At 71.3% G+C, this 56,304-nt stretch carries 52 protein-coding genes and 2 pseudogenes (1 of these 54 only partly in view); 26 read left to right on the plus strand and 28 right to left on the minus strand.

Features of this window, described 5'->3' with window-relative positions:
- Positions 1–3,019: nitrate reductase subunit alpha (locus VGN18_RS15540; protein ID WP_349259937.1), on the minus strand; the 3,019-nt coding region annotated here is incomplete at its 3' end.
- A gap of 369 nt (positions 3,020–3,388) precedes the next feature.
- Here VGN18_RS15540 and VGN18_RS15545 point away from each other — a divergent pair.
- On the plus strand, positions 3,389–4,561 hold the full coding sequence (locus VGN18_RS15545) for an MFS transporter (protein WP_349259938.1): 1,173 nt from the start codon (positions 3,389–3,391) through the stop codon (positions 4,559–4,561).
- On the plus strand, positions 4,554–5,042 hold the full coding sequence (locus tag VGN18_RS15550; protein ID WP_327540618.1) for a hemerythrin domain-containing protein: 489 nt from the start codon (positions 4,554–4,556) through the stop codon (positions 5,040–5,042). Before VGN18_RS15545 ends, VGN18_RS15550 begins: the two co-directional genes overlap by 8 nt.
- Positions 5,043–5,213: 171 nt before the next feature.
- Here the strand turns inward: VGN18_RS15550 and VGN18_RS15555 are convergent, their stop codons facing one another.
- The 6 genes and pseudogenes from VGN18_RS15555 to fdxA form a co-directional block, all read right to left on the minus strand.
- Positions 5,214–5,960: a hemerythrin domain-containing protein gene (locus VGN18_RS15555; RefSeq protein WP_327540619.1), complete on the minus strand. Its 747-nt coding sequence runs from the start codon at positions 5,958–5,960 to the stop codon at positions 5,214–5,216.
- Between the two features lie 86 nt (positions 5,961–6,046).
- Positions 6,047–6,388, minus strand: coding sequence for a LuxR family transcriptional regulator (locus VGN18_RS15560; RefSeq protein ID WP_327540620.1), 342 nt, complete (start codon positions 6,386–6,388; stop codon positions 6,047–6,049).
- A 21-nt stretch (positions 6,389–6,409) separates the two neighbouring features.
- Positions 6,410–6,823 carry a DUF488 domain-containing protein gene (locus VGN18_RS15565; protein WP_327540621.1) on the minus strand — a complete coding sequence of 138 codons (414 nt, stop codon included), beginning with the start codon at positions 6,821–6,823 and terminating at the stop codon, positions 6,410–6,412.
- Between the two features lie 41 nt (positions 6,824–6,864).
- Positions 6,865–7,368 carry a hypothetical protein gene (locus VGN18_RS15570; RefSeq protein ID WP_327540622.1) on the minus strand — a complete coding sequence of 168 codons (504 nt, stop codon included), beginning with the start codon at positions 7,366–7,368 and terminating at the stop codon, positions 6,865–6,867.
- Positions 7,369–7,548: pseudogene (locus VGN18_RS21125) on the minus strand (helix-turn-helix domain-containing protein); the annotation flags it as partial.
- Positions 7,545–7,889, minus strand: a complete 345-nt coding sequence (gene fdxA / locus VGN18_RS15575; RefSeq protein ID WP_327540623.1) for a ferredoxin — start codon at positions 7,887–7,889, stop codon at positions 7,545–7,547. The gene fdxA and the pseudogene VGN18_RS21125, both read right to left, overlap by 4 nt.
- A 94-nt stretch (positions 7,890–7,983) precedes the next feature.
- On the opposite strand from fdxA, the gene VGN18_RS15580 reads away from it, so the two are divergent.
- Positions 7,984–8,562, plus strand: a complete 579-nt coding sequence (locus tag VGN18_RS15580; protein WP_327540624.1) for a DUF2249 domain-containing protein — start codon at positions 7,984–7,986, stop codon at positions 8,560–8,562.
- Between the two features lie 96 nt (positions 8,563–8,658).
- Here VGN18_RS15580 and VGN18_RS15585 read toward each other — a convergent pair whose 3' ends face one another.
- The 9 genes and pseudogenes from VGN18_RS15585 to VGN18_RS15630 form a co-directional block, all read right to left on the minus strand.
- The gene (locus VGN18_RS15585) at positions 8,659–9,534 is read right to left on the minus strand and encodes a universal stress protein (RefSeq protein ID WP_327540625.1); all 876 of its coding nucleotides are present in this window, start codon (positions 9,532–9,534) and stop codon (positions 8,659–8,661) included.
- 135 nt (positions 9,535–9,669) lie between these two features.
- Positions 9,670–11,343 (minus strand): annotated as a pseudogene (ctaD, locus tag VGN18_RS15590) (cytochrome c oxidase subunit I).
- A 295-nt stretch (positions 11,344–11,638) separates the two neighbouring features.
- Positions 11,639–12,226 (minus strand): MarR family winged helix-turn-helix transcriptional regulator, encoded by a 588-nt coding sequence (locus tag VGN18_RS15600; RefSeq protein WP_327540627.1) that lies wholly within the window; start codon positions 12,224–12,226, stop codon positions 11,639–11,641.
- 31 nt (positions 12,227–12,257) lie between these two features.
- Positions 12,258–12,590 (minus strand): hypothetical protein, encoded by a 333-nt coding sequence (locus VGN18_RS15605; protein WP_327540628.1) that lies wholly within the window; start codon positions 12,588–12,590, stop codon positions 12,258–12,260.
- Between the two features lie 148 nt (positions 12,591–12,738).
- Positions 12,739–13,851, minus strand: a complete 1,113-nt coding sequence (locus VGN18_RS15610; protein WP_414655060.1) for an enolase C-terminal domain-like protein — start codon at positions 13,849–13,851, stop codon at positions 12,739–12,741.
- Positions 13,845–15,422 (minus strand): GMC family oxidoreductase, encoded by a 1,578-nt coding sequence (locus VGN18_RS15615; protein ID WP_349259939.1) that lies wholly within the window; start codon positions 15,420–15,422, stop codon positions 13,845–13,847. The genes VGN18_RS15610 and VGN18_RS15615 overlap by 7 nt, the downstream gene beginning before the upstream one ends.
- A gap of 92 nt (positions 15,423–15,514) precedes the next feature.
- Positions 15,515–16,228: a gluconate 2-dehydrogenase subunit 3 family protein gene (locus tag VGN18_RS15620; protein ID WP_327540631.1), complete on the minus strand. Its 714-nt coding sequence runs from the start codon at positions 16,226–16,228 to the stop codon at positions 15,515–15,517.
- Positions 16,228–16,707 carry a hypothetical protein gene (locus VGN18_RS15625; protein ID WP_327540632.1) on the minus strand — a complete coding sequence of 160 codons (480 nt, stop codon included), beginning with the start codon at positions 16,705–16,707 and terminating at the stop codon, positions 16,228–16,230. Before VGN18_RS15625 ends, VGN18_RS15620 begins: the two co-directional genes overlap by 1 nt.
- 1 nt (position 16,708) lies before the next feature.
- A complete protein-coding gene (locus VGN18_RS15630) occupies positions 16,709–18,505 on the minus strand; it encodes a thiamine pyrophosphate-requiring protein (RefSeq protein WP_327540633.1) in 1,797 nt (598 codons plus the stop codon).
- Positions 18,506–18,669: 164 nt separating this feature from the next.
- Here VGN18_RS15630 and VGN18_RS15635 point away from each other — a divergent pair, with 164 nt between their 5' ends.
- From VGN18_RS15635 to VGN18_RS15655, 5 genes are all read left to right on the plus strand, one after another.
- Positions 18,670–19,200, plus strand: a complete 531-nt coding sequence (locus tag VGN18_RS15635; protein WP_327540634.1) for a MarR family winged helix-turn-helix transcriptional regulator — start codon at positions 18,670–18,672, stop codon at positions 19,198–19,200.
- Between the two features lie 94 nt (positions 19,201–19,294).
- Positions 19,295–20,302 (plus strand): SDR family oxidoreductase, encoded by a 1,008-nt coding sequence (locus tag VGN18_RS15640; RefSeq protein WP_327540635.1) that lies wholly within the window; start codon positions 19,295–19,297, stop codon positions 20,300–20,302.
- Complete coding sequence (locus VGN18_RS15645; RefSeq protein WP_327540636.1) at positions 20,299–20,691, plus strand: hypothetical protein; 393 nt, start codon at positions 20,299–20,301, stop codon at positions 20,689–20,691. Before VGN18_RS15640 ends, VGN18_RS15645 begins: the two co-directional genes overlap by 4 nt.
- Positions 20,688–22,448, plus strand: coding sequence for a glycoside hydrolase family 15 protein (locus tag VGN18_RS15650; protein ID WP_327540637.1), 1,761 nt, complete (start codon positions 20,688–20,690; stop codon positions 22,446–22,448). Before VGN18_RS15645 ends, VGN18_RS15650 begins: the two co-directional genes overlap by 4 nt.
- A 28-nt stretch (positions 22,449–22,476) precedes the next feature.
- Complete coding sequence (locus VGN18_RS15655; RefSeq protein ID WP_327540638.1) at positions 22,477–23,037, plus strand: hypothetical protein; 561 nt, start codon at positions 22,477–22,479, stop codon at positions 23,035–23,037.
- 113 nt (positions 23,038–23,150) lie between these two features.
- On the opposite strand, the gene VGN18_RS15660 is transcribed toward VGN18_RS15655, so the two are convergent.
- Together VGN18_RS15660 and VGN18_RS15665 are read right to left on the minus strand one after the other, a co-directional pair.
- Positions 23,151–23,558 (minus strand): DUF302 domain-containing protein, encoded by a 408-nt coding sequence (locus VGN18_RS15660; RefSeq protein WP_327540639.1) that lies wholly within the window; start codon positions 23,556–23,558, stop codon positions 23,151–23,153.
- Between the two features lie 20 nt (positions 23,559–23,578).
- On the minus strand, positions 23,579–25,786 hold the full coding sequence (locus VGN18_RS15665; protein ID WP_327540640.1) for an MMPL family transporter: 2,208 nt from the start codon (positions 25,784–25,786) through the stop codon (positions 23,579–23,581).
- A gap of 114 nt (positions 25,787–25,900) precedes the next feature.
- Between VGN18_RS15665 and VGN18_RS15670 the strand changes: the two genes are divergently transcribed.
- From VGN18_RS15670 to VGN18_RS15680, 3 genes are all read left to right on the plus strand, one after another.
- Positions 25,901–27,586: an aminotransferase class V-fold PLP-dependent enzyme gene (locus VGN18_RS15670; RefSeq protein ID WP_327540641.1), complete on the plus strand. Its 1,686-nt coding sequence runs from the start codon at positions 25,901–25,903 to the stop codon at positions 27,584–27,586.
- Positions 27,587–27,647: 61 nt separating this feature from the next.
- The gene (locus VGN18_RS15675) at positions 27,648–27,917 is read left to right on the plus strand and encodes a metal-sensitive transcriptional regulator (RefSeq protein WP_327540642.1); all 270 of its coding nucleotides are present in this window, start codon (positions 27,648–27,650) and stop codon (positions 27,915–27,917) included.
- A gap of 192 nt (positions 27,918–28,109) precedes the next feature.
- Complete coding sequence (locus VGN18_RS15680) at positions 28,110–29,375, plus strand: chloride channel protein (RefSeq protein WP_327540643.1); 1,266 nt, start codon at positions 28,110–28,112, stop codon at positions 29,373–29,375.
- Here VGN18_RS15680 and VGN18_RS15685 read toward each other — a convergent pair.
- Complete coding sequence (locus VGN18_RS15685; protein ID WP_327540644.1) at positions 29,281–30,990, minus strand: hypothetical protein; 1,710 nt, start codon at positions 30,988–30,990, stop codon at positions 29,281–29,283. The two genes, VGN18_RS15680 and VGN18_RS15685, sit on opposite strands and share 95 nt — an antisense overlap.
- A gap of 59 nt (positions 30,991–31,049) precedes the next feature.
- Between VGN18_RS15685 and VGN18_RS15690 the strand changes: the two genes are divergently transcribed.
- Complete coding sequence (locus VGN18_RS15690; protein ID WP_327540645.1) at positions 31,050–31,478, plus strand: pyridoxamine 5'-phosphate oxidase family protein; 429 nt, start codon at positions 31,050–31,052, stop codon at positions 31,476–31,478.
- 15 nt (positions 31,479–31,493) lie between these two features.
- Here VGN18_RS15690 and VGN18_RS15695 read toward each other — a convergent pair whose 3' ends face one another.
- Complete coding sequence (locus VGN18_RS15695; RefSeq protein ID WP_327540646.1) at positions 31,494–32,489, minus strand: LLM class flavin-dependent oxidoreductase; 996 nt, start codon at positions 32,487–32,489, stop codon at positions 31,494–31,496.
- A 135-nt stretch (positions 32,490–32,624) separates the two neighbouring features.
- On the opposite strand from VGN18_RS15695, the gene VGN18_RS15700 reads away from it, so the two are divergent.
- The 4 genes from VGN18_RS15700 to VGN18_RS15715 all read left to right on the plus strand — a co-directional run bounded on the left by VGN18_RS15700 (position 32,625) and on the right by VGN18_RS15715 (position 37,714).
- A complete protein-coding gene (locus tag VGN18_RS15700; protein ID WP_327540647.1) occupies positions 32,625–34,604 on the plus strand; it encodes an acetoacetate--CoA ligase in 1,980 nt (659 codons plus the stop codon).
- Positions 34,605–34,611: 7 nt separating this feature from the next.
- Positions 34,612–35,319 carry an LLM class flavin-dependent oxidoreductase gene (locus VGN18_RS15705; protein WP_327540648.1) on the plus strand — a complete coding sequence of 236 codons (708 nt, stop codon included), beginning with the start codon at positions 34,612–34,614 and terminating at the stop codon, positions 35,317–35,319.
- A gap of 68 nt (positions 35,320–35,387) precedes the next feature.
- Entirely contained in the window at positions 35,388–36,092 is a 705-nt protein-coding gene (locus VGN18_RS15710; RefSeq protein ID WP_327540649.1) for a response regulator transcription factor, read from the plus strand.
- On the plus strand, positions 36,092–37,714 hold the full coding sequence (locus VGN18_RS15715; protein ID WP_327540650.1) for an ATP-binding protein: 1,623 nt from the start codon (positions 36,092–36,094) through the stop codon (positions 37,712–37,714). Before VGN18_RS15710 ends, VGN18_RS15715 begins: the two co-directional genes overlap by 1 nt.
- Here VGN18_RS15715 and VGN18_RS15720 read toward each other — a convergent pair.
- Positions 37,711–38,322 carry a TetR/AcrR family transcriptional regulator gene (locus VGN18_RS15720; RefSeq protein WP_327540651.1) on the minus strand — a complete coding sequence of 204 codons (612 nt, stop codon included), beginning with the start codon at positions 38,320–38,322 and terminating at the stop codon, positions 37,711–37,713. The two genes, VGN18_RS15715 and VGN18_RS15720, sit on opposite strands and share 4 nt — an antisense overlap.
- A 120-nt stretch (positions 38,323–38,442) precedes the next feature.
- Between VGN18_RS15720 and VGN18_RS15725 the strand changes: the two genes are divergently transcribed.
- From VGN18_RS15725 to VGN18_RS15735, 3 genes are read left to right on the plus strand one after another with little or no spacing between them, the layout of a single operon-like run.
- Positions 38,443–39,240, plus strand: a complete 798-nt coding sequence (locus tag VGN18_RS15725; RefSeq protein ID WP_327540652.1) for an SDR family oxidoreductase — start codon at positions 38,443–38,445, stop codon at positions 39,238–39,240.
- 33 nt (positions 39,241–39,273) lie between these two features.
- Positions 39,274–40,809: an AMP-binding protein gene (locus tag VGN18_RS15730; protein ID WP_327540653.1), complete on the plus strand. Its 1,536-nt coding sequence runs from the start codon at positions 39,274–39,276 to the stop codon at positions 40,807–40,809.
- 10 nt (positions 40,810–40,819) lie between these two features.
- Entirely contained in the window at positions 40,820–41,176 is a 357-nt protein-coding gene (locus VGN18_RS15735) for a VOC family protein (RefSeq protein WP_327540654.1), read from the plus strand.
- Between the two features lie 47 nt (positions 41,177–41,223).
- Here the strand turns inward: VGN18_RS15735 and VGN18_RS15740 are convergent, their stop codons facing one another.
- From VGN18_RS15740 to VGN18_RS15765, 6 genes are read right to left on the minus strand one after another with little or no spacing between them, the layout of a single operon-like run.
- On the minus strand, positions 41,224–42,597 hold the full coding sequence (locus VGN18_RS15740; RefSeq protein WP_327540655.1) for an MBL fold metallo-hydrolase: 1,374 nt from the start codon (positions 42,595–42,597) through the stop codon (positions 41,224–41,226).
- A gap of 51 nt (positions 42,598–42,648) precedes the next feature.
- Positions 42,649–42,843, minus strand: coding sequence for a ferredoxin (locus VGN18_RS15745; RefSeq protein ID WP_327540656.1), 195 nt, complete (start codon positions 42,841–42,843; stop codon positions 42,649–42,651).
- 4 nt (positions 42,844–42,847) lie between these two features.
- Entirely contained in the window at positions 42,848–44,101 is a 1,254-nt protein-coding gene (locus tag VGN18_RS15750) for an NADH-ubiquinone oxidoreductase-F iron-sulfur binding region domain-containing protein (RefSeq protein ID WP_327540657.1), read from the minus strand.
- Positions 44,101–44,688 carry a hypothetical protein gene (locus tag VGN18_RS15755; RefSeq protein ID WP_327540658.1) on the minus strand — a complete coding sequence of 196 codons (588 nt, stop codon included), beginning with the start codon at positions 44,686–44,688 and terminating at the stop codon, positions 44,101–44,103. The genes VGN18_RS15750 and VGN18_RS15755 overlap by 1 nt, the downstream gene beginning before the upstream one ends.
- 9 nt (positions 44,689–44,697) lie before the next feature.
- A complete protein-coding gene (locus tag VGN18_RS15760; protein WP_327540659.1) occupies positions 44,698–45,699 on the minus strand; it encodes an FAD:protein FMN transferase in 1,002 nt (333 codons plus the stop codon).
- Positions 45,696–46,163 carry a hypothetical protein gene (locus VGN18_RS15765; RefSeq protein ID WP_327540660.1) on the minus strand — a complete coding sequence of 156 codons (468 nt, stop codon included), beginning with the start codon at positions 46,161–46,163 and terminating at the stop codon, positions 45,696–45,698. Before VGN18_RS15765 ends, VGN18_RS15760 begins: the two co-directional genes overlap by 4 nt.
- Positions 46,164–46,406: 243 nt before the next feature.
- Here VGN18_RS15765 and VGN18_RS15770 point away from each other — a divergent pair, with 243 nt between their 5' ends.
- The 4 genes from VGN18_RS15770 to VGN18_RS15785 all read left to right on the plus strand — a co-directional run bounded on the left by VGN18_RS15770 (position 46,407) and on the right by VGN18_RS15785 (position 50,912).
- The gene (locus tag VGN18_RS15770; protein ID WP_327540661.1) at positions 46,407–47,135 is read left to right on the plus strand and encodes a response regulator transcription factor; all 729 of its coding nucleotides are present in this window, start codon (positions 46,407–46,409) and stop codon (positions 47,133–47,135) included.
- A 6-nt stretch (positions 47,136–47,141) separates the two neighbouring features.
- On the plus strand, positions 47,142–48,611 hold the full coding sequence (locus VGN18_RS15775) for a sensor histidine kinase (protein WP_327540662.1): 1,470 nt from the start codon (positions 47,142–47,144) through the stop codon (positions 48,609–48,611).
- A 55-nt stretch (positions 48,612–48,666) separates the two neighbouring features.
- Positions 48,667–48,948: a hypothetical protein gene (locus VGN18_RS15780; RefSeq protein ID WP_327540663.1), complete on the plus strand. Its 282-nt coding sequence runs from the start codon at positions 48,667–48,669 to the stop codon at positions 48,946–48,948.
- A gap of 233 nt (positions 48,949–49,181) precedes the next feature.
- Positions 49,182–50,912, plus strand: coding sequence for an L-lactate permease (locus VGN18_RS15785; protein WP_327540664.1), 1,731 nt, complete (start codon positions 49,182–49,184; stop codon positions 50,910–50,912).
- On the opposite strand, the gene VGN18_RS15790 is transcribed toward VGN18_RS15785, so the two are convergent.
- Positions 50,876–52,114: an MFS transporter gene (locus VGN18_RS15790; protein WP_327540665.1), complete on the minus strand. Its 1,239-nt coding sequence runs from the start codon at positions 52,112–52,114 to the stop codon at positions 50,876–50,878. The genes VGN18_RS15785 and VGN18_RS15790 overlap by 37 nt on opposite strands.
- Before the next feature lie 88 nt (positions 52,115–52,202).
- Here VGN18_RS15790 and VGN18_RS15795 point away from each other — a divergent pair, with 88 nt between their 5' ends.
- From VGN18_RS15795 to VGN18_RS15805, 3 genes are all read left to right on the plus strand, one after another.
- A complete protein-coding gene (locus VGN18_RS15795; protein ID WP_327540666.1) occupies positions 52,203–52,514 on the plus strand; it encodes an ArsR/SmtB family transcription factor in 312 nt (103 codons plus the stop codon).
- A gap of 117 nt (positions 52,515–52,631) precedes the next feature.
- Positions 52,632–55,751 carry an FtsX-like permease family protein gene (locus VGN18_RS15800; protein WP_327540667.1) on the plus strand — a complete coding sequence of 1,040 codons (3,120 nt, stop codon included), beginning with the start codon at positions 52,632–52,634 and terminating at the stop codon, positions 55,749–55,751.
- On the plus strand, positions 55,748–56,304 hold the 5' portion of the coding sequence (locus VGN18_RS15805) for an ABC transporter ATP-binding protein (RefSeq protein WP_327540668.1). It continues 331 nt past the right edge of the window; 557 of the gene's 888 nt are visible here — the first part of the coding sequence; the start codon lies at positions 55,748–55,750; the stop codon falls past the right edge of the window. The genes VGN18_RS15800 and VGN18_RS15805 overlap by 4 nt, the downstream gene beginning before the upstream one ends.

Here is a 56,304-nt window from a genome sequence, read left to right on the forward strand (position 1 = left end):
ACCACTCCGGCGACGTGATGACGGGGACGGGCCGGGCCTGGGTATCGGCGAAGGTGATCTGCTTGCCCTCGTGCTCGGCGGCCAGATCGGCCAGCCGCACCCCGGTGCGCTTCTCCAGCGTCTCGAATCCCTGGGTCGCCAGGTGACCGTTGGTGGTGCCCGACATGGCGAGGATCGCCTCGCACGCCTGCACGTCACGGGCGATCGACGGGCGGCCGTCGGCGACACCGCCGCGGGTCGTGCCGTTCTTGTGCTTGAGGTAGTCGAGCGCCGTCGAGAGGTCGAAGGTCACGCCCTTGGTCGTGGCGCCGAGGGTCTCGAGCAGCGGCCCGAGCGAGGTCATCTTCTCGGCGATCGCGCCGTAGTCGCGCTCGATGGCGACCAGCTTGGGCATGGTCACGCCCGGTGTCGGGTCGCACTCGCCGAGCTTCCAGTCGCGGACGACGCCGTGCGGGTTGGCCATCGCATCGGGGGTGTCGTGCAGCAGCGGCGCGGCGACGATGTCCGTGCGCACCCCCAGGTGGGTGGCGGCGAGTTCGCTGAACTTCGCGGCCAGGGTCGTGAACGAGTCCCAGTCGGTGCGGGTCTGCCAGGGCGGGGCGATGGCCGGGTTGAACGAGTGCACGAACGGGTGCATGTCGGTGGTGTTGAGGTCGTGCTTCTCGTACCAGGTGGCGGCCGGCAGCACGACGTCGGAATAGATCGTCGTGCTGGTCTGGCGGAAGTCCAGCGTCAGCAGCAGGTCGAGCTTGCCGGTCGGCGCGCTCTCGCGCCACGTCACGTCGCGGGGGCGCGCGCCCTCGGGTGCCTCGCTCGCGCGCACGGCATGCTCGGCGCCGAGCAGGTGGCGCAGGAAGTACTCGTTGCCCTTGGCCGAGGAGCCCAGCAGGTTGGCCCGCCAGATCGTCAAGACCCGTGGGAAGTTCTCGGGGTTGTCCGGATCCTCGCCGGCAAAGTGCAGGGTGCCCGCCTGCAACTGGTCGACGACCCACTCGGCGGCGGTCCGGCCGTGCGCCGCGGCCTCGTTCGCCAGGGTGAGCGGGTTGCGGTCGAACGTCGGGTAGGACGGCATCCAACCCATGCGGGCGGACTTGGCGATGACGTCGGCCGTGGTCATGCCGGCGAACAGCCCGTTCTTCGCCGAGGATGCCGAGGACAGCGTGTCCGCCGCGAAGGGGTCGTAGCGGAACTGGTCGGTGTGCAGGTACCAGTAGGCGGTCTGGATCATCTGCCGGCCGGGCCGGCTCCAGTCCGAGGCCGTACTCAGCACGTTGTAGCCGGTGAGGGGGCGGACCTTCTCCTGACCCACGTAGTGCGCCCAGCCACCGCCGTTCACGCCCTGGCACCCGGTCAGGGTGGTCAGGGCCAAGAACGAGCGGTAGATCGTGTCGGAGTGGAACCAGTGGTTGGTGCCCGCTCCCATGAGGATCATCGACCGCCCGTGGGACTCCTCGGCGTTCGCCGCGAACTCGCGGGCGATGCGGGCGGCGGTGGGTGCCTTCACGCCGGTGATCGACTCCTGCCAGGCCGGCGTGTACGGCTCGTCGGCGTCGTCGTACCCACTCGGCCAGACGCCGGGCAGCCCACGGCGCGCGACGCCGTAGTTGGCGAGCATGAGGTCGTAGACCGTCGTCACCAGATGCCCGCCGACCCGGCGAACCGGAACGCCGCGCTGCAGGGTCGCCCCGGACCCGTCCGGGGCGTCGAAGCGAGGCAGCTCGACGGTCACCGCCTCGCCGCCGAGCGCGGTCAGCAGTGGGTCGAGCTCGCCGAGTTCCAGGTTCCACTTGCCCACGCCCGCGTCGCCGTAGCGGAAGCCCAGCGAGCCGTTCGGTACCACCGGAAGCCCGGTCGCCGCGTCGAGGACGACGGTCTTGAAGTGTGAGTTCTCGGCCGCGGCCTCGTCGCCCCCGAGGTCGGCCGCGGTCAGGAACTTCCCGGGCCGGTACGTGTCGCCGTCGGACTCGTCGAGGATGACGAGGAACGGCAGGTCGGTGTAGCTCTTCACGTAGTCGGTGAAGTAGGGCACCTGCCGGTCGACGAAGAACTCCTTGAGGATCACGTGCCCCATCGACATCGCCAGCGCGCCGTCCGTGCCCGGCGCGGCGGGCAGCCATTCGTCGGCGAACTTGACGTTGTCCGCGTAGTCGGGCGCGACCGCGATGACCTTCTGGCCGCGGTAGCGGGCCTCGGCCATCCAGTGCGCGTCCGGGGTGCGGGTGACCGGCACGTTCGAGCCCCACATGATCAGGTAGCCGGCGTCCCACCAGTCGCCGGACTCCGGAACGTCGGTCTGGTCCCCGAACACCTGCGGTGAGGCCACCGGCAGGTCGGCGTACCAGTCGTAGAACGACAGCATCGTCCCGCCGATGAGGTTGTAGAACCTCGCCCCGGCCGCGTGGGAGACCATCGACATGGCCGGGATGGGTGAGAAGCCGGCGATCCGGTCCGGTCCGTACCGCTTGATCGTGTGCACGTGGGCGGCCGCGGCGAGTTCGATCGCCTCGTCCCAACTGGCCCGGACGAGTCCACCCTTTCCGCGCGCGGACTTGTACCTCTTCGAGCGGGCGGGGTCGTTGACGATGTCGGCCCAGGCCAGCACCGGATCACCCAGGCGGGCCTTGGCCTCACGGAACATCTCCAGCAGCACCCCGCGCACGTAGGGGTAGCGGATGCGGGTCGGCGAGTACGTGTACCAGGAGAACGCAGCGCCGCGGGGGCATCCGCGCGGCTCGTACTCGGGCTTGTCCGGGCCGACGGAAGGGTAGTCGGTCTGCTGCGACTCCCAGGTGATGATCCCGTCCTTGACGTAGATCTTCCACGAGCACGACCCGGTGCAGTTCACTCCGTGCGTGGAGCGGACGACCTTGTCGTGACTCCACCGGTCTCGGTAGAACTCGTCGGCCTGGCGCCCGCCGATCTTGTGCAGCGTCCGAAGATCGGACGACACCGTCGCGTTGGTGAAGAAGCGCCGACTGCTCACCAGGGCGTCCTCGAGGCTTTCGCCCGCGGCCGCGATCCGATCGGACTGGGTGCGGTGCGGGGTGACCTTGTCAGACACGTAATGCCTCTCCGGCGATCCTGCAGGTGGCGTCCGACCCGAATGGACCGTGCCGATGCTCCCACCGATCTTGGGTCGGCGGCGAGGTCTACGGGACCGAACCTAGTTCGATCAAGGGTGTGGGACTTCGGTCCTACGACCGGTCGGGTCAGGACAAAGGGCCCATGCCGCAGGCCGGGCGTCGGACGATCGTCGTATCGGAAGCCGGCCGCCCCACGCCGGGACCTCGACGGCGAGCCCATCGTTGTCAAGTACCGAGGAGCAGCAGTGACGATCGACGCCGAGGTGGCCGACCCGACGCGGCAGCGCGATCGTCGCCCGACCGTGATGCTCGCGATGGCCACGTTGGGTTTCGCGCTCAACTTCTGGGCCTGGGCCCTGCTGTCCCCGCTCGCGCCGAAGTTCAAGGTCGCGCTGCACCTGTCCTCGTTCCAGCAGGCCGTCCTGGTCGCGGTGCCGGTGCTCGTCGGGTCGCTCGGACGTATCCCGGTCGGCGCGCTCACGGACCGCTTCGGCGGACGCGTGATGCTGCCGGCCGTGTCGTTCGTGACCATCGTTCCGGTCCTGTTCCTCGGACTGGCCGGGCACTCCAGCTACGCGGCGCTGCTCGTGGGCGGGTTCTTCCTCGGCGTCGCCGGCACCGCCTTCGCGGTCGGCGTCCCGTTCGTCAACGGTTGGTTCCCGCCGAACCGACGCGGCATGGCCGTGGGTGTGTTCGGCGCGGGAATGGGTGGCACCGCGGTCAGTGCCCTGACCACCGTCAAGCTCGCGGGCGCGCACGGCATGTCCGCACCCTTCCTTCTCACGGCGGGTGCGCTCGCCGTGTACGGCATCGTCGCGGCGTTGATCCTGCGGGACGCGCCGCGTCCGGCCACGACCACCGAGCCGTTCCTCACCCGGCTCGTGGCCACCGCCCGGCTGCCGATCACCTGGCGCGCGTCGGTCCTCTACGCCGTGGCGTTCGGCGGATACGTCGCCTTCAGCGTGTATCTGCCCACCTACCTGAAGACCGGGTACTCCCTCACCCCGGCCGACGCCTCCGACAAGATGGCCGGCTTCGTGCTGATCGCCGTCGTCATGCGGCCCGTCGGCGGCTGGCTGTCCGACCGCGTGCACCCCGCGCGCGTCCTCGTCGGCGCATTCGGCGTCGTCGCCGTCGCGTCGCTGGTCCAGTCCGCCACACCCACGCTGATGCCCGTCGGCACCGTCGCCTTCCTCGCCATGGCCGCCGCGTTGGGAGCCGCGTCCGGTGCCGTGTTCGCCCTCGTCGCCCAGCGGGCTCCGGCCGACCGGGTGGGTTCGGTGACCGGCCTCGTCGGGGCAGCCGGCGGACTCGGTGGATTCGTTCCCCCACTGGTGATGGGAGCCGTCTACGGCAGGTACGGCAGCTACGCCACCGGACTGATCGCGCTCACCGCCGTCGCGGCACTCGTCGCGCTGCTCTCCGTGCAGACCGCACGCCGGCCCGCCTCGGCCTCCCGGACGGTCCAGCATGTGTGAGTACTGCGGATGTCAGGAGCGGGACGTCATCGCGGAGCTGACCGCCGAACACGACCGGCTGCGCGATCTCGCCCGCTCCCTCAATGCGGCGGTGAACGCCGCCGACCTCGCCGCGGCCGGTCGGCTGGCCGAGCAGATGCACGCCGTGCTCGGTCCACACACCGAGGTCGAGGAATCCGCGCTGTTCCCGGCCCTCGCCGCCGACTTCGCAGATCAGCTCGCCCAACTCGTCGCCGAGCACCGCGACATCGACGCCGTCCTGTGCGAGCTGGCATCCGGACAGCCCCAGACCGGTTGGCGGCTACGAACGCAGCTCGCCTTGGCGCACCTGTTCGACCACATCCTCAAGGAGCAGGACGGCGTCTTCCCGGCCGCCCTCGCCACCCTCACCACCGCAGACTGGGACACGCTCTCGGCCGCGCGCGACCGCGCACATCGCGCGACTCGGACGCGTCCGTCGGCCGCCCTCTCGCCCGCGTGACCGTCCCGGCGCGGTGGGGCGCCTGACCTACGATCACCGCGACTCGACACCACCGTCGTGCGCAGCGCCCCGCAGGGCAGCAACGGACCGTACGCCGGACCCGATCTGGACGTCATGATTCTCGTGCTCGCCGGGTCCGGCGAACGCACGACTCCGGCCGCGCCCCCGGTGCTACGGACTCGAGCTCGGTGCCACAGCCCGGCGCTTGATCTCGACCTGCCAGTGGTGCGGACCGCGCTCGAGGTAGGTGACGCCGTAGCCACCGGGATCGACTGCGGTCAGTCGCTGACACAGCGAGCCGAGGTCGTTACTCGAGCCGATCGTGACCGTCTCATCGGTATCGAGACGCAGGAGGCGAGCGAGCACGGCGTCGGCACCTTGGGCGCCGTGCAGTTGGTCCAGGTCGACCACCGGGCCCTCGGTGAGGGCGTACCACTCGTGGGGCTGCGCGCCGAAGCTGGCGGTGGCCGGTGCGTACTCGCCCCCGATGGCGAGCTCGTCCTCGTCCGCCAGGTGCCTTTCGAGTTGGGTGAGCAGGTCGGTCGTGATTGCGGACAGCTGACCGCAGGACGGACCCGAGACACTTCCCGCCGTGGCGGCCGCTTGATCGAGGAGTTCGATCGTGAGCCGCAACTCCAGGTGATCGCGACGCAGCTGGGCGACGACATCAGGGACGTGTCGCACCACGCGGAACAAGAGCCATTCCTCGTCGACCAGCTGCCGCAGGGTCTCGAGGTGGAGGTAGTTCAGTAGCTCGCGCAACGGCGCTTGGGGCCAGCGGCCCTCATCGGCCTCAGAGATGACCGGCTGCGCGCGCGTTCTCACCTCACGCATCAGCAGTGCGTGTTCCTCCCTCAGCGAGGCGCGTTGGGCGCGGAGACCCTCGAGCTCGGAGTTGGATTGCGCGACGCCGTTCATGATCGCTCCTGTGGGGTAGTCGAAGAACTTGTGGTGCTGGTTGTCGCCGCCCCAGTCACTGCCGATGTCGCGCGAAGAAACGCCGGTCACGGCGTGCGCGTATTCACGCCAGTGAGCAGAACAGCCGCGTCGGCCAGGGCGAGCAGGGCGTGTCGCTCGTTCGGGATGATGATCAGGTCGCCGGCCGAACCCTCCCAGACCAACTGGCCGGCACTGACCTGCACCCGGCCGCTGAGGACATGCACGGTGGCTTCGCCCGGACTTTCGTGCTCATGGAGCGCCTGGCCTTCGACGAGCGCAATGACGGTCTGCCGCAGGGTGTGCTCGTGGCCGCCGAACACCGTCTGCGAGCTACGCCCGTTCGACGTTCGCCGGGCGACGTCGAGTTGTTCTCGCGCGAGCGCGGTCAGGGAGCGTTTCTGCGTCATCGGGCTGTCACCTGGGCAATCTCATGGCTGGTTGAGGTGAACGTGGTACAGGGTCGGCCCGCTGCTGGCCTGCCCCCACGACATTCGTTCCGCGAGCACGCGCGCGTGACTCAGCGCCAGATCCTTGGTGGCGGTGAGCAACCAGATCCGGTCGTGCCGGGCGATGGTTCGCAGGTGCGCCACCGCCTCGGCATGATCGGCGTCGTCGAGTTCGACCAGATATCGTTCGCGAAACTCCGCGAGACGCTCCGGACGGTGTCCGTACCACCGCCTCAGTTCGGTGGTCGGTGCGACGTCGCGACACCACTCATCGAGGTCGGCGGTGGCCTTGGTGAGCCCGCGCGGCCACACCCGGTCGACCAGCACCCGGTACCCGCCGCTCGGAGGACGCGCGTCGTAGATGCGGCCCACGTCGATGTGACCGACGCTCGTCATGCTCCACCTCTTCCCAGCGATCGCGCCGGCCCAGGCCGAGATCACGATCGGGATCCGATCGAGGCGAGATGCGCGACGCACAGGTCCGGCTCGACGAATCGCTCGAGGCGGTCGACCGTTACCCGGCCGGTGAGGGCGCCGAGCGCGCCCTGCATCAGACCCAGGTGCAAGGAGCAGATCACGTCTGCGTGGGCGTCGACGAGCTCCAGGAACGGGCAGTGCCGCAGCCGGATCTGGGTCGCGCGCGGCCGGGCGAGGGGTTCGGGTTGGAAACCGAGATCGGCGAGCGCATCGACCACCCGGGTCAGCGCCTCGGACTTGGTCGACTTGCCGCCAGGTCGAGAATCGAGCACCGCGCCTCCCCATGACCGCCCCAGCGCGGTGGCGGTCTTGACGGGGTCACTGGCGCTGGAGGCGAGATGGTCGCTCAGCATCGCCGCCAACAGACGGTAGTTCGAAGGGCCGTTGCGATCCATCGTCCGGCTCAACCGGTACTCGATCGGGGGCCGTCCCGGCCCGCTGCCCTCAGCCGGCAGACGCTCCACGCGGCCGGCCTCGACGAGAGCGTCGAGGTGGAACCGGACGGTGTTGAGGTGCACGTCCAGCTCGGCTGCGATGTCCACCACGGTCAGCGGTGCCGACGACGCGCGAAGGGTGGCGAGAACCATCTCGCGCCGGGCACCGCGGTGCCGGCTCGCAGCCTGCTGATCGCGGCGCGGGGTCATGAACTCTGCGGCGGCAGGGCGGCCACCATCGGTGTGTCGACAGGCACGGCGCCGACCTTCCCCGCGCTCCCGGGCGAGCCGAGGGCACCCTCGCGCCCGGGCAGCACCTCGGAGAAGAACCGCCCGTTGTCCGCCGTGTAGTCGTGCCACGGCTCGGGCACGTCGTCCTCGTAGAAGATCGCCTCGACCGGACACACCGGCTCACAAGCCCCGCAGTCCACGCACTCGTCCGGATGGATGTAGAGCATCCGCGCACCTTCGTAGATGCAGTCGACCGGGCATTCCTCGACACAGGCCAGGTCCTTGACGTCCACACACGGAAGAGCGATCACGTACGCCACAGTGCGGAGTTTACACAAGAACCGATTGTAAGAATAGGATCGATTCATGCCTGAACCCACTACCGTCCGCGGACCTGCGACGCCCGACCTGGACGTGCGCGACGTGCCCAAACCGCAGCGCCATCCACTGATCTTCGCGCGGTTCGCCGAACTCTCCGCGGCGGAGTCGTTCGTGCTCGTCAACAATCACGATCCACGACATCTACGCCAGGAATTCGACCGCGACCACCGCGGCAGTTACGAGTGGACCTACCTCGAGAGCGGCCCCGTATGGCGCATCCGGATCACCCGGCTCATCGAGACCGACCTGCCCCGCGTCCTGTGCAACGTGCAGGACCTGACGCCCGATGACGCCAGTACCGACGACGCGGCCGGAGCGATCTGGGCCCTGGACATCAGCCAGCGACACCTCGACGCCAACGTCATTCACCTACAGCCGCACAGCGGGATCGAGATGCACGCCGGACCTCACCTCGACGTCCTGGTGTACATCCTCACCGGCAGCGGTCTCCTGACGACCGAAACGGGCACCGTGGCTCTCGGGTCCGGGATGCTCGTCTGGCTGCCACGCCGATCTCAACGATCGTTCACTGCCGCAGCGACGGGCCTCAGCTACATCACCGTGCACCCGCGCCGACCGGCGCTCACGATCGGCAACGCTTCGACTCGCTAGCTCAGGCGGGCCCCTCGCCTGACGGCCGGACTGCGCGCAAGAGGACGACGAGCGCGCGTGGCGTGCGGACGTGCTGAAGGGCGCCTGCCGCCGGCGTCAGATCAGCAGATGATCGCCGGGGACTCGGCTCGAGGCTGTCGGAACGAGGGCGAGAGCGCGGATGTCGCCTTCGTCGACCAGCTGAGCCCATCGACGCACCGAGTGATTGCGCTGAGTCCCTCCGACTACGACAAGGGGCGCCTCGGACAGAGGCGCTTCGCCGTCCAAGGGCGCGCCTGGTGCAACGGCGCCGCTGAGGTGAACGCCCACCGTCGCCGCCCGATACGCAACCAACAAGTCGAACAGCCAGCATTCCGCCGCATGACGCTCGGTGCGCCCGTACTCGGATCGACGAAGACCGAGCTGCACGCGGATCGGGCAACGTTCCCGCCGGGCGTGTCGGCACGCCCACGCGAGTACCTCTTCGGCCCCGTGTCGCGACTCCAGGACCACGACCACCGCAGACGTGGCCGGCTCTACGCGCGTGCGCACGCGGAGATGCTTCGACACCACCACAACCGGCGCCGAGGAGCACCGGGCCAGCCGGGCAACGCCAGAGCCCCTGAATCTCGATCCGGTGCGATGAGAACCGATAACGATCGCCTCCGCATTTCGGCTGAAGGTTCCGAGCACCGATCCGACGTCACCGAGGCAAACCCGCCCGCTGACCGGCACGCCGGGAAAGAGGACGCGCAGCGCACGAGTCGCCTCGGCCACGGCTTCGGCGCCGTCGTCGTGGACCCGGGGATCGACGTACACGCCGTTCATTGCCGCGGCCACGCTGATCGAGTTGCACCGGCAGACATGGATCAGTTCGACCGTTGCACCACGTCGTTGTGCGTCGCGGCCGGCCCAGATCGCGGCGTCGATGCCCTGGGCGGCTCCGTTTACCCCGACAACGATGGGCCGCGGCCGCCGGCGGGACTTCCTCACAGCGGCGCCCGGACATCGGGCCCGTCGACGGCGAACCGCCGCTGACCATGGCAGCGCGGTCTCGGGGCGGGGCACCAGCCATGATCGCCCGCTTTCCCGCGCGTTGACGCGACAGCACGTCGCACGGGAGCGTCCTCACTCACTCGTCGGCACCGACGCCGGGTCGCTCGATCGCGCAGGGCCCGAAGCGAACGACGCGCGACGCCCCGCGTGGGCCTCCGCATCGAGTCGGCCGATGAGATGCGGGTAGTGGGCCTCGAACGCGGGCCGCTCGGAGCGGATGCGCGGGATCGAGGTGAAGTTGTGTCGTGGCGGCGGGCTGGTCGTGGCCCATTCGAGGGAGTTGCCGAAGCCCCAGGGGTCATCGGCGGTGGCGATCTCGCCGTAGCGGTACGAGCGGTACAGGTTCCACGCGAACGGCAGGACGGACGCGCCGAGAACGAACGAGCCGATCGTGGAGAAGGTGTTGAGAGCGGTGAAGCCGTCGGTCGGCAGGTAGTCGGCGTAGCGGCGCGGCATACCTTCGGCGCCCAGCCAGTGCATGACCAGGAAGGTCATGTGGAAACCGATGAAGGTCAGCCAGAAGTGGACCTTGCCGAGCTTCTCGTCGAGGTAGCGGCCGGTGAACTTCGGGAACCAGAAGTAGATGCCGGCGTAGACGGCGAACACGATGGTGCCGAAGAGGACGTAATGGAAGTGGGCGACGACGAAGTAGGAATCGGCGACGTGGAAGTCGATCGGCGGGCTGGCCAGGAGCACGCCGGTGAGACCGCCGAAGAGGAAGGTGACGAGAAAGCCGATGGAGAACAGCATCGGGGTCTCGAAGGTCAGCGATCCACCCCACATGGTGCCGATCCAGTTGAAGAACTTGATCCCGGTGGGTACCGCGATGAGGAAGGTCATCAGGGAGAAGAACGGCAGCAGGACGGCTCCGGTGGTGAACATGTGGTGAGCCCACACGGTGAGCGAGAGCGCGGCGATGCCGAGGGTGGCCATGATGAGGCCCTTGTAGCCGAACACGGGTTTGCGACTGAACACGGGGAAGATCTCGGTGACGATGCCGAAGAACGGCAGGGCGACGATGTACACCTCGGGGTGGCCGAAGAACCAGAACAGGTGTTGCCAGAGGATGGGGCCGCCGTTGTTCGGTTCGAAGACCTGCGCTCCGAGATGCCGGTCGGCATAGAGGACGAGCAGGGCGGCGGTGAGGATCGGGAAGGCGAGCAGGATGAGCAGGCTGGTCACCAGGATGTTCCAGGTGAAGATCGGCATCCGGAACATCGTCATGCCGGGTGCCCGCAGCGTGATGACCGTCGTGACCATGTTGACGCCACCGAGGATCGTGCCGAGGCCGGAGATGGCCAGGCCGAGAATCCACAGGTCGGCGCCGGCGCCGGGCGAGTTCACGGCGTTGGTCAGCGGCGAGTAGGCGTACCAGCCGAAGTCGGCCGCGCCGCCCGGGGTGATGAAGCCTGACACGGTGACGATCGCACCGAACAGGTACAGCCAGTAGGACAGGGCGTTCAAGCGCGGGAAGGCGACATCGGGTGCGCCGATCTGCAGGGGCAGCACGAGGTTCGCGAACGCGAACACGATCGGGGTCGCGAAGAGCAGCAGCATGATCGTGCCGTGCATCGTGAAGAGCTGGTTGTACTGCTCCTAGGACAGGAACTGGCGCCCTGGGCGGGCGAGTTCGATGCGCATGAGCAGAGCCATGACCCCGCCGAGCGCGAAGAACGCCAGGGACGTGACCAGGTACATCCGTCCGATCATCTTGGGATCCGTTGTCCGCAGCATGCGCGCGAACATCGCGCCCTTCGCGTGGTGCGGATCGCTCGCGGTCCGACCCGGCACGGGCATCGGCGCGGATCCCGCCCCCCGGGTGCGACCGGGTGGTTCCACGACTCGGGTCATCAGGTCACCTCTCGCTTTCATGCGCCACTACAAGCATTGCGTTCTGCAATCGTACGCGCAAGGGAGATGTCGCCGGTTAGTCATGACGCACGAGCGAGAACTGACGCCCGGACACCCCGATCGGGCGGGGCTCCTGACCGCGTCCGGGCCGCCGGCCAAGGTGTACCGACGACCGACGTCGTTTGCGGACCTACCAGCCGATGACTGCGACCGGGTCCGACGCGTGCGGTTCTCCGGCGGCGTCGGCGAATGCGGTGAGCGCGCGCACCAGGTCCTCGCGCTGGGTCGAGGGCATGCTGCGGACGATCCGCGAGATGGCCGCGCGGCGCTTGTCCATGACCTGTCGGGTGAGTTTGCGACCGGCCGCGCTCAGATCGATCACGACCTCGCGCCGATTGTCCGGGTTGTCGTGACGGGTTACCAGACCCGCGGCCAGCAGTTTGTCGATCATCCGCATCGCCGTCGACGCATTGACCCCCAGGCCGTCGGCCAGGCCGTTGAGATTGGTGGCTCCGCGGCTGTCGAGCACGACCAGAGTGCGGAACTGGGTCAGGGTGAGGGAGTCCTCCGTGTCGGCCAGCGATGCGGCCGACACTCCGACCAGCACGCGGGATGCCGTCAGTACCGCAGTGACGAGGCGATCGACCTCGGACTCGCCCGCGCGTCGACGCGGGGCGGAGGCCGTCGTTCGACCGCTCACCGGCACTGGATCCTCTCGACTCATCGCAAACCTTGCAGTAGACAAGTTCGGCGTATCGACAAGACCATAGCTCGTCACTCGCGGTCGGCGCGCACACGATGGAGCGGACCTAACTGCGTCGGCTCCGGGCGCCGACGGCGGCTGACACGGCGTCGACTTCGCCCCGGCGAAGTGCAGCCCGCGGTGTCTCGCCGTCGAGGCCATCATTGGGCAGGATGAGCCAGGTCAGGAACTCCGCCGTCGTCCCGGGGAATGTGCGCCTCAGCTGCCTCAGCCCGGGCAGGACACCCCCCGGCAATTCCTCGGCCAGCTGCGGCGAGGGAATCGGTCCGTACAGATCGTTGTCGATCGTCAGCAGGTCGCCGCGTGCGATCGACTCGAACACGGACTCGACTCCGACCCCGATCAAGGCAGCCGCCTCGTCGGCTCGCAGCAGCCTCATCGCAGACACCCCGGATTCGACCGCATGACCCTATCTTTGCATGCAGCAACGGTCATCAGCCCGAGATTGCCTCGCCGGGAGGGTTCTCGCTGACCGCTGGGCGTGGTGCGAGATCGCGTCCGCCTCGGCCCACTGCGAACCCGGGCCGTCAGTCGGTGCGCCATCGGGCTGCGCGCGGGGACAGCAGCATGCCATGGCCGTGGACGTCGCCGCGCGGGTGCAGCGCGCCCGCGCGTACGGCGGGGGTGCCGTCGACCACCAGCGGCTCGAGTCGGGCGTGGTCGACGAACCACTCCACGTGACGCACGTTCGGTACCGCAGCGGCTACGAACGCGTGAAGCGACGGGGCGCAGTGCGCCGAGACCTGCCGATTGCCGGACTGGGCGAGAGCCGCGCCCTGCAGCCAGCCGGTATATCCGCCGCAGCGAGTGGCGTCCAGTTGCATGCAGTCGACGACCGGAAGCAGGGCAGCGACGTCGTGGAGATCGGCGGCGTACTCCCCCGCGGCCACATCGCAGCGCAGGGCGTCGCGCAGCGTGGCCAGCCCGGCGGTGTCGTCGCTGCTCACCGGTTCCTCGAACCAGGTGACACCGTGCTCGTCGAGTGCGGCGCCGATCCGTCGTGCCTGGCCGATGCTGTAGGCGCCGTTGGCGTCGACCATCAGTTCGACGTCCGGGCCGGCGTGCTCGCGGAGTCGGGCTACGCGGGCGAGATCTCGCGCCGTTCGGGTCCCCCAGCCCTCACCGATCTTGATCTTCATGGCGGTGCAACCGGACGTGCGCCACTGCTCGACCTGCTCGGCCAACTGGTCGTCGGTGAGAGTGGTGAAGCCGCCCGACCCGTAGACCGGGACGTGGGTGCGGCAGCGGCCGAGCAGGGACGTGAGGGGTAGGTCGAGCAGCCGGGCTTTGAGGTCCCACCAGGCGATGTCGACCGCGCTGATGGCCTGCATCACCAGGCCGCGGGTGCCGAGGTTGCGGCACGCCTGGCGCATCGCGGTCCAGCCGGCGGTGATGTCGCAGGCATCCCGGTGCAACACGGCATCGGCGAGCTTGTCGTGCACCACGGCCGCAGCCGCCGGGCTGCTGTAGGTCCAGCCCAGCCCGGTCCGGCCGCCGGCCTCGAGGGTGACCGCGACAGCGGTGGTCGAGTCCCACCGGAGGGTGCCGTCGGCCTCCGGCTGCGGCGTCGGGAAGGTGTAGGTGGCCGTTCGAACGGCACTGAGGGACGGCTCGGCACCTCGGGCGGCGGCGGTCACGATGTCTCCGTCTGCGACTCGGCGAGTCCGCGGCGGCCCTGGCGGACGAGCCGGGCGGCGGCGCGTGCGGCCAGGGCCATGATGGTGAGCGCGGGGTTGGCGGCGCCCTGCGTCGGCAGGGTGCTGCCGTCGACGATGTAGAGGTTAGGGACGCCGAAGACGCGGTGATTCGCGTCGACGACACCGTCCTCGGCCCGCGCCGCCATCCGGGCCCCTCCGACGAGGTGGGCGTAGCGGTCGATGGTCATGACCTCAGTGGCTCCCGCGGCTTTCAGGATGGTCTCCATGGCCCTGGTCGCGGCCTGGGTGAGTTGTCGGTCGTTGTCGCACAAGCTGTAGGCGAAGTGCGCGACCGGAAGGCCGTGGCGGTCCTTCTCGTCCGCCAGCGTGACTCGGTTGTCGGGCTGCGGCAGGTACTCGCAGAGGGCACCGAGGGTGGCCCAGTGGATGTAATCGCGCATGTATTCGCGCAACGGGGCACCCCAGTGACCTTGGGCGGCGACGTGTTCGGCCCACGTGATCGGTAGCGGGCTGACGTTCTGGATGGACCAGCCGCGCTTGTAGGGCTTGGTGGGGTCGGTCTCGTAGAACTGTTCGGTGGAGACCTCGGGTGGTGGCGATTTGTACATGCGGATCTCGTCGTCGAACCGGCCGGCCGTCTGCGGGGCGCCCTGCACCATGAGGTAGCGCCCGACCTGGTCGTGGTCGTTGCCCAGACCGCTCGGGTAGCGGTCGGTGGCCGAGAGCAGCAGCAGCCTCGGCGTCTCGATGGAGTAGCCGGCGACGGCGACGGCGCGAGCGCGCTGGTAGTGCTCGCGGCCGCCGCGCAGGTAGGTCACCCCGGTGACGCTGCCGGTGCGGTCGTCGATCACGATCCGAGTGACGTGGGAGTCGGGGCGGATCTCGGCGCCGTGGGCGAGCGCGTCGGGGATGTGGGTGATCAGGGGGCTGGCCTTGGCGTTGACCTTGCAGCCTTGCAGGCAGAAGCCTCGATAGATGCAGTGCGGTCGGTTGCCGAAGCGGCCGTTGGCTATGGCGACCGGGCCGACGCGGGCGTCGATGCCGGCGGCCTTCGCGCCGCGCAGGAAGATCTGCCCGTTGCCGCCGACCGGGTGCGGCTGGTGGGGGTAGGTGTGCGGGTCGCCCCAGGGCCAGTCTTGTCCGGCGACCGGCAGTTCCTGTTCGATCGCTGCGTAGAAGGGTTTCAGGTCGGCGTAGGAGATCGGCCAGTCCGCGCCGACCCCGTCGCGGCTGCGGGTGGCGAAATCCGACGGGTGCAGGCGGGGCGTGTAGCCGGCGTAGTGGACCATCGAGCCGCCGACACCGCGGCCGGAGTTGTTGGACCCGAGCGGTACCGGGTCGGTGCCGCCGATCTGGCGCGGTTCGGTCCAGTACAGGGTGTGCGCGCCGCGTTCGTCGGACACCCAGTCGGTGTCGGGGTCCCAGAACGGTCCGGCGTCCAGGCACGCGACGCGCCAGCCGGCGCGGGCGAGGCGTTGCGTGAGGACGCCGCCACCGGCTCCGGCGCCGACCACGACCAGGTCGACCTCGTCGCCGTCGGCGTAGCGGCGCATGTCCGTTCGCAGCCGGTGGTCGGTGCGCGCGCCGTCGGTGGGCAGCAACCAGGCGGACTCGTTGCGGGATCGGATGTCGGCATCGTTGCTTCTCACGCCGGCCTCTCTCGGCCGGTCAGGCGGTCATGGTTGTGGCGCTCCTGCTCGACGCGCGCGGTGAACGGGAGCGGATCCACCGCGCGGAGTTCGGCGCCCTCCCATCGATCGCGGGCGTTCACCCCGGGGTTGAGGTAGCCCCGCGGGTAGGCCGGGCCGGGGAAGCCGATCTCGTTCCACGCCCAGGGGTGGGAGTAGAACGCGGTGCAGACGTAGCGGGTCCACAGGCTCCAGATGTGTTTGGCCGGCCACATGTGCCAGCGGCCCTGATCCGTGACGCGATCCTGAACGGCTTGGAGCAGCGCCGCCTGCTCGCTCGGGACGAGATGGGGAAAGCTCCGCCCGGAGTGGGCGTCGCGGGCATCGGAGTCCAGCGCGTCGAGGCTCTCGCGCCAGGCCTGGGCGTCCTCGGGCAGCTCGTCGTAGTGCCACCCGTCGGTCTCGCCGACGGCGAGGCGGTGGTCGATGAGCGTCAGCACGGGGACTCGGGGTTCGGCGTCCTGGGCCAACAGCAGATGGGTCAGGGGTGCGGCGACGGCGACTTCGGCCGGGGTGAAGAACGCGAATTCGCCCGGCGGGGCGAGTCGGGCCAGGACCACGCCGGCGGTGACGTCGTCCCACACGTCGACGCTGTCCAGGACGTCGAAGCCGGGGAATCGGCCCCGGCGTTGCGGGGTGACGGCGCGCTGGTCAGGGCTGCGATACCCCATCAGGAGCGCCCGGGGTCGGAGGGGCGCCCCTCACGGCGCAGCACTGCAGCGAGCAGTCCCATACCGCCGACGAGGGAGGCGAGCAGCGGAGCGAAGGGTGGTGGGCCGCCCTCGAGGTTGTAGCGGGTGATGCCGCCGGGGCGTTGGGCGATGCCGCGCCAGTGCAGGTAGGTGCCCTGTAGGCCGTTCACCACGATCGCGGCCGACGTGAGCGGCAACACCGTGTGCGCCGCGCGGCGGGAGAAGACGGCGGCGACTCCGGCCGGGACGGCGGTCGGCACCACCACGACCGGCCACCACATCATCTTGTTGCCGAAGCTCGCGCCGTCGTGAGACAGGTAGATTTCCCCGGCGGTAACGGTCGCCCCGGCTGCCGTCAGCGCGGCGAGGGTGCGCTCGAAGCGACCCGTCCGGACGTCGTGAAGCGCCGTGCCGAGCAGAGCGGCAGCGGCGGCGGGTCGGCGGCGGGACCGCGGCACGTCACTCACTCTCCGTGCGGTGGGGAAGGTACTGCTGAACCTTCTGTTTGAGGCCTTGTTTGGCGAAACCCCAGGTGTCCTCGTCGCCGTGCAGGACCGCGCCGGCCAGCGACTTGATCTGCTCGAACGTGGCGTGCGGCGGGATCGGCGGGACGTTCGGGTCGCAGCGCACGTCGAGCACGGTCGGCCTGTCCGCGGACAGCGCCTCGTCCCACGCCTGGGCGAGCTGCTCGGGTGTGTCGATGTTGTGACCGGCCAGGCCGAGGGAGCGAGCGAAGGCGGCGTAGTCGACGTCGGGCAGGGTCTGGGATTCGGCGAACTTGGGGGAACCTTCCATGGCCCGCATCTCCCAGGTGACCTGGTTGAGGTCGTTGTTGTGCAGGACGGCGATGATGAGCCGCGGGTCGGCCCACTGCTGCCAGTAGTGCTTGATCGTGATCAGCTCGGCCAGGCCGTTCATCTGCATGGCGCCGTCGCCGACGAAGGCGAGAGTCGGGCGGTCCGGGTGGGCCCATTTCGCGCCGATCGCATACGGCACGCCCGGCCCCATTGTCGCCAACGTGCCGGACAGCGAGCCGCGCACATTGCCGCGGAACTTCAGCACGCGGGCATACCAGTTCGCCGAGCTGCCGGAGTCGGCAGCGATGACGGCGTTGTCGGGCATCCGTTCGGACAGCTCGTGGAAGATGGTCAGTGGGTTGACCGGGTCGGCGTCGAGCGTGGCCTGTCTTTCGATGGTCGACCACCAGTCGGCGACGTCGGACTCGATCTCCTCCCGCCAGCCGCGGTCGGCCTTGCGTGACAGCAGTGGGATGAGCGCCTGCAGCGTTGTCCTGGCGTCGCCGACGACATTGAGCTCGTAGGGGTAGCGCATCCCGATCCATTTGCCCGAGCGGTCGATCTGGATGGCGCGGGCCTGATCGAGTTCGGGCAGGAACTGGGTGTACGGGAAGTTGGAGCCGACGGTCAGCAGCGTGTCGCAGCCCATCATCATCTTGTAGGAGGCGGTGGTGCCCAGCAGGCCGATCGAGCCCGTCACCCAGGGCAGGTCATCCGGTAACACGTCCTTGCCCAGCAGCGCCTTGGCGGCGCCGGCACCGAGCAGCTCCGCGACCTGGGTCAGCTCGGCCACGCAGTCACGGGCGCCTTGCCCGACCAGCAGCGCCACCCTTTCCCCCGCGTTGAGGATGCCTGCGGCCTGCCGCACCGCGCGGTCGTCCGCGCGCGGGGTCACGCTGGTCATGCCTACGCTGGAGGGCACCTGCTTGAACGCGTGCCCTGGCGCCTCGTACTCCAGTTCCAGCACATCCGAGGGAATGATGATGCAGGTGGGAGCGTGCTCGCTCTGCGCGATACGAATGGCCCGGTCGATCAGGTTCGGTAGCTGTTGCGGGACGGTGCACATCTGCACGTAGTCGCTGCACACGTCCTTGAACAGGCTGAGCAGGTCGATCTCCTGCTGGTACGACCCGCCCATCGCCGACCGCTCGGTCTGGCCCACGATGGCGACGACCGGGACGTGATCGAGCTTGGCGTCGTACAAACCATTGAGTAGATGCACGGCACCGGGTCCGCTGGTGGCGACACATACCCCGACCTGACCGGAGAACTTCGCGAAACCCACCGCCTCGAAAGCGGCCATCTCCTCGTGCCGGGCCTGGACGAACTGCGGCTCGTTTCCCGCCCGTCCCCACGCTGCCAGCAACCCGTTGATGCCGTCCCCGGGGTAACCGAAGACCTGTGCGACGTTCCATTCGCGCAGCCGGGCCAGCAGGACGTCGGCGACGGTGTCCGCCATGTGCTTCTCCCTAGGTCGTTCATCGATGAACCAGACAGCCGCGCAGCCCGTCACGTCGACGACCGCGCTCGATGGCCGAGCGCGCAGCCACCGATAGCCTTACCCTGCAATCCTGTGTCCTAACAATCTTTGCATTTTGCAATCAATGCAGGCAGGATGGGTCCATGCCCGAGGACCGCCGCTTCCGTCCCGATGCCGTCGGCGGGTCGCCCGACCGGCGTCGAGGACAGGGGGTGATCGATGCCGAGATCGACGCAGTGCAGGCAGCCTGTCGCGTGCTGGTGGCGATCAGTGCGCAGTCGATCGCCGCGGTTGAGGACGAGGTGGACCTCGCCCAGTTCCGGGCACTCGTGGTGATGGCCGGTCGCGGATCTGTGTCACTCGGCGAGCTGGCCGTTGCGGTTCGTCTACACCTGTCCACCGCGAGCCGAATGTGCGATCGCTTGGTAGGTCTGGGCCTGATCGACCGGACGGACGATCCGCACAATCGTCGGCAACTCGTCCTGACCCTGACGCGGAAGGGAAGCCGTCTCGTCGCGGACGTCATGAGCCGCCGTCGAGCCGCGCTCGAACCGGTCGTGCGCCGCCTGCCGCCCGACCGCCGCTCACAACTTGTGTCCGTGCTTCGGGAGTTCTCCCAAGCCGGGGACGAACCCGCCGACACCGATCTGTGGTTCATGGGCTGGGCCACCTGAACCAGCCCGCTGCCCCCGCAACGGCCGCCGGCCGTCGCCCGTCCCAGTCGCCCCCTAGGGACGACCCGATCAAGAGCCCTCGAGGAGTTCAGCCATGCCAAGAACAGTTGTCGTCACCGGAGCGAGTGGGGGGATCGGCCGCGCCAGCGCGGTTGCCTTCGGAGCCCGCGGTGACACCGTGGTGCTCATCGCACGGGGCCGCGTGGGCTTGGAGGCGGCGGCCCGCGACGTCGAGCGGGCCGGCGGTCGAGCGATCGTGATGCCACTGGACGTCGCCGATGCCAAGGCGGTCAGCGGCGCGGCCGACCAGATCGAGGCCGACATCGGCCCGATCGACACCTGGGTGAACGTGGCATTCACGTCGGTGTTCGCTCCGTTCGACCAGATCGAGCCCGATGAGTACCGACGGGTGACCGAGGTCAGTTACCTCGGCTACGTCTACGCCACCATGGCGGCGCTGAAGCACATGAAGCCGCGCAACCGCGGCACGATCGTGCAGGTCGGCTCGGCGCTCGCCTATCGCGGGATCCCGCTGCAGAGCGCCTATTGCGGGGCCAAACATGCGATTCAAGGCTTCCACGAGGCACTGCGGTGCGAGTTGTTGCACGACAAGAGCGACGTGCACGTGACGATGGTGCAGATGCCGGCGGTGAACACCCCGCAGTTCTCCTGGGTACTGTCCCGGTTGCCGCGGCACGCGCAGCCGGTGCCCCCGATCTACCAGCCCGAATTCGCGGCCCGCGGCGTCCTCCACGCGGCCGACCATCCGCACCGTCGGGAGTACTGGGTCGGGTCGAGCACCGTGGGAACCCTCGCGGCGAACGCGGTCGCGCCCGGCGTGCTGGACCGCTATCTGGCCTGGACCGGGTTCAAGGCCCAACAGACGGCGCAGCGGCAGGATCCGGACGCGCCGGTGAATCTGTGGGACCCCGCGGACGGGCCGGACGGGCACGACTTCGGCGCCCACGGCATCTTCGACGCCCAGTCCGTTTCCCAGGACCCGCAGTTGTGGGCGTCCCACCACCACGGTCTGCTCGGCACCCTCGCCACCGTGGCCCTCGGTACCGGTGCACTTACCGCCCGGCGGTGGCACCGCCGATGACCGCCACCAAGACCGGCGGCACCTGCCGCACTTCCCTCGCCGTCGCGCTGCCCGCGGCGCAGGCTCTGCTCGGGGTGGCCCTGCTCGGCCGACCGGGCCCGTTCGGCCGCGCGCTGAGCGGCGCCGCGGCGACCGCACCGCCGCGCTCGGTCGTGCGGCTGCTGGGCTTCCGGCTGCTCGTCCAGGGGGCGGCGACGCTGGCGCTGCCCGGCCCGGAGGCCATCGGGGTCAGCGCGGCGGTGGACGCGACCCACGGTGCGAGCATGCTGCTCGTCGCCGGGGTCAGCCGCCGTCACCGGCGGGCCGCCCTGATCAACGCCCTCGTCGCGTTCGGGTCAACCGCCGTCTCGGCGAGACTCGCCACCGCACACCGGGGTTGGCGGTCATGACCGCACGAGCGGGTCATCCGTTCGACGACATCCGGCCGCACGTCCTGCGGGAGTACGCGCTGCTGGCCGACGGCGAACGAGCCGCGGTGGTCGGTCCGTCCGGCGACGTCGCCTGGATGTGCGCGCCCCGGTGGGACAGCGGATCGGTGTTCAGCACGCTGATCGGCGGCCACGGCGGCTACGCCGTCACCCCGGCCGAGCGCCACGTGTGGGGCGGCTACTACGAGGAAGGGTCGATGATCTGGCGCAGCCGCTGGATCACCGACCACGGTGCCGTCGAGTGTCGCGAGGCCCTCGCCTACCCCGGCGACCCGCACCACATCGTGCTGCTACGCCGTATCCACGCGCTGGACGCCGCAACAACCCTCCGGGTCACCCTGCAGCCACGCGCCGGCTACGACCAGGACCCCCTCACCGACGTCCGCCTCCGGGCCGGCATCTGGACCGGACGCTGCGGTGAACTCGCCGTGCGCTGGACCGGAGCGCCCGGAGCCCGAGCCCGGCACGACGGTGAAGTTCTCGGCTTCGAACTCCATCTCGACGCCGGCCAGCACCACGACCTCGTCCTGGAGATCGGTGAGCACCCGTTGCCCGGCGAGCCGGCCGACCCGACCGCAGCCTGGGCCGCCACCGAGGCCGCGTGGCAGCAGGCCGTACCGCCCCTGCAGGACGTGCTGAGCCCGCACGACACGCGCCGGGACTACGCCGTCCTGCGCGGGCTCACCGGTCGCAGCGGTGGCATGGTCGCCGCGACCACGACCAGCCTGCCCGAGCGCGCCGAGGCCGGCCGCAACTACGACTACCGCTACGTGTGGATCCGGGATCAGTGCTACGCCGGCCAGGCGGTCGCCGCCGCGGACCACCCGCACCCGCTGCTCGACGACGCCGTGTCCTTCGTCGCCGAACGCCTGCTCCAACACGGCGGCGAGCTCGCGCCCGCCTACACCGCGGCCGGCGACCCGGTGCCCGACGAGCGGCATCTCGGACTCCCGGGCTACCCCGGTGGCGGGGACGTGGTCGGGAACTGGGTCAACCAGCAGTTCCAACTCGATGCCTTCGGCGAGGCGCTGCTCCTGTTCGCCGCGGCCGCCGGTCACGACCGTCTCGGCCGGCGTCACTGGGCTGCCGCCGAAGTCGCGGTGGCGGCGATCACCGCCCGCTGGACCGACCCCGACGCCGGCATCTGGGAGATCGACGACCGACCGTGGACCCACAGCCGGCTGACCGCCGCGGCCGGCCTGCGGGCCATCGCCGCGGCGCATCCGGATCCGGCCGCCACGGTCGACTGGCTGGCCCTCGCCGACCACATCGTCGCCGACACCGCCGCGACGTCGTTGCACCCCGACGGGTACTGGCAACGCTCCCCGGACGACCCGACGCTCGACGCGGCCCTCCTGCTCCCCGGCCTGCGCGGCGCGGTGCCGGCCGACGACCCGCGAACCGTCGCGACCCTCGACGCGTACCTGGCCCAACTCACCCGCGACGGTTACGCCTACCGCTTCCGCCACGACGACCGCCCGCTGGCCGAGGCCGAGGGATCCTTCCTCCTGTGCGGCTTCCTCGTCGCGCTCAGCCTGCACCAGCAGGGCCGGTCGGTCGAAGCGCGCGCCTGGTACGAGCGCACCCGGGCCGCCTGCGGGCCGCCGCAGCTGTTCAGCGAGGAGTACGACGCCGTGCAGCACCAGATGCGCGGCAACCTCCCGCAAGCCTTCGTCCACGCCCTCGCCATCGAGACCGCGACCCGCCTCGCGACCTAGCACCCACCCCGCCACACAAGGAGAACCGATGCAACCGATCCCCACCCCCGAGGTCCTTGACCCGAACCGGGTCCTGGACAACGACCGGGGCGACTTCACCACCGATCACGAGGCCCGAGCCGCGTTGCTCGAGGACGCACTCCACAAGAGCTGCGACTACGCCCAGCAGCTCTGGGACACCGCCAACGCCATGCGGGCCTACCTGATGAACAGCCTGCCGCCGGACCCGCGCACACCCGGCCCGCATCCCACGACTGGCGCGTCGCCGACCGGCCCCGACGACAGCGAGGGCTGGGACAGGTGGACCGACGCGTTCGCGGCGGTCACCTCGATCCTCTGCGGCCCGCACGGCGACTCCGGCTACGGACTCGGCGAAGCCCGGCACGCCGCACAACTGCGCCGCACTGCACCCAACCTGAACCTCGCCGCCCACCTGTCGCAGACCCGCGAGCCCGATGCCGCCCACCGCCCCGCGCCATCGGGCGACCAGGTGCGCCGCCGGGCCGACTCCTCCGCGAGCCCGCGCCCGTTGCGTCTGCTCGCCGCCGGGGTCGTCGGCGTGCTCGCGCTCCGCGGGCTGCGCCGCTGACCATCACGGTTCCCGTACGGCCCGCGGCATCCTGCTGACCGCCGTCCTCGGTCGTCGCAGGGAGTGGGCATGGATCCGAGATCCGCCGTGGCGCTGCCGGGGGACGCCCTCCCTCACGCCGACACTTCGACCGCGAGGGTGCGCAGGGCCTCGGCGAGCTTCGTCCTGGCCTCGTCGGCGACGGCGCGGACGTCGGGGTGGTCAGTCAGCTTGACCATCACGGCGGGGTCCATCGCCTCGACCAGTGTGGTGCCGGCGTCGATGGAGCGGACGACTACGTTGCACGGCAGCAGCAAGCCGATGGAGGCCTCGGCGGTGATGGCGCGGTGGGCCAGTGGGGGGTTGCAGGCGCCGAGGATGAGGTAGGGCGCGAGGTCGACGTCGAGCTTGGTCTTCATGGTGGCGGCGACGTCGATCTCGGTCAGCACCCCGAAGCCCTGCTCGGCCAGGGCCGCGCGGGTGCGGGTCACGGCATCGTCGAAGTCGGTGGCCAGGGTGACGGCCATTCCGTAGTCGGACATCGATGTCTCCTTGATCGGTCTCAGTGGGCGAAGCGGACGTGGGGCAGGACGCGGTCGAGCCAGGCCGGCCGGTGCCAGGCCGCGTGACCGGTCAAGCGAAGCACGACCGGCAGCACGACCATGCGGATGCACAGGGCGTCGAGGAACACGGCCACGGCCAAAATGATGCCCATCTCCTTCGGGGCGAGCGGTCCGGAGAGCGCGAAGGTCAGGAACACGGCCACCATCACGCCGGCGGCGGCGACGACGACACGCCCCGAGGTGCGCAGCGCCATCCGCATCGCGTGCTGCGGGTCGCCGGTGAGGTCGTAGTGCTCGCGGGCGGCGGAGAGCAGGAACAGCGTGTAGTCCATCGCGACGCCGGAGAGCATGGCGCCGAAGAACAGCGGCCCCCAGGCATCGACGAACCCCTGCGGCTCGAAGTTGAGCAGCCCGGACAGGTGACCGTCCTGGAAGATCAGCTTGGCGACGCCGAACGCGGCGGCCATCGAGGCCAGGTTGGTGACGACGCCGACGAAGGCCACCAGGGGTGAGCCCAGCGCGACCAGCAGGAGCAGGAAGCCGAGCCCGATCAGCAGCCCGAACACCAGCGGCGTGCGGGACGAGAGGACCTTCTCCAGGTCGTGGTTCTCGGCCGCCGCACCACCCACGAGGGACCCGGCCGGCAACTCGTGGCGCAGCCGGTCGATGGTGGTGCCAGTGGCCGGAGCCGAGGCGTCGGTGGTCGGGATGGCGAGCGTCATCGCCAGATCCTTCGACTGCGACAGGCCGGCCGGCATCGCCGCCGCCACCCCCTTGTCCTGCGCGAGCACGGCCAGCACCTGCTTTCGCTCCGAGGCCGGCGAGACGATCGACAGCGTGCCCGGCGCGCCGGGGCCGAACGCGTGGACGACCTCGTTGTAACCCGCCCGAGCGCTCTGGCTCGGCGGGATGATCGCGATGCTCGGCATGCCCGTGCGCAGCGACAGGACCGGTAGTGAGAGCAGTCCGAGCACGACCACCACGAGACCGCCGGCCACCCACGGGCAGCGGTGCAGGAACGCGCCCCAGTGGTGCAGTATCCGCTCGAGCCCGACCATCGCCTGCGGATGGTGATGCGGCCGGGCTCGGTGGCGAGCGCGGCGGATCCGCACCTTGCCCGAGTCGATGCGGTGGCCGAGGCGGCCGAGCACGGCCGGCAGCAGGGTCAGCGTGGCGGCCAGCACGGCGACGACGGAGAGCATGATGCCCAGCGCCATGCTGCGGAACGCGGGACTCGGCACGAGCAGCACCGTCGACAGCGAGACGAGCACGGTCAGGCCGCTGAACGCGACCGCCTTGCCGGCGGTGCCCATCGTCTCGGCGATGGCCGCGATCGACGCGGCCTTCCGGTCGGGCTCGTCGGCCCGCCGGTGCAGCGCCGCCCGGAAACGGACCACGATGAACAGGGCGTAGTCGATGCCGAGCGCGAGCGCGAACATCATCGCGAAGTTCATCGCCCAGATGCTGACCGGCGCGATGTGGGTGGAGAGCACGAGCGCGCCGGCGGCGCTGACCAGGCCGACGAGGGTCAGCATGAGCGGGAGGCCGGCGGCGACGAGGCTGCCGAACGCCAGGACCAGGACCAGCATGGTGACCGGCCAGGACAGCACCTCGGACTTGATCATCGCCGCGTGGTTGACCTGGTTGAAGTTCGCCCACAGCGCGCTGGAGCCGGTCAGCTGTACGGACACGCCCGGGGTGGACAGCTTGCGCAACGGACCGACGAGCTCGTCCGCCGCGCGCACCATCGCGTTGGAGTCGCCCTTCGCCCCGGCCTGGACGATCGCGGTCCGGCCGTCCTTCGAGATGGACCTGCCCGGCTGCGGGGCGATCACCGTGCTCACCCGATGGTCGGCCCGCAACAGCGCGGTGGCCCGCGCGATGACCTGCTGCGCCGCGGGATCGGTCGCGATCGGCGCCTGCCTGTCGACGACCACGACCTGCAACGCCGTCGAGTTCAGGCCGGCGAACTGCTTCGCGATGACATTGCGCGCCTGCACCGACTGGCTGCCGCTGTCCTGCCAGCCCGCCCCGGCGAGGGCCGACTCGACCTGCGGGGCGAACGCGCCGAACACCCCGACGACCACCAGCCAGCCGAGCAGCACCACCCGCAGACGGGTGCCGGACCACGCCCCCAGGCGGGCGAGCAAACCCGGCGACGTGCCCAGGGCCGCGGGCGGTGCTTGACGGGATGCCGTCGTGGTCACAGAAGCTCCTTCGTGCTGATCCCGGGCTCGGGATGTGGATCGCCTGGCTCTCTTTGTACCATACCCCCTAAGGTATTGGCTGCCGCGCTGCGGAGCATCGCCTACGGTCACCTCATGCAAGACGCGGAGACTCCACTCCTGGCCCGCATCCGGGAGGCCGTCATCGGCGACGACCAGGTGATGCACGGGCCGTACGGACCGCGCCGGGTCACCTACGCCGACTACACCGCCTCCGGCCGCGCCCTCGGCTTCATCGAGGACTTCATCCGCGACGAGGTCGTGCCCCGCTACGCCAACACGCACACCGAGTCGAGCGGCACCGGACTGCAGACGACCCGGCTGCGCGAGGACGCCCGCGCGATCGTCCATGACGCCGTCGGCGCCGGGCCGGACGACGTCGTCCTCTTCACCGGGTCCGGCGCCACCGCCGCCATCGACAAGCTGATCGGCATCCTCGGCCTCCGCGTCCCGTCCGAGGCGGCCGACCGGTGGGGCGTCGCCTCGACGCTGCCGGCCGCGGCCCGCCCGGTCGTGTTCATCGGGCCGTTCGAGCACCACTCCAACGAGTTGCCGTGGCGCGAGTCGATCGCCGACGTCGTCGTGATCCCGCAGGACGCCGACGGCCACATCGACCTCGCCGTCCTCGAGGACGAACTCGACCGCCATGCCGACCGCCCGCTGCGCATCGGCTCGTTCTCGGCGGCGAGCAACGTGACCGGCGTGCTCAGCGACACCACGCGCATCGCCGAGTTGCTGCACGCCCACGACGCGCTGTCGTTCTGGGACTTCGCGGCCGCCGGCCCGTACCTCGACATCGCCGTGAGCGGGCCGGCCGGGCATCCGGACGCGTACCTGGACGCCGTCTTCCTCAGCCCGCACAAGTTCATCGGCGGGCCGGCCACCCCGGGCGTCCTGGTGATGCGCCGCGAACTCGCGCGCAACCGGGTGCCCGACGTCCCCGGCGGCGGCACCGTCCTGTACGTCAACCCGACCGAGCACCGCTACCTGGACGATCCGGTGCACCGCGAGGAGGGCGGGACGCCGGCCATCATCGACTCCATCCGCGCCGGCGTCGTCTTCCAGCTCAAGCAGGCGGTCGGGACGGACGTTATCCGCGCCTGCGAGGACCGCCTGCTGCGCACCGCGGTGACGGCCTGGAAGGACGAGCCGAACCTGGAGATCCTCGGCAACCTCGACGCCCCACGGCTGTCGATCGTGTCGTTCGTCGTGCGCGCGCCGAGCGGTCGCTACCTGCACCACAACTTCGTGGTCGCGCTGCTCAATGACCTGTTCGGCATCCAGTCGCGCGGTGGCTGCTCGTGCGCCGGGCCCTACGGGCACCAGCTGCTCGGGATCGACCTCGACCGGTCCCACGAGTTCGAGCGCGAGATCGGGCGGGGCTGCGAGGGCATCAAGCCGGGCTGGATCCGGGTCAACCTCAACTACTTCATCTCCGACACCGTGCTCGACTACCTCGTCGCCGCGGTGCAGATGGTCGCGCGCGACGGGTGGCGCCTGCTCACCGACTACCGCTTCGACCCGGCCGACGGGCTGTGGCGGCACCGCGAGGGCGTCGTCGAGCCGCCGCTGCGCCTGACCGACCTGCACTACGACCCCGACGGGAACCTGCGCTACCCCCGCCGCGTCGACCGCGCTCCGGAATCGGCCCTGGCGGGATACCTGGACGAGGCCCGGCGCCACTTCGAGGCGGCGGGCGCGGCACCGGACGAGACCCCGGCCCACCTGTCGCACGACTTCGACGAGCTCCGGTGGTTCGAGCTACCGGCGGCGTGTCTCTAGCCGGCCCGTTCGGTCCGCTCTCGCGCGTGATACCCCTGCGGGTATGAGTACACTCACGGTCATGGAGCTCGAAGCAGACGCCACCGGCGACCTCGTCAAGCGGCTTCGCCGCGTCGAGGGCCAGGTCGGCGGCATCATCCGCATGCTCGAGGACGGCCGCGAGTGCGCCGACATCGTCACCCAGCTGGCCGCCGCCAGCAAGGCGCTCGACCGGGCCGGTTTCAAGCTGCTGGCCAGCGGCATGCGCCAGTGCCTCACGGCCACCGCCGCCGGGGAGGCCGAACCGATGACCCCGGCCGAGATGGAGAAGCTCTTCCTCAGCCTCGCCTAGTCCGGCGCAGGAGTAGGGGTGCTCCCCGCAGTTTGTCTTACGGCGTATACGGAGCCGCCGTTTCCGTTTACGCCGTAATACAAACCGCAGGAGCACGGTGCCGCTCCGAGCGGTCCCCGCGCCGGCCGCCACTAGGGTCGGTCCGTGCTCGATCGCCCCGCTGATCCCCGGCCTGGCGGCCGGGTGATCGTCGTGGCTGCGGCCGTGGTCCTGACCGGCCTTGCCGCCGGCGTGGTCGGCACCGGCCTGACGCTCGTCCTGCACCTCGTGCAGCACGTCGCCTTCGGCTACACCGAGAACACCTTCCTCGTCGGCGTCGAACGGGCGAGCCCGGCCCGGCGCCTGGTGGCGCTGGCGGCGGGCGGCCTGCTGGTCGGAGCGGGGTGGTGGGGGCGGCGCCGGTGGGTCGACAACGAGGCGGTCTCGGTCACCCACGCGCTGCGCGAACCCCGACCGCGCCTGCCGGTCCTCGCGACGCTGTCCGACGCGCTGCTGCAGATCGTCGCCGTCGGTACCGGCGCGTCGATGGGCCGCGAGGGCGCACCGCGGCAGGGCGCGGCCGCGATCGCGGGCTGGATCGCCGAACGGCTGGCCGTCGACGCCCGCGCGCAGCGCCGACTCCTCGCCTGCGGCGCCGGAGCGGGGCTCGCCGCGGTCTACAACGTGCCGCTGGGCGGGGCCGCATTCACCCTCGAGGTACTGCTCGGCTCCCTGGCGCTCGCCGACGTCGCCGCGGCGATCGCCGCCAGCGCGCTCGCCACCGTGGTCGCCTGGCCGCTGCTCGGCGACCGGCCGACCTACCCGATCCCCACCGTGCACCTGGACGCGCCGGTGCTCGTGTGGTCGCTCCTGCTGGCGCCGATCGTCGGCGTGACCGGGGTGCTGTTCAGCCGGGTCATGACCCGGGCCCGCACGCACGCGCCGACCGGATGGCGGGCCTTTCCCGCGACCGTCGTCGTGTTCATTGCGCTCGGCGCCCTGGCGTCGGCCTACCCCGAACTGCTGGGCAACGGCAAGGGCATGACCGGGCTCGCGTTCGACGGCGTGCTGGGTCTCGGCACGGCCGGGGTGCTCGTCCTGCTCAAGCCCCTCGCGACCGCACTGTGCCTGGGCGGCGGCGCGATCGGTGGCCTGCTGACACCGGCCCTGGCCACCGGGGCCGCGGCCGGGATCTTCGTCGGCCGCCTGTGGTCGATGCTCTGGCCCGGCGCCGCGCCCGTCGAGTACGCGATGGTGGCCGCCGCCGCCCTGCTGGCCGTCACCATGCGAGCGCCGATCACGGCAGTGCTGCTCGTCCTCGAGTTCACCCACACGGGTACCGCGTTGCTCCTGCCGATGCTCGCGTGCGTCGCCGGCGCGACGGTCACCGCCCGCCGGGTCGAGCAGCGCAGAGCGTCACGTCCGCGACCTCTCGCGGCACGCAGCCGGTCAATGCCTGCGCGGCCGCCGTCGCCGTAGCGAGGTGCGCCACGAGGCGGGTGATCACGATGTAATCGGTACCGCTGGCCCGCACGCTCGGCCGGGCGGCGGCCAGCGCGGCGGCCGTGGGCATCACGCCGCGGCGGCCGGCGGCGTCGAGCAGCGTCGTGTAGGCCGGCTCGACACCGGCGTAGGACAGCTCGCCGTCGCGGTTGAAGACGCTGTAGCCGCCGATGATCCGGAACCGCAGGTGCGCCTTGGTCTGCCAGGCCATCACCCGGGCGGCGGCGTCGTCGTCGGGGTCGCCCCGGTACGGCATGACGTAGACGGTCGCCCCGGCCGGGATCGTCCCGACGGCCGAGGTGGTGAAGAAGCGTGGGGCGCGCACGGCCGAGATGTGGTCGTAGGGGCCGCGCGGCACGAGCGGCACGAAGGCCAGCGCAACAGCGGCGGTGCCGGCGACGAGGGCTCGGCCCTGCAGGCGCGCCAGCCAGCGGGCGAGGATCAGCGCGACGAGCAGCGTGGTGAGCAGGGAGAACCGCGGCGTGACCACCCCGCCGAGCAGCGGGATCTTGCGCACCAGCAGCCACGGCCCGCGCGATAGGGCCGCGCCGTTGTACTCGACCGTGCTTCCCGCGCTGAGCAGCACGACGGTGACGACGCTGCCGAGCCACCAGTACCCGAAGGGATCCTTCCTGATCATGTACCAGACGCACAGGCCGACGAGGAGCAGCACCAGGGGCCAGCCCAGGTAGCCGGTGTTCTCCATCGGGTCGGAGTGGAAGCGGTAGTTGGCCCGGATGTCGGCGTCGGAGGCGAAGAGCTGGATGACGCTCGGACGCACGATGGCGGCGAGGTCGGCGCGCTCCGGCTTGAAGCCGAGCCCGTGCGCGAACGCGCCCGCGCCGAGGAACTGGTAGCCGATCGGTCCGCCGGCGAGGACCGCCGCGACCGCGACCGCGACGCCGGAACCGACCGACAGGTCACGCAGCCGCGATCGCACCCCGTGCGGGTACAACACCGCCGACCAGCCGAGGGTGATCGCCGCGCCGATCGCGCACAGCACCACGATCTCCTCCGAGATCAGCAGCTGCAGCCCGAGCACGGCACCGAACCACAGGCCGGATCGGATCGGGGTCGCCGTCCGCTCGACGAGGAGCTGGTGGGCGAACAGCAGCAGCAGGGGCGGCAGCACGTCGAAGCTCAGGTTCAGGTGTCCGGCCTGGCCGGCGAAGAACGGTCCGAAGCCGTAGATCGTCGCCGCGACGGCCGGAGCCAGGGTCCGACCCGTGATGTGGCGCAGCACGAAGTAGCAGGTGCTCGCCGAGACCACCGGCGCCAGGAGCATCAGGATCCCGACGGTGGGGATCGGGCCGATCGTCGCCGTCAGGGGCAGGAACAGCAGGGACAGGACGAAGATCGGCGTGTTCCACATGACGTTGAACCCGTACGGCGCGTTCATGGCCTGCGAGAAGAGCGGGTTGTGCAGGTGGATCACCGACTGGTGGACCCACTCGAAGTACCAGGCGTAGAGGATGCCGTCCGGACCACCCGGAACCCCGCGGGTCGGATGGGCGAGGAAGCTGGAGAAGTAGCCCGCGGCGATGAGCGCGTACACCGCTGGAGGCACCAGGGTGGGCAGCCTGGACCTCACGGATCGCAGCCTAGGTCAACCGCGTCGCGCCACGGGCGCGGCGTGCCAGACTGCGGCCCATGAAGCTGCCCGAGGACGACGCCCGGGCCCGGCTGGCCGCCCAGGTGCACGGGGTGCTGTGCACCCTGCACCCGGAGCGGGGACCGGACCCGCAGCCGGTGGTGTATGCGGTGAGCGGCGACGGGCACGTCGGCGTGCCGATCGACAGCGTGAAGCCTAAGAGCTCGACCCGGCTCAAGCGCGAGGACAACCTCGAGGCCGACCCGCGCGGCACCCTGCTCATCGAGCACTGGGACGCCGACGACTGGTCACGCCTGTGGTGGGTGCGGGCGAGCCTGCGGCATGTGCCCGCGCCGCCGGTGTCCTTGACCGACGACCTGGCCGACCGGCTCGCCCGCACCGTGCCGCAATACGCCGACAAGCCCTTCTACCGGGTGCTCGTCTGCCGCATCGTCGGCGTCACAGGATGGTCGGCCGCCGGGGGTTAGCGCCGACCATCCGCATCAGCCGGCGTTGACCTTCGGCATGATCTCCTCGGTCAGGCGCTTGAGGTCGTCGAGCGTCTTCGACGTCGGCACGTCGCGGAACGGCGGCCAGAGCAGCGGCATGGTGAGACCGGCGTCCTTGTACCGCTTGAGCATGTCCTCGATCTGCTGGGCCGAGCCGGCCAGCAGGTTGCTGCCCTTGCCCGCCGGGGTCTGGTCGATCGGCTCGTCGGTGATGACGAACCAGATCATGCTGCACATGTCGAAGTTGTCGGGGAAGCCCTTGCCGAGCTCGTTGAGCTCGCGCTCCATCTCGCCCTTCCACCGCTTGATGTCCTCGGGGGAGTCCTGGATGCCGATCCAGCCCTGCAGGCCGTACTTCGCGATGCGCTTGGCCGACCGCGTCGCGTCCTTCAGGCCGGAGAAGTAGATCGGTGGCCCGGGCTGCTGGAGCGGCTTGTGCCCGAAGCCGCAGCGCTCGAAGTCGGCGAACTCGCCGTGGTACTCGAAGAGGTCGTTGCGCTCGTCCCAGATGCCCTGCATGATCTCGATCGTCTCGCGCACGTGGCCGTGCCGGCGCGGGAACAGGTGCGAGACGCTGGCGGCCGCGAACTCCTCGGGCATCCATCCGGAGCCGACGCCGACGTTGAGCCGGCCGTTGCAGAGGTGGTCCTGGGTGGCGAGTTCGGCGGCGAGCACCCCGGGCGAGCGGTAGGGCGTATCGATGATGCTCATACCGATACGGACCTTCTCCGTCTTCGCCGCCAGCCAGGGGATCAGCGTCATGCCCTGGAACCACTTGCCCCGCGCGATGACCGGCATGATCTTCGGGAAGTCGGTCATCATGCCGAACGGGAACTGCAGCTCCTCGCGGTCCGAGGCCTCGGGCACCACGATGCGGTCGAGCGTCCAGACCGAGTCGAAGTCGAGGTCCTCCGCGAGCGCGGTGAGATCCTCCAGTTCCTTGACGGTCACCTCGTCGCGGAAGTTCGGCAGGTAGAGAGCGAGCTTCATGGGGAAGGCCTCCTCGGATCAGTGGAGGCCAGCGTTCTCCGACCCGCTCAACACGCGCTGGCCCGAACATCAACGCTCGCTCAACGGGACCGGCGACCGCTGCCCTTCGCCCGCGGCCGCCTCTACGGTCGAGCCATGTCCAGCCCGCCCGCCGAACCGCTCTGGCGCCCGACCGCCGCCCGCATCGAGCAGTCGGCGCTGCGCGGGTACCTGGACCGGCTCGAGCAGCGCGAGGGGCGGCCGTTCCCCGACCACGACGCGCTGTGGGCGTGGTCGGTCGAGGAGCTCGACCGGTTCTGGATCTCGATCGTCGACCACTACGGGATCGAGTTCTCCACGCCGTGGACGCAGGTGCGCACCGCCGACCCGATGCCGCACACGCGCTGGTTCACGGGGGCCCGGCTGAACTGGGCGCAGAACGCGCTGCGCCGCGGCGCCGACGGCGCGACCGCGCTGGTGTGCGTGCAGGAGGGCGGCGGGCCGGCGCGCGAGATCACCCGCGGCGAGCTGCGGCAGTCGGTGGCCGCCGCGGCGGCGTGGCTGCGCGGCGCCGGGGTGCGGCCGGGCGACCGGGTCGCGGCCTACCTGCCCAACACCGAGCACGCGGTGATCGGCTGCCTGGCCACCGCCGCGGTGGGCGCGGTCTGGGCGTGCTGCTCCCCCGACTTCGGCGCCGACGGCACCATCGGGCGGCTCGCGCAGCTGGAGCCCACCGTGCTCGTCGCCGCCGACGGCTACCACTGGAACGGCAAGGACGTCGACCGCAGCGACATCGTCGCCCAGCTGCGCGAGCACCTGCCGACGGTGCGGGAGTTCGTCCACGTCGCCTACGTGTTCGGCGACCGTCCGGACCCCGAGGGCTCGACCTCGTGGGACGACGTGACCTCGGGCGACCCGCCGCTGAGCTTCGAACCGGTCGAGTTCTCACACCCGCTGTGGGTGCTGTTCACGTCCGGCACGACCGGGCTGCCGAAGGGGCTCGTGCACAGCCAGGGCGGCATCACCCTCGAAGGCACGAAGTGGTCGGGCCTGTACTGCGGGCTGCGCGAGGGCGAGCGCATGTTCACCTTCACCTCCACCGGTTGGGCGCTGTGGAACATGCAGCTGGGCGCGCTGACCCAGGGCGCGAGCATCGTGCTGTACGAGGGCAGCCCGGGCCACCCGAAAGGTGCGGTCTGGGAGGTCGCGGCGCGCACCGGCGCCGACGTGATGCTGCTGGGCGCGGCCGTCATCACCGCCTCCGCGAACGCCGGGGTGTCACCGCACGACGAGCACGATCTGAGCCGGCTGCGCCACCTCATGGTCAGCGGCTCGGCGCTGCCGCCGGACGGCTATCACTGGGTACTGGAGCACATCAGCCCGGACCTGCGGATCGACTCGACCAGCGGCGGCACCGACATCTCCGGCGCGTTCGTCGGCTCCAACGAGTACGCCCCGGTGCGGGCAGGTCGCATCGGCGGGCGGCTCGCCGGCGTCGACTGCGCGGCCTGGGACGACGACGGCCGGCCGGTCGTCGACACCGTCGGCGACCTCGTCGTCACCCAGCCCATGCCGTCGATGCCGGTGGGGCTGTGGAACGACCCGGACTGGGCGCGTTACACCGACTCCTACTTCGACACCTGGCCCGGCGTGTGGCGCCACGGCGACTGGGTGACGCTGCACGCCGACGGCAGCGTCTCGATGCACGGCCGCTCCGACTCGACCCTCAACCGGCAGGGCGTGCGGCTGGGCAGCAGCGACTTCTACGACGTGCTCGAGACGATGCCCGAGATCGTCGAGTCGCTCGTGATCGGTGTCGAGCAGGGCGACGACGGCTACTGGCTCGGGCTGTTCGTCGTTCCCGCCTCCGGGCACGCGCTCGACGACACCCTCAAGCAGAAGATCGTCTCGACGCTGCGCACCCGGCTGACGCCCCGGCACGTCCCCGACGAGATCCTCGAAGCCCCCGCGGTGCCACACACCTTGAGCGGCAAGAAGCTCGAGGTGCCGATCAAGAAGCTGCTGCGTGGGACGCCGCTGGCGAAAGCGGCCAACATCGCCTCGGTCGACGACCCCGACGCGCTGCGCTGGTACGAGCGGTTCGCGACCGAACGCCGCGCCGCGACGGGCGGGTAGGCCCGACGTGCGGCTCGGGGCGACCCTCACCCATCTCGCCGACGCACCGCCCTATCCGGTCGCGCAGTGGGCGGCGCGGCTGGCCGCCGCCGGCTTCGAGAGCCTGTGGACGCCGCACATCGTCGGGCGCGGGCCGCTGGTGCCCGACCCGTTCGTGACGCTCGCCGTGGCGGCCACCGCGATCGAGGGCGTCGAGCTGGGCACCGCCACCGTTCAGGTGCCGCTGTTCCACCCGGCCGAGCTCGCCCACCGGATCCTGTCGCTGATCGCCGTGTGCGGCGACCGGCTGACCCTCGGCGTGAGCCCCGGCTCGACCGCGACCGACTACGCCACGCTGGACCGCGACTTCGCCACCCGCTTCGCGACCCTGCACGGCAACGTCACGACGCTGCGCGGGTTGCTCGGCGACCCTCCGGCGTTCCTGCTCGGCTCGTGGGGCGCCAACGTCGAGCGGGCCGCCCGCGACTACGACGGTTGGCTGGCCTCCGGGTTCCGCCGCACGCCCGCCGAGATCGTCGCCGCCCTCGAGCGCTTCCGGGCCGCCGGCGGGGGGCGGGCGATCGTGTGCGCGGTGCCGGTGAACGGCCGCGCCGATCTCGGCCCGACCCGCGACGTGCTGCGGCGTTACGCCGACGCCGGATTCGACGACGCCGTCGTCGTCATCGGTCCCGGCGGTCCGGAGCCGGAGGAGGTCCGGGCGCTGTTCCCGGGCTGACGGTGCTGCTCGCTTCCCACAGACGCGACCGGTACGGTCGCAGCCACCCGAGGTCGGTAGGAGCGCGGATGACAGCGAGCGCAACACCGGAGGTCCGGCCGTCGCTGCTCGTCGTCGACGACGACAGCCGGGTGCGCACCGTCGTGTGCTGGCAGCTCGAGGCCGACGGCTACAGCGTGCACGAGGCGGCCGACGGCAACGCGGCGTGGCAGTGCCTCGAGGAGCGGCGCTTCGACCTCGTCGTGCTCGACCTGTCGCTGCCCGGCCTGTCCGGACTCGACCTGCTGCGCCGGCTGCGCGATTGCGGTGACCGCACCCCGGTCGTCGTGCTGTCCGGCCGCAGCGGCGAGGGCGACCGGATCGTCGGGTTGGACCTCGGCGCGGACGACTACCTCGTGAAGCCCTTCTCCCCCGGCGAACTGGCCGCCCGGGTGCGGTCGGTGCTGCGCCGCAGCAGCGGGTCACCGGTCGCCGCGCCGTCGGCGGCGACCGAGCCCGGCTCGAACCTGCACATCGATCCCTGGACGCGCGAGGTCGCGCTCGACGGATCGCCGGTGCCGCTGACCGCCCGCGAGTTCGACCTGCTCGCCTTCCTCGCCGCACACCCGCGCCGGGTGTTCACCCGGGCCCAGCTGCTCGAACAGGTCTGGTCGAGCTCGAAACGCTGGCAGAGCGAGGCGACGGTCACCGAGCACGTGCACCGGTTGCGGCACAAGCTCGGCTCGCGCCACCTCGTCACCGTCCGCGGCGTCGGCTACCGGCTGGAGCCCTAGTGACGACCGTCGCCGGCGATCTGGACCACGCCGACTCGGTCGCGCTCCTCACCCGGCAGACCGAGATCCTCGAGCAGATCGCGACCGGCGTCGAGCTCACCGGCGTGCTCACCGCCATCGCGTCGGCGCTGGAGGACCTCGTCCCGGACTGCTCGTGCTCGGTGCTGCTGCTCGACCGGGACGCCGCGACCCTGCGCCACGGCGCCGCCCCGTCGCTGCCGGCCGAGTACTCCGCGAGCATCGACGGGATGGGCATCGGCGCCGACGCCGGATCGTGCGGGACTGCGGCGTACACCGGGGCGCCGGTCGTCGCGGCCGACCTGCGCGACGACTGGCGGTGGGAGCGCTACCGCGACCTCGCCGACCGGTTCGGCCTGCGGGCCTGCTGGTCGACACCGATCCGCGGTCGCGACGGCATCTGCGGCACCTTCGCCGTCTACCACCGCAGCCCGCACCGGCCCACGCCGCGCGAGGAGCACCTGGTCGAGCGGCTGACCCATCTCGCCTCGATCGCCATCGACCACGACGGCCTGCTCGGCGCGCTGGCCGAGAGCGAGGAGCGCTTCCGCCGCGCGTTCGAGGACAACGCGGTCGGCATGGCGCTCGCGACCCTCGACGGCGCGATCACCCGGGTCAACCACGCGATGCGCGCGCTGCTCGGACGCGCCGAGCCCGAGCTCGTCGGCACCCGGCTCGACGCGCTGTTCCCGCCGGTGCGCGAGCGCGTCGTCCACGACGAGCACGAGGAGTACGAGGCGACGGCCCGGACGGCGGGTGGCCGCATCCTCGACCTGGTGGTGGCGGTGTCCCCGATCCGCGACACCGAGGGCGCGCCGCGGGCGCTCTCAGTGAACGTCCTCGATGTCACCGGCCGTCGCGCCGCCGAGCGGGAGCGCCGCCGGCGGGCACAGGCCGAGCTGGCCCGAGCCGCCGCCGAGGCCGCCAACCGGGCCAAGACCGACTTCGTCTCGGCCCTGGGCCACGAGCTGCGCACCCCGCTGCAGGCCATCACCGGGTTCACCGAACTGCTCGGCACGCTGGAGCTCGACGCCGGCCGTCGCGCCGCCGCCCTGACCCACATCTCGGCCGCGGCCGGGCACATCCTCACCATGGTCAACGAGGTGCTCGACGTCGCCCGGATCGAGGCGCGGGCGCTGCCGCTCACGCTCGTCGACGTCGAGCTCGAACCGGTGGTGGCCGGGGTGCTCGCCATGGTGCAGCCCCTGGCCGCGGCCGAGCGGGTGACCCTGCACCCGGCGGCGGCCCGTCCCGTCCGCGTGCGGGCCGACGAGCGGCGGGTCACCCAGGTGCTGCTGAACCTGGTGACGAACGCGATCCGCTACAACCGGGCCGACGGTGGCACGGTGCGCGTCGACTGGGAGGTCGACGGCGACGAGGTGCGCATCGACGTGCGCGACTCGGGTCCCGGCATCCCGACCGAGCACCTCGGCCGCCTGTTCACCCCGTTCGACCGGCTCGGTCGTGACTCCGAGGAGGGCGTCGGGCTCGGGCTGCCGCTCGCCCGCGGGCTCACCGAGGCGATGGGCGGCACCCTCGACGTGCACAGCCAGGTCGGCGCCGGCACCACGGTGACGGTCGCGCTCCCCCTCTCGGGCTCCTAACCGATCAGCATGGGTAACAGCTGCTCGGCCCGCTGTCGGAGCTGCTCACCGGCCTCGGCCGCACCGGTGAGGTGCGCCAGCAACGCCTTCTCGAACAGCCCGTCCAGCAGGGCGTAGGCCGTCGCGGAGTCGAGGGACGGTGAGCACCCGGCCAGCTCCGCGTAGCGGGACAGCACGCGCCAGATCATCTGCTCGAGCGCGCGGTCGATGTCGACGACGTCGGCCCGGAGGTCGGCCTCGAACATGCTCTGCGTGCGCAGGTCGTACCAGAGCCGGTGCATCGCGGACTCGGCCAGCAGCGTCTCGGCCAGCTTCGCCGCGAATGACGCGCGGAGGTCGTCCGCGGTTGCCGCCTCGGCGACGATCGCGTCGTAGCGGGTGACGCACTGCGCCTTGTAGTGGCGCACGCAGAAGGTGATCAGCTCGATCTTGCTGGCGAAGTAGTAGTGCACGACGCCGTGCGTGAACTCGGAGTTCTGCGCGATCTCGCGCAGGCTGGTGCGGGCGTAGCCGAGTTCACCGAGCGTGGTCAGCGCCGATTCGGCGAGCTGCGTACGGCGCTCGTCGTACCTCTCCTCGCGCGTCCGGCGCGCGGTCGTCGTGGCCACGCCGCGAGTCTAAGGGCAGTCGGAGCATCTTCTTGACAGTTGACCGGAGAATGTCTTGACAGTCGTCCAGAGATCCGACCAAGGTGGTGCCCATCACACCCCCGACCCTCTGGAGCCGCAATGTCCGTCTTCGAACTCAGCGGCCGCAAGGCCCTCGTCACCGGTGGCGCCCAGGGCCTCGGGGAGGGCATGGCCAAGGCGCTGGCCGGCGCGGGCGCGTCGGTCGTGATCACCGACCTGCAGAAGGACGCCGGCCAGGCGGTGGCCGCCGCGCTGCCGGGCGACGGGCACGGGTTCGTCGCGCTCGACGTCACCGACGAGGCCAACTGGGAGAGCGCCGTCGCCGACGCCTGCGCCCAACTCGGCGGGCTCGACATCCTGGTGAACAACGCCGGCGTCGAGATCACCAGCCTGATCACCGAGGTCGAGGTCGACGACATCCGCACGATGCTCGAGGTCAACATCCTCGGCACCACCCTCGGGCTCAAGCACGGGCTCCGCGCGATGCGGCCGGGCGGCCCGGGCGGTCAGGGCGGCGCGATCATCAACGTGGCCTCGGTGGCGGCGACCATCGCGTTCCCGGGCATCTCGGTCTACTCCGCGACCAAGTCGGCGGTCGACCGGCTGACCCGGGTGGCGGCGATGGAATCGGGCAAGCTCGGTTACGGCGTCCGCGTGAACTGCATCTACCCCGGGCTCGTCCCCACGGCGATGGGTGCCGGCCTCGCCAACGACGTCGCCGCGCTCGGGCTGTTCCCCTCGGCCGAGGCCGCGGTCGGCGCGGTCGTCGAGCTCACCCCGTCGGGACGCCTCGGCACGGTCGAGGACATGGCCGTCGCCGTCGTCTTCCTGGCCTCCGACGCCGCTCGCTTCGTCACCGGTATCGGTCTGCCGGTCGACGGCGGGATGGGCATGTGACGCCGGTCCTCCCGCGCGGCTGAGGAGGGTCTCGTGCGCCTTGCCGACTACCTGGACAAGGGCGCCTCGCTGGGAGGGACAGCGCCCTGCCTCACCACCGAGGGCGAGACGCTCACCTACGCCCAGACCCGGGCCCTGTCGTTCCGCATCGCGGCGGCGCTCGTGGCGTCGGACGCCGGCGAGGGGACGTCGGTCGCGATCCTGTCGGCCAACGACCCGGTGGCGTTCACGACCGTGTTCGGCATCAGCCGGGCCGGGGCGGTGTGGTGCCCGATCAACCCGCGCAACGAGGCGGCCGAGAACCGCGAGCTGCTCGAGCTCTTCGACTGCGAGGTCGTCGTGTTCCAGGCGGCGTTCGCCCCGCTGGTCGCCTCGATCCGCGACGGGCTGCCCCGGGTCAGGACGTGGGTGTGCTTCGACGACCCGGCCGTCGACGGCACCCTGGGGTGGGACGAGTTCCTCGCCCGGGGTGAGGGCGTCGAGGTGGACGAGCGTCGCCCGCGGGCCGACGACCTCGCCATGATCGTCGGCACCGGCGGCACGACCGGGCGGCCGAAGGGCGTGATGCTCACCCAGCTCAATCTCGAGACGATGACCGCGCTGACGCTGATGAGCTATCCGTTCGCCGGCCGGCCGACGTACCTCGCGCTGGCGCCGCTGACCCACGCGGCGGGCGTGCTGTGCTTCCCGGTGCTCGCGCTCGGTGGCCACATCGTGGTGATGCGCGCGCCCGATGTCGGCGGGTTCCTCGCCCTCGTCGAGCAGCACGAGGTGACGCACACCTTCCTGCCGCCGACGCTCATCTACATGGTGCTCGACAACGACCATCTCGACTCGACGGATCTCGGGTCGCTGCAGTGCTTCTGGTACGGCGCCGCACCCATGTCGGCGACCCGGCTCGAGCAGGCGCTGGAACGGATCGGCCCGATGGCGCAGCTGTTCGGCCAGACCGAGGCACCGATGATGATCTCGACGATGAGCCCCGCCGATCATCGTCGCGCCGACGGTTCGATCGCTACGGAGCGGCTGTCGTCGGCCGGGCGGCCGACGCCGCTCGTGCAGGTCGCGATCATGGCCGGGTCGGGCGCGTTGCTCGGCGGTGGTGAGCGGGGCGAGATCGTCGTGCGCAGCTCCCTCGTGATGGCCGGGTACTACCGCGACCCCGAGGCCACCGCCGACGCGTCGCGGCACGGCTGGCACCACACCGGCGACATCGGCTACCTCGACGACGCCGGCTACCTCTTCATCGTCGATCGCGCGAAGGACATGATCATCACCGGCGGCTTCAACGTGTACTCGACCGAGGTCGAGCAGGCGCTGCTCGCGCACGCCGACGTGCAGGACTGCGCGGTGTTCGGCCTGCCCGACGAGAAGTGGGGTGAGCGGGTGGCCGCCGTCGTCCAACCCCGCGCCGGCGCGACCGTCGAGCCCGCTGAGTTGATCGCGTTCGTCAAGCAGCGCATCGGCTCGGTCAAGACGCCGAAGCAGCTCGACGTCTGGCCCGACCTGCCGCGGTCGAAGGTCGGCAAGATCCTGAAGAACGAGGTCAAGCAGCAGTTCTCGCCGTAGCCTCCTCGGCATGGCCATCGCCCGCTTCCCCGTCGTCGTGCTCGACTGCCCCGACCCCGAGGTCCTGGCCCGCTTCTACAGCGCCCTGCTGGACTGGCCGATCGAGGAGCAGGGCGACTGGTGGTCCATCCGGGCCGAGTACGGCGACTCGCTGGCGTTCCAGAGGGTCGACGACTACGCGCGGCCCGAGTGGCCCGGCCAGCGTGTGCCGCAGCAGATGCACATCGATGTCGTCGTCGACGATCTCGACGCCGGCGAGCAGGCCGTGCTCGCGCTGGGCGCGGAGAAGCACGAACACCAGCCGGGCACCACGTTCCGGGTGTTCCTGGATCCCGCCGGCCACCCGTTCTGCCTCTGCCTGAGCTAGCAGGCGCTGCCGGGCCTGCACCCTGCCGCCGCGTCCTCGTACTCGGGTCAGAGCCCGACCCGCTCGCCCTCGTGCGGGACGACGGCCGTCCAGCCCACCTCGTCGCGCAGGCGCTCGGCGAGGGCGTGCGAGCTGTGCTGCTCACCGTGGACGACGAAGCAGGTCGACGGCGCCGGCGCGCCGGTCGCCCACGCGACGAGCTCGTCGCTGTCGGCGTGCGCGCTGAACGCGTCGAGGGAGTAGACCTCCGCCCGCACGGGGACGTACCGGCCGTGGATCTTGATCTCGGTGGCGCCCTCGAGCAGCTGCCGCGCGCGGGTGCCCTCGGCGGCGAAGCCGACGATCGCCACCGTGTGCCGGTGGTTGGGCAGCATGCTCTGCAGGTGGTGCAGCACGCGTCCGCCGCTGGCCATGCCGGAGGCGGAGATGATGATCGACGGGACCCGCGGGTCGTTCCACTCCATCGACTCGTTGGCCGTGCGCACCTCGCGCACGCCGGCGGCGTCGAACAGGTCGCGCGGCAGGTCGGTGCGCAGCTCGGGCCAGCCCTCGTGCAGCGCCTCGCGGTACACCCGCAGGCAGGACAGCGCCATCGGGCTGTCCACCACGATCGGCAGGGCGGGGATCATCCCGGCCGCCTGCATCTGGTCCAGCTCGTAGAGCAGCACCTCGGTGCGGTCGACCGCGAAGGCCGGGATGAGCACCGAGCCGCCGCGGCGCGCGGTGCGGTTGATCATCGTGGCGAATTCGTCGCGGGCGTTCTCCGAGTGGCGTCGCCGGTCGCCGTACGTCGATTCGATGAGCAGGGTGTCCACCGACGGACGCGGCTGCGGCGCGCGCAGCAGCGGGTGGTGCTGGCGGCCGAGGTCGCCGCTGCTCAGCACCGTCCGCCCGTCCGGGGTCGTCAGGCGGGCCCAGGACGACCCGAGGATGTGCCCGGCGCGACCGAAGGTCAGGTCGAGGCCACCCGGCAGGGGCACCGACTCGCCGAAGGTCGCCGTCCGCAGCAGCCGGCGGGTCTGCTCGACGTCCTTGGCGTCGTAGAGCGGCAGGGCCGGGCGGTGCTTGCTCCAGCCGTAGGTGTTCGCGTGCAGCGCCTCCTCCTCGAGCAGGTGGGCGCTGTCGACGAGCACGATCTCGGCCAGCCGGGCCGTGCCTTCCGTCGCGTAGATCGGCCCGCGCCAGCCGGCCCGGGCCAGCACCGGCAGGAAGCCGGTGTGATCGAGGTGCGCGTGGGTGAGGACGACCGCGTCGGCCTGCCGCAGGCTGTCCGGCAGCGGCATCCAGTTGCGGCGCCGCAGCGACGACAGGCCCTGGAACAGCCCGCAGTCGACGATGATCGACGAGTCGTCCGACTCGACCAGGAACTTGCTCCCGGTCACCGTGCCGACCCCGCCCAGGAACGTCAGTGTCGCGCTCACCGGATCAGCATCCGTCGCACGGCTACCGACGCGTAGTGACCAAAGACCCCACTACTCCTTGGTGAGCAGGACGGCCAGGGTCGGGCAGGCGGCAGCGGCACGGCGGGCGTGCGCGGCCAGTTGCTCGGGCAGTTCCGGGCCGTCGAGGATCGGGTACCCCCACTCGTCGAGCTGGATCCATTCCGGCAGCATCTCGGCGCACAGGCCGTGCGCCTCGCAGGTGATCGGGTTGACGCGGATGCGCATCTCGTCACCTCCAGTCGGTCGTCGTCGCGGGCACGGGCAGCAGGGGTGGCCGGTGCGCGTCGGCGCACGGACCGCGGGTGGCGTGCCGGTCGGCCTCGCCGGCGAAGGTCGCCAGCGCGCTCGCGATCATGCGGGTCGCACCGTCGGGGTGGGCACACGCCCCGCGCCCCGGCACGACCGACAGCCAGCGGCTCATGGCCGGCTCGACGTGTCCCTTCGTGGCCAGCGCGGTCAGCCCGCCGGCGAGGGCCGGCAGCCCGTTGAAGCACGGCCCGCACTGGCCGGCGTTCTCGCGGGCGAGGTAGTCGGCCACACGCGCCGCCTCGGCCAGCCCGCACACGCCGTCGGCCGGCAGCGCGACCAGGATGCCGGCACCGAGGCCACCCCCGATCGCCTTGAGTGCGTAGTGCGTGAGGGGAAGGTGCCAGGCCTGCTCCCGCGAGACCCAGGTGCCGAAGTAGCCCCCGATGAGCACCGCGCCGGAGGTGGCGAAGGTGTGACCGACCGCATCGAGCACCGTGCCCACGGTCGTGCCGGTGACGGTCTCGGCGACCGTCGCACCGCGGGGTGTGGTGACGGTGAGCAGCATCGTGCCGGGCTCGTCGACGTCGCCGACCGAGCGGAACCACTCCGAGCCGTGACGCCCGATCAGCGCGAGGTGCGCCAGCGTCTCGACGTTGTGCACGAGCGTCGGCCGGCCACCCACGCCGCGTTCGTAGACCTCGGGGTAGCGGAACATCGGCTTGGCGTCACCGCCGTTGATGAAGTGGACGACGGCCGACGCCTCACTGGCCACGTACCGGCCGGGCAGCTCGTGGATCGTGACGTCGAGGTCGCGCCGTTCCCGCAAGGCGGCGGTCATCGTGGCCCGCGCCGCGCTGCCCCGGTGCAGCGCGAGGTGGAGTTCGGCCGCACCGACCGCACGGGCCGCGACGGCGAGTCCGTCGAGCACCAGGTGCGGGTTGCGGGTCATGAGCAGCACGTCCTTGCCGCTCGCCGGCTCGCCCTCGGCTCCGTTCGCCACGACGACCGGACGCTTGCCGGCGGCGACCGTGCGCACCTTGCGCCCGGCCGGGAAGCCGGCACCCCCGCGGCCGAGCAGGCCGCTCGCGTCGATCTCGCGGATCAGTGCGAGGTCGCCGCCCTTGCGGGTCGCGCCCGCCGGCAGCGCACCATGCACTGAGGTATGGTCGCCGGCCGAGAGCGACCCGCTGCCCTCGAGCCCGGCCAGCAGCCGGTGCGTCCACGGGTTAGTCATCACGCCACGCTCCGGGCCGGCCCCTGCGGGCCGTTCGGCGTGACGATCCGCAGCACGGCGGCGGCCGCGACGGCGAAGGTGGCGAGCACGGCCAGCCAGAACCCCCACTTGCCGCTCGCACCATCGGTTCCGGTGCTGATGAAGTGGATCATCGACAGCGGCCAGGCCAGGTAGGACAGCAGGTGGATCCAGCGCCAGACCGGTTCCTTCATCCGCACGCGGAGGAAGCCGGTGACCGCGACGATCAGGAAGATGTCGAAGGCCAGCGTGCCGAGCGTGACGTCGAGGCTCTTGTAGCTGGACGCTCCTGGCACGACGGCCGAGGCCGCACTGACGTTCACGTAGGAGTCGGCGACGGTCGTGATGATGTGCACGAGGATGAACAGCAGGCCGAGCACGTTCACGTTGCGGTGCAGGGCCTGCGTGGCGAAACGGGGCCACGCGCGGGAAGCGAGCGTGCGCTGCGTGGAGGCGACGCCGAGGACGGCGCCGATCGTCAGCAGCACGAAGCCGACCACGGCCGTGCTGCGCGTGGTGTACCAGAGCGGGTTGCTGCTGAATGCGCTCGCCGCGAGCGTGGTCGACATGGCCGACGCCTACACCCTCGCCGCATCGGCGGGCCAGCCCCCGAGCACGGACACGCTGCCGTCCTGCGCGACGAGGCGCGCGGGCAGGCTCTGGGTCCCGAGCCACGGCTTGGCCGCCGCTCCGCGGACGATCGCCGCCGTGGTCAGGGTGTTGGCCATGACGCAGCTCGAGGCGGCCACCGTGACGGTTCGCCACACCGGCTCGGCCGGCCGGCCGGTGTGCGGGTCGATGATGTGGTGCATCTGCGCACCGTCGTGCGCCCAGCGGCGCCTGATCGTGCTCGACGACGCGACGGCCGAGCCGGCCGGCAGCGCGATCGCGCACTCGGGCTCGCCGGGGCCGTCGCTGACGAGGATGCGCCAGCCGCTGTCGGGCCCGGGGCCGGCGGTCGCGATGTCGCCGCCGAGGCTGACGAGCACGCCGCTGTCGAGCTCGTCGGCGACGACGCGGGCGATGAGGTCCGAGGTGAAGGCCTTCGCGGTGGCGCCGAGGTCGAGGCGCAGCTCGGCCGGCACCGTCACGGTCTCGTCGGTCAGCACGATGTCGCGCCAGCTCGCGCGCCGGTCGACCGCGATGCGTCCGGTGGCGGGCGAGACCGACGCGAACGGCAGCCGGATCGCGGCCGGCCCGGTGGCCAGCCGCGAGAAGTCGCGGTCGTAGCCGATGTCGCGCATGCCGTTGCCGAGCGTCGGGTCGACGTCGCCGTCGGTGAAACGGGCCGCGTCGAGGGCGACGGTCAGCAGGTCCTTGAGCAGCCACGACACCGCGACGGGCGCACCGCCCGCTTCGTCGAGCCGGACGAGTTCGGAGTCGTCCCGGAAGCGGCTCGCGGCGGCGTCGACGTCACGCAGGCACTCGCGCGCCCGCTCGTAGGCCTCGGGCAACGCCGCCGGGTCGGTCACGACCAAGCGCGCGGTGGTGCTCCAGACCGACCACTCGACCGTGTCGTCGGCGACGCGCACGGTCTCGAGCGGGCCGCCGAAGCGGTCGAGATCGAGCATGGTGGTCATGATCCACCCGTCGTGGCCTGGCCGCCGCCGCTGCTGCTCGACACCGACGTGTTGTTGTTGGCGGCCTGCGCCGCCGCGGCAGCCTGGGCCGCGGCCGCCCGGACCGCCGCCGCGTTCGCCGCGGCTGCGGCCTTGGCCGCCGCGGCCTTCGCCGCCGCGCTCTCGGCCTCCGAGGCCGCCGCCGCCGCTGCCCTGGCCGCCGCCGCCCTGGCCGCGCTGGCCTGCGCGGCCGCCGCGGCCCGGGCCGCCGCCTTCGCGGCCGCCGGGTTGGGCACGGTGCGCGTCGCCGGCTTGGGCGACGCCGAGGGCGCGGTCGAGAGCGTGTAGGCGGTCAGGCCGACCGTGCCGGCCACGGAGGCGGCAGCGACGACGGCCGTGGCGACGCGGACCCGGCGATCACCGATCTCACGCAGGTTGCTGCGCCGGCGCCGCGGCGCGGTGTGGGGATGCTTCGTCGTTGTCATACCGAGAACCTTTCCGGTCGTCCCTATCGAGACCCGTGCGTGTTCCTGTCATAAGCCTATGAATGGGCCGGGGACCGATTCATAGGATTCTGATAGGCGGCCGACAGAGCTCCGATCGGGACGCCCGGCACCGTCGAGGGCATGAGCACCGGAGCCACCGACCACAGCGCCTCGTCGCTGCCCGCGAGCCACGTCGTTAGGGTCGACTCGCGAAGGACCGTCGAGCCGCCCTACGGAGCCGGGATGACCGAGCGAGCACAGTTGAGCCGCGCCGACGGCTCGCCCATGCGTGTCCTCGTCGTCGAGGACGAGGACACGCTCTCGCAGCTGCTCTCGATGGCATTCAAGTACGAGGGGTGGGACGTCCGCACCGCGGCGAACGGTCCGGACGCCGTCCGGGCCGCGCGGGAGTACCGTCCCGACGTCGCCGTGCTCGACGTGATGCTGCCCGGTTTCGACGGGCTCGAGGTGCTCAAGCGCATGCGGGCCGAGACGGTCGAGGCGCCGGTGCTGTTCCTGTCGGCCCGCGACGCCGTCGACGATCGCATCGCCGGGATCACCGCCGGCGCCGACGACTACGTCACCAAGCCCTTCAGCCTCGAGGAGGTCGTCGCACGGGTGCGCGGGATGCTGCGCCGCGTCGGTGCGGCGACGGCGCGCGACGACAGCCTGATCACCGTCGGCGACCTGACCCTCGACGAGGACAGCCGCGAGGTGACCCGCGGCGGTGACCCGGTCGAGCTCACCGCCACCGAGTTCGAGGTGCTGCGCTACCTGATGCAGAACCCGCGGCGAGTCCTGTCGAAGGGGCAGATCCTCGAGCGCGTGTGGCACTACGACTTCGGTGGCCAGACCAACGTCGTCGAGCTCTACATCTCCTACGTGCGCCGCAAGGTCGACGCCGGTCGAACCCCGATGATCCACACGGTGCGCGGGGTGGGTTACGTGTTGAAGCCGAGTGAGTCGTGTTGAAGCCGAGTGAGTGAGGTACCCCGCCGGAGGCGGCGGTCGCTGCGGGCGCGGCTGATCATCGTCCTGGTGACGCTGCTCGCGCTCGTCTCGGTGACGATCGGTGTCGTCACCGTGTACGCGTTGCGCGGGTTCCTCGTCGGACGGTTGGACGCCTCGCTCACCGCAGCGGGCGGCCGGTCGTTCCAGGCCGGCGACCGCCCGTCCGACGGCGGCGACCGCAACGACCCCAAGGGCGCGCAGTTCCTGCTGCAGCCGGGCCAGGCCATCGGCACACTCGGCGCGCGCATCAAGCAGGGCAAGGTCGATCAGGCCGGAGTCCTGGACGACGACGGGTCGATCCGGACCGTCTCGTCGTCGTCGGTCAGGTCGTTGCTGGCCGTCCCGGTGGACCGGAGACCCCATACCCTGCAGGTCGGCTCCCTCGGGGAGTTCCGCGTCATGGCCGCCCGCACCGCCGACGGCGACATCATCGTGACCGGCCTCCCGCTGAACGACGTCGAACGGGTCGTCTACCGCCTGATCGCCATCGAACTCGCGGTGGCCGGTGGCGCGATCGTGCTCGCGACCGTCGTCGGCATCGTCATCGTGCGGCGCACCCTGCGCCCGCTGCAGCACGTCGCCGAGACGGCCGAGCGGGTCAGCGGGCTGCCGCTGTCCGAGGGCGAGGTCGCGATCGAGGAGCGCATCGACCAGCACACCGTCGACGACCGCACCGAGGTCGGCCAGGTCGCCGGATCGGTGAACCGGCTGCTCGACCACGTGACCCTTGCGCTCACCGCGCGGCACGAGAGCGAGACCAAGGTGCGTCGCTTCGTCGCCGACGCGAGCCACGAACTGCGCACCCCGCTCACCGCGATCCGCGGCTACGCCGAGCTGACCCGCCGGGTGCGCGACGACGCGCCGCCCGAGATCGCGTACGCGATGCAACGGGTGGAGTCCGAGGCGGCCCGGATGACGACGATGGTCGAGGACCTGCTGCTGCTCGCCCGGCTCGACGCCGGTCGCGAACTCGCCGCCGAGCCGGTCGACCTCACCCACCTGCTGCTCGACGTCGTCAGTGACGCCACCGCGAGCGGCCCGGACCACCAGTGGCGGATGAACCTGCCCGACGACCCGGTCATGGTGACCGGCGACCGCGACGGCCTGCACCAGGTGTTCGCCAACCTGCTCGCCAACGCCCGCGTCCACACGCCGGCCGGCACGACCGTGACCGCCGACCTCGGCACCGGCTCGCCCGGCACGGCGGTCGTGACGATCCGCGACGACGGGCCCGGCATCCCCGCCGACGTGCTGCCGACGGTGTTCGAGCGGTTCGCGCGCGGTGAGTCGTCGCGCAGCCGGGAGGCCGGCAGCACCGGTCTCGGGCTGGCCATCGTCCGGGCCATCGTCGAGGCGCACCGTGGCTCGGTGCAGGTGACCAGCCGGCCGGGCCGGACCGCGTTCGTCGTGCATCTGCCGATCCGTTCGGGCTCATAGGGTTTCGACAGAATCACGACAACGCCACGACAGGCGCGGCGGCGAACCTGGATGCATGACAACGACATCGGCCCCGAGGACCACCGCCCCCACCCGTAACCTGCGCGAGATCGGCGACCGCAAGGTGCGCGCCACGACGATCGTGCTCGTCGCGGCCTCGCTCGCCGGCACCGTGGCACTCACCGCCTGCAACAGCGCGGCGTCGACGGCCACGACGTCGACCAACACCTCGGGCACGACCCGTACCACGACAGCGACGAGCAACAACAGTTCGAACAGCGGGACGACGGTCAGCACCACCGGCGGCACCACGCACGCCACCACGAGCGGCTCGTGAACCCCGTGGCCGCACCGCACCCTCGACGGTCTACGACCTGGTCGCACCGAAACGGGCGCTGGGATGCGCCCCAGGGTTGTAGTTCGGCGTAGTACAGATCCGGGGAGAAGGGTGGGGCCCCCCGCGCGCTCCCCGGCGCTCGACCTCATCGACGTCTTCGGCGGGACCGACTGCGGCGCCGGCGGAGTCACGCCCGGGTTGTCAGGACCTGTCCGGTTCGCGAAGATCAAGTCATGATCCTTGCCGAGTACCAGCAGGTCCCCGACCCGATCGGCCATTCCCTGGGCGTCTCGTCCGTCGTCGCGGCGCTGCCGCTGATCGTGCTGTTCGTGCTCCTCGGCGTGCTGCGCATGCGGGCCTGGCTGGCGTCGATCATCGGGCTGGCCGTCGCGATCGTCGTCGCGGTGACGGCGTACTCGATGCCGATCGGGGACGCGCTGAACAGCGGCCTGCTCGGCGCCGCGTTCGGCTTCTTCCCGATCATGTGGATCGTCGTCAATGCGATCTGGATCTACAACCTCAGCGTGCAGACCGGTCACTTCGACGTGCTGCGCCGGTCGTTCGCCTCGATCAGCGACGACCAGCGCATCCAGGCGATCATCATCGCGTTCTGCTTCGGCGCGCTGATGGAGGCCCTGGCCGGCTTCGGCACGCCGGTCGCGATCAGCTCGGTCATGCTCATCGCCCTGGGCTTCCGGCCGATCAAGGCGGCGACGGTCGCACTGGTCGCCAACACCGCACCGGTCGCGTTCGGCGCGCTCGCGGTGCCGATCACCACGCTCGCGGCCGTCACCAAACTGCCGCTGAACGACCTCGGCTCGATGGTCGGACGCCAGACGCCCGTCCTGTCGGTCCTCGTCCCGCTGGCGCTCGTGTTCATCGTCGACGGCCGGCGCGGGCTGCGCCAGGTGTGGCCGGCGGCGCTGCTGTGCGGGCTGGTGTTCGGCGCCTTCCAGTACCTCGCGTCGAACTTCTGGTCGATCCCGCTCACCGACATCGTCGCCTCGCTCGCGTCGGCCCTGGCGGTGCTGCTGTTCACCCGCGTGTGGCACCCGAAGGAGAACTACGTCGAGGACGAGCCCGACGACGAGCCTGTGCGCGGTGGCGGCGCGGCACCGAGCCGCACGGCCGCGCCGAACGGTGGCGGGGCCGTCGCCACCGCCACCCGTACCGAGACCGAGGTCCGCGACCGTCCGATCGAGATCCTGCGGGCGTACTCGCCCTACCTGATCATCGTGATCGTCTTCGTGATCGCCACCCGCGTCTCGGCCATCGCCGGCGTCGCACCGAAGAAGCCGGGGCAGAAGGGCACCGGCCTCGAGTCGGTCACCCACATCGTCAACTGGCCCGGCCTGCACATCACCAATCCGGCCGGCAAGGCGGTCGCGACGACGTTCAAGCTCAACTACCTGTCGGCGGCCGGCACGCTGCTGCTGCTCTCGGGCATCCTGACCATGATCGCGCTGGGCGTCGGGCCGGCCCGGGCGCTGCGCACCTATCTGAGCAGCCTCAACCAGCTCAAGATCGCGATCGTGACGGTGATGGCCGTGCTCGCGCTCGGCTTCGTCATGAACAACGCCGGCGAGACCGTCACGCTCGGGCTCTGGCTGGCCGGGGCCGGCGGGGCGTTCGCGCTGCTGTCGCCGATCCTGGGCTGGCTCGGCACTGCCGTCACCGGCTCGGACACCTCGTCCAACACCCTGTTCGGCGCCCTGCAGGTGGCCGCCGGCGCGCACGCGCACCTGTCGCCCACCCTGCTCGCCGCGGCCAACTCGTCCGGCGGCGTCCTGGGCAAGATGATCTCGCCGCAGAACCTCGCGATCGCCGCCGGCGCGGTCGGCCTTCAGGACCGCGAGGGCGACATCTTCCGCAAGGTCTTGGGGTGGAGCGTCGCGTTCGTCGTCTTCATGTGCCTGCTCGTCTACCTTCAGTCGACGGCGGTGCTCTCCTGGATGGTCGTCTGACGGGCGAGGTACGCCGCGATCAGGGCGGTCACGGCGACGAACGCGCCGTAGCCCAGCGAGGTGTCGCGCAGCCCCTCGTGGGTGATCAGCAGGCCGGCGACGACGGCCGGGACGCTGAAGGCGATGTAGCTGACGACGTAGACGGCCGACAGCAGGGCGGCCCGCTCGTGCGGCTCGGCGAGCTGGGTCAGCGAGCGCAGCGCGCCGAGGAACGCCGACCCGAAGCCGGCCCCGGCGACGAGCGCGGCGACCACGAACACGGTCAGCGACGTGACCGCCAGAGCGACGATGAACAGCGCGACGCCGGCGACGAGCGCGACGGTGCCGAGCCGGGTCATCGGCGCGGGCTGCAGGTCGCGCGTGGCCAGCGCAGCGGCGGCGCCCGAGGCCGCGAACAGCCCGATGACCAGACCGACGGCGGCGTGGTCGGTGACCCCGAAGACGGCGCCGAGCAGCGATCCCCCGACGGAGAGCATCAGGCCACCGAGCGCCCAGGTGGAGACCATGGTCGGGACGGCCGCGGCGAAGGCCCGCCGGGCCCGCGGCGGCACGGCCACCTTCGGGCGCAGGGCGGCGAGCGCCCCCGGCTCGCGGCGCACGGTCTCGGGCAGGGCCGCCACGAGCAGTGCCAGCAGGACGAACAGCCCGGTCAGGATCGCGAAGACGAGGCGCGTCGGGTGCGGGGCGTACTGCACGAGGAGGCCGGTGACGATCGCGCCGAGCCCGAGCCCCGAGGTCGGCGCCACGCTGTTGACCAGCGAGCCCAGCCGCGAGCCGTCCCCGGGCTGGAGATCGAGCAGGTAGGCGCCGAGCACGCCGACGGCGGCGCCGGTCGCCAAGCCCTGGACGACGCGGGCCGCGACGAGCCAGCCGACGCCGTCGGCGCCGAGGAACAGCGCCATCGACGCCGCCTCGACGACGAGCGCCCCGGCGAGCACCGGCCGGCGTCCCACGAAGTCGGAGAGCCGCCCGACCGTCAGCAGGCTGATCAACAGCGCCAGCACGTAAACGGCGAAGATGGCGGTGAGGGTCAGGCTGGAGAACCCGAACTCCCGCTGGAGGACCGGGTAGAGCGGGCTCGGTGCGCTGGACGCCGCGAGGAGCCCAGCCGTCGTCGCCGCGACCAGCCAGAAGGCGGCCGCGCGGGGCAGCGTGCGGGTGCCGGTGGGCGTCGACTGTGACGTCTCGAGCACTGTGGTCATAGCGGGCTCCGATCGTCGTACCGTTCGAGTTGCATCGAATGGTTGAACCGGACCACCCCACCAATCGTTCCAAGAAAGTCGAACTGTGATGGCGACCACTGCGCGGACGTTCGATCACCCCGACCTCGCCGGCATCGAGCTGACGACGGTGCTGTTCGCGCTGAGCGACCCGGCGCGCCTCGACCTCGTCCGCCAGCTCGCCGCCAAGGGCCCGCAGACCGTGGCCCAGTGCCACACCGTGGACCCCGACGTCCCGAAGTCCACGTTCTCGCACCACCTCAAGACGCTGCGCGAATCCGGGCTGATCCGCAACGAGCCGGCCGGCCGGCAGCGCACCATCACCCTGCGCCGCGACGAGCTCGAGGCCCGCTTCCCCGGTCTGCTCGCCCCGCTGCTCTGACCGCGAACCGGGTCGGAATCGTGGCGAATTCTTGACCTTGATCGCGGACGCCGGTGGTTAGGGTCGATCAATGCCGCCCGCCCGCCAGACCGCCGACCGGCGGTCGGGGCGTTGAGCGTGCGGGGGCTGTCCCGCGGCCGCCGTAACTTCCGGCGCGGCCAGAGCCTGGTCCTGTTCCTCCTCGCGATGTTGACCGTGACGGCCTGCGCCATGGGCCCGTTCTACGAGCGGGCGGTCGAACAGGCGACCCTGCGCTCCACCCTGGTCCACGCCGACCCGATCAGCCGCGGGCTCAGCATCGACGTCCCCCTGAACACGCCGACGGCCGACGTGACCCCGACCGGACCGGCGGCCCGGCTCTTCGGGCCCGCCGTCGGCGCCACCGACGTCGGGGCCGACTTCACCGGCGGCGGCACGGCAGGCAACCGGTTCCGGCTGTCGACGACCATCACCTACCGCGACAACGTCTGCCGGCACCTGACCCTGACCTCCGGACGCTGCCCGACGGCCGACCGCGAGGTCGTGGCCAGCGCGTCGACGGCGCGCGCCGTGCACCTGCAGGTCGGGCAGACCCTGAAGGTGGCCGTCCCGTCGGCGTCGACCGGCGCCGCCGTCGCGGTGCAGCTGTCCGTCGTCGGGCTGTACCGGCCGTTCCGCGGCGACGGCGGCTACTGGTTCGGCTCCCACTACTCCTCCGCCGCGGGCATCACGGTCAGCAGCGACGCGACCCTCGCCGACACCTTCTTCGGCAGCCGTGACTACGTCGCGGCCCTCGCCGACCAGATCGCGAGCTCCGGCGCCGAACCGCTGCCGCGCTCGCAGGTCGACGTCCCGCTGCTGGCCGACCGCATCACGCTCGACGACGTCGCGGGCCTGCGTCAGTCCCTGGCCCGGCTCGGCGCCGTCCAGGCCGCCGGCAACGGCCACACGTCGGTGCTGACCGCGCTGCCCGACCTGCTCGACGAGGTCGACGCCGGCCGCCACGACGCCCGGACGATCGTGCTGGCCATCGCCGCCCAGCTCGCGCTGCTCGCCCTCATCGCGCTCGGGGTGGTGGCCGCGGCGGCGGCCGACCAGCGGCGCCCCGAGCTCGCGCTCGCCCGGCTGCGGGGTCAGGGTCTGCGCCGCACGGCCGGGGTGTTCGTCCGCGAGATCGGCGGGCTGGCCGTCGCCTCGGCCGTCCCGGGTTTCGTCGCGGCCTACCTGCTCACCCTCACGGCCTGTCGTGTCTGGCTCGAGCCGGGCGTCCGGCCCGAACTGCGCCCGGCGGTCCTGGCGGCGACGGTCGGCTCGCTCGCGGTCACGCTCGCCGTCGTCGCGGTGATCGGGTACCGCGCGAGCGTCCAGCCGATCTCGGACATGCTGCGCCAGGTGCCCACGCGGGTGTCGTCGGCCCGGGTCGGGGTGGCCGAGGTGGGCGTCGCGGTCGCGGCGATCGCCGGGCTCGTCGTGTCACTCAGCGGCGATCGCAAGAACGTGCTGTCGACGCTGACGCCCACCTTCCTCGCGGTGCTCATCGGGCTCGCGCTCAGCCGTCTCGTCGTCACCGGCGGACGCGTCGTCGGCCGCCGCGCGCTGTGGCGCGGGCAGCTCGGGCGGGCGACCGCGGCGATCAGCCTCTCCCGCCGCTCGGGGGGACGCTTCACCGTCACCGTGCTGTGCGTGGCGACGGCCGTCGTCGTCTTCGCCGGCCAGCAGTGGGGTGTCGCGGCGACGAACCGCGGTCAGCGGGCGCTGGCCGAGACCGGCGCCCCCGTGGTGCTCGACGTGACGACGTCGAGCGGTGCGGTCCTCGCCGGCGCGGTGCGCGCGGCCGACCCGACCGGGCGATACGCGACGCCGGTCGTGGTCGTCCGGCCGCCGGGGGTCGGCGCCGTCCCGGTGGTGGCGATCGACCCGGCGTCGTTCGGCCACGTCGCGTCGTGGGGCCGCCCGGCGCTGGCCCCGGCCTCGGCGACCCTCGCCCGGCTGCGGCCGACGCACCTCGCCCCGGCGATCTCACTCGCCGGGTCGCGCATCACCGTCCAACTCGCATCGGCGCACTGGACCGTCGTCAACCGGCCCGACGGGTCGACCCCGCCATCGGTCGGCCTGATCCTCGACCTCGCCCATCACGACGGCCGGGCCGATCAGGTGACGTTCCCGCCGCTGCCGGCGCAGGGCGTCGGTGGCCTCACCCAGTCGGCGGCGGTGGGCTGCGCCGACGGCTGCCGGGTCACCGGGCTCCAGCTGAACCGCCCCGTGCTCGACCAGAGCGTCCTGGACATCACGGCCGTCGTCACCGGGCTACGCGCCGACGCACCGGCCTCGATCGGTCCGGCGGCCGACTGGGCGTCGACCACTCCCGTGAAGGACCTCTCCGACGGCGGTGGGCAGGAGTCGCTGACCGTCACCGGCAACGGCGCCGGCGTGCAGTTCCACGCCGTCGACGACGGCACCGGGGCCACTGCCCAGCACCTCGACGTGCCGGTGGCGGCGCCGGCGGTGCTCAGCGGTGCGGCGCCGCAGACGCGCGACGCGCTGGGGTTCGCCACCGCCGCGACCCTCGACGGCACAACCCGCCGGATCGTGGTGCGCGGGCAGGTGTCGTTCGTGCCCCAGGTCGGTGACGCGCTGCTGGTCGACCTCGATCTCGCCGCCCGCTCGACCCAGCGGCTCGACCCGACCGCGCCGCCGGCGGTCTGGCTCGCGCGTGACGACCCGGCCCGCGAGCGGCGACTGGTCGCCTCGCTGCAGTCCCGCGGCGTGACGGTCCTCGACCGCCGGAGCAGCGCGGCGGCGGCCGCGGTGTACTCCGAGTCGGCGGCCGGCTGGTCGGCCCGGTTGACGCTGGTCGTCGCGGCGATCGCCGCCGTCCTCGGCGTGGCCCTGCTGATCCTGGTCGTGCTGACGACCCGCCGCGTGCGGCAGCAGGACCTCGCCGCCATGCGACTCAACGGCCTGACGCGCCGGCGGCTGCGCCGGGCCGGTCTGCTCGAGTTCCTCGTCATCGTGGTGCTCGGCGTCGCCGGCGGCACGATCGCCGGCCTGATCGCGGTCCGCACCTCCCTGCCGGCCATCCCGATCTTCGCGACCCCGGCCACGGTGCGCCTACCCGAGAACTTCGGGCTGGACCCGGCCTGGCTGATCACCGCCGTCGCGGTCACGGCGGTCCTGCTCGCCACCGCCGGCGTCGGGCTGGCGCGTCGCCTGGTGAGCTCGGCCCGGCCGCAGGATCTGGCGGGAGCCGGCGCATGACCGTGATCATCGACGACTACATCGTGGCCGAGGACCAGTTCCGCTCGGGCGGGCTCGCCGTCTCGGCCCACCAGCTCGTGCACATCTACCGGGTCGAGGGCAACGACGTCGTGGCCCTCACGAGCGTCGACCTCGACATCGCCGCCGGGCAGATGGTCGCCCTGCTCGGCCCGTCCGGTTCGGGCAAGTCGACGATGCTCACCCTGCTGGCCGGGCTGCACCAGCCGAGCGCCGGGCGACTGCGCGTCGGCACCCACAACCTGTCCAACCTCGAGCCGAAGGAGCGCGACGCGCTGCGCGCCACCGAGGTCGGCACCGTGCTGCAGGGCGCGGCCCGCAACCTGCTGCCCTACGCGACGCCGGAGCAGAACGTCGCGTTCGCCCAGGCGGCGGCCGTGCGGCTCGGCAAGAGCGTGCCCGAACCCCGCGCGATCCTCGACCTCGTCGGCATGGTCGAGCACGCCCGTCGCCGGCTGCGCGAGCTGACCCCGGGACAGCTGCAGACGGTGGCGGTGGCGGTGGCGATCTCGGCGCTGCCCGGCCTGCTGCTGGC

Source organism: Jatrophihabitans sp. (assembly GCF_036000465.1).
Taxonomy (GTDB): domain Bacteria; phylum Actinomycetota; class Actinomycetes; order Mycobacteriales; family Jatrophihabitantaceae; genus Jatrophihabitans.

Excerpts from the sequence above, each read along its gene's own strand:
- VGN18_RS15545 (WP_349259938.1), top strand. The coding sequence starts at position 3,389 with ATGCTCGCGATGGCCACGTTGGGTTTCGCGCTCAACTTCTGGGCCTGG.
- VGN18_RS15550 (WP_327540618.1), top strand. The coding sequence starts at position 4,554 with ATGTGTGAGTACTGCGGATGTCAGGAGCGGGACGTCATCGCGGAGCTG.
- VGN18_RS15555 (WP_327540619.1), bottom strand. The coding sequence starts at position 5,960 with ATGAACGGCGTCGCGCAATCCAACTCCGAGCTCGAGGGTCTCCGCGCC.
- VGN18_RS15560 (WP_327540620.1), bottom strand. The coding sequence starts at position 6,388 with ATGACGCAGAAACGCTCCCTGACCGCGCTCGCGCGAGAACAACTCGAC.
- VGN18_RS15565 (WP_327540621.1), bottom strand. The coding sequence starts at position 6,823 with ATGACGAGCGTCGGTCACATCGACGTGGGCCGCATCTACGACGCGCGT.
- VGN18_RS15605 (WP_327540628.1), bottom strand. The coding sequence starts at position 12,590 with ATGAGGCTGCTGCGAGCCGACGAGGCGGCTGCCTTGATCGGGGTCGGA.
- VGN18_RS15615 (WP_349259939.1), bottom strand. The coding sequence starts at position 15,422 with ATGCGCCGCTACGCCGACGGCGACGAGGTCGACCTGGTCGTGGTCGGC.
- VGN18_RS15620 (WP_327540631.1), bottom strand. The coding sequence starts at position 16,228 with ATGGGGTATCGCAGCCCTGACCAGCGCGCCGTCACCCCGCAACGCCGG.
- VGN18_RS15630 (WP_327540633.1), bottom strand. The coding sequence starts at position 18,505 with ATGGCGGACACCGTCGCCGACGTCCTGCTGGCCCGGCTGCGCGAATGG.
- VGN18_RS15635 (WP_327540634.1), top strand. The coding sequence starts at position 18,670 with ATGCCCGAGGACCGCCGCTTCCGTCCCGATGCCGTCGGCGGGTCGCCC.
- VGN18_RS15640 (WP_327540635.1), top strand. The coding sequence starts at position 19,295 with ATGCCAAGAACAGTTGTCGTCACCGGAGCGAGTGGGGGGATCGGCCGC.
- VGN18_RS15645 (WP_327540636.1), top strand. The coding sequence starts at position 20,299 with ATGACCGCCACCAAGACCGGCGGCACCTGCCGCACTTCCCTCGCCGTC.
- VGN18_RS15650 (WP_327540637.1), top strand. The coding sequence starts at position 20,688 with ATGACCGCACGAGCGGGTCATCCGTTCGACGACATCCGGCCGCACGTC.
- VGN18_RS15655 (WP_327540638.1), top strand. The coding sequence starts at position 22,477 with ATGCAACCGATCCCCACCCCCGAGGTCCTTGACCCGAACCGGGTCCTG.
- VGN18_RS15660 (WP_327540639.1), bottom strand. The coding sequence starts at position 23,558 with ATGTCCGACTACGGAATGGCCGTCACCCTGGCCACCGACTTCGACGAT.
- VGN18_RS15670 (WP_327540641.1), top strand. The coding sequence starts at position 25,901 with ATGCAAGACGCGGAGACTCCACTCCTGGCCCGCATCCGGGAGGCCGTC.
- VGN18_RS15675 (WP_327540642.1), top strand. The coding sequence starts at position 27,648 with ATGGAGCTCGAAGCAGACGCCACCGGCGACCTCGTCAAGCGGCTTCGC.
- VGN18_RS15690 (WP_327540645.1), top strand. The coding sequence starts at position 31,050 with ATGAAGCTGCCCGAGGACGACGCCCGGGCCCGGCTGGCCGCCCAGGTG.
- VGN18_RS15695 (WP_327540646.1), bottom strand. The coding sequence starts at position 32,489 with ATGAAGCTCGCTCTCTACCTGCCGAACTTCCGCGACGAGGTGACCGTC.
- VGN18_RS15700 (WP_327540647.1), top strand. The coding sequence starts at position 32,625 with ATGTCCAGCCCGCCCGCCGAACCGCTCTGGCGCCCGACCGCCGCCCGC.
- VGN18_RS15710 (WP_327540649.1), top strand. The coding sequence starts at position 35,388 with ATGACAGCGAGCGCAACACCGGAGGTCCGGCCGTCGCTGCTCGTCGTC.
- VGN18_RS15725 (WP_327540652.1), top strand. The coding sequence starts at position 38,443 with ATGTCCGTCTTCGAACTCAGCGGCCGCAAGGCCCTCGTCACCGGTGGC.
- VGN18_RS15735 (WP_327540654.1), top strand. The coding sequence starts at position 40,820 with ATGGCCATCGCCCGCTTCCCCGTCGTCGTGCTCGACTGCCCCGACCCC.
- VGN18_RS15745 (WP_327540656.1), bottom strand. The coding sequence starts at position 42,843 with ATGCGCATCCGCGTCAACCCGATCACCTGCGAGGCGCACGGCCTGTGC.
- VGN18_RS15750 (WP_327540657.1), bottom strand. The coding sequence starts at position 44,101 with ATGACTAACCCGTGGACGCACCGGCTGCTGGCCGGGCTCGAGGGCAGC.
- VGN18_RS15755 (WP_327540658.1), bottom strand. The coding sequence starts at position 44,688 with ATGTCGACCACGCTCGCGGCGAGCGCATTCAGCAGCAACCCGCTCTGG.
- VGN18_RS15760 (WP_327540659.1), bottom strand. The coding sequence starts at position 45,699 with ATGACCACCATGCTCGATCTCGACCGCTTCGGCGGCCCGCTCGAGACC.
- VGN18_RS15765 (WP_327540660.1), bottom strand. The coding sequence starts at position 46,163 with ATGACAACGACGAAGCATCCCCACACCGCGCCGCGGCGCCGGCGCAGC.
- VGN18_RS15770 (WP_327540661.1), top strand. The coding sequence starts at position 46,407 with ATGACCGAGCGAGCACAGTTGAGCCGCGCCGACGGCTCGCCCATGCGT.
- VGN18_RS15780 (WP_327540663.1), top strand. The coding sequence starts at position 48,667 with ATGACAACGACATCGGCCCCGAGGACCACCGCCCCCACCCGTAACCTG.
- VGN18_RS15785 (WP_327540664.1), top strand. The coding sequence starts at position 49,182 with ATGATCCTTGCCGAGTACCAGCAGGTCCCCGACCCGATCGGCCATTCC.
- VGN18_RS15790 (WP_327540665.1), bottom strand. The coding sequence starts at position 52,114 with ATGACCACAGTGCTCGAGACGTCACAGTCGACGCCCACCGGCACCCGC.
- VGN18_RS15795 (WP_327540666.1), top strand. The coding sequence starts at position 52,203 with ATGGCGACCACTGCGCGGACGTTCGATCACCCCGACCTCGCCGGCATC.